The 56,800-nt window shown below is 55.9% G+C and carries 54 protein-coding genes and 5 pseudogenes (2 of these 59 only partly in view); 33 read left to right on the top strand and 26 right to left on the bottom strand.

What is annotated here, in order from left to right; all coding sequences use genetic code 11:
- On the top strand, positions 1-154 hold the 3' portion of the coding sequence (locus ACWGZX_RS02180; RefSeq protein ID WP_452627100.1) for an EpsG family protein. It extends 974 nt beyond the left edge of the window; the window shows 154 of its 1,128 coding nt (coding positions 975-1,128); its start codon lies beyond the left edge, outside the window; its stop codon occupies positions 152-154.
- Between the two features lie 249 nt (positions 155-403).
- Here the strand turns inward: ACWGZX_RS02180 and istB are convergent.
- From istB to ACWGZX_RS02160, 4 genes and pseudogenes are all read right to left on the bottom strand, one after another.
- Positions 404-1,202: pseudogene (gene istB, locus ACWGZX_RS02175) on the bottom strand (IS21-like element helper ATPase IstB).
- Positions 1,185-2,159: pseudogene (istA, locus tag ACWGZX_RS02170) on the bottom strand (IS21 family transposase); the annotation flags it as partial. The pseudogenes istA and istB, both read right to left, overlap by 18 nt.
- A 92-nt stretch (positions 2,160-2,251) precedes the next feature.
- Positions 2,252-2,671, bottom strand: a complete 420-nt coding sequence (locus ACWGZX_RS02165) for a hypothetical protein (RefSeq protein ID WP_452627099.1) — start codon at positions 2,669-2,671, stop codon at positions 2,252-2,254.
- A 195-nt stretch (positions 2,672-2,866) separates the two neighbouring features.
- Positions 2,867-3,745, bottom strand: a pseudogene (locus ACWGZX_RS02160) (transposase); the annotation flags it as partial.
- Between the two features lie 47 nt (positions 3,746-3,792).
- Here ACWGZX_RS02160 and ACWGZX_RS02155 point away from each other — a divergent pair.
- From ACWGZX_RS02155 to ACWGZX_RS02100, 12 genes and pseudogenes are all read left to right on the top strand, one after another.
- Positions 3,793-4,050 (top strand): thioredoxin family protein, encoded by a 258-nt coding sequence (locus ACWGZX_RS02155; protein WP_452627098.1) that lies wholly within the window; start codon positions 3,793-3,795, stop codon positions 4,048-4,050.
- The gene (locus tag ACWGZX_RS02150) at positions 4,051-4,230 is read left to right on the top strand and encodes a hypothetical protein (protein WP_223517286.1); all 180 of its coding nucleotides are present in this window, start codon (positions 4,051-4,053) and stop codon (positions 4,228-4,230) included. It abuts the gene before it with no gap.
- A gap of 10 nt (positions 4,231-4,240) precedes the next feature.
- Positions 4,241-4,387: pseudogene (locus ACWGZX_RS02145) on the top strand (HU family DNA-binding protein); the annotation flags it as partial.
- Between the two features lie 263 nt (positions 4,388-4,650).
- Entirely contained in the window at positions 4,651-5,715 is a 1,065-nt protein-coding gene (locus tag ACWGZX_RS02140; protein ID WP_452627097.1) for an LPS O-antigen chain length determinant protein WzzB, read from the top strand.
- 32 nt (positions 5,716-5,747) lie between these two features.
- The gene (gene rfbB / locus ACWGZX_RS02135) at positions 5,748-6,806 is read left to right on the top strand and encodes a dTDP-glucose 4,6-dehydratase (protein ID WP_452627096.1); all 1,059 of its coding nucleotides are present in this window, start codon (positions 5,748-5,750) and stop codon (positions 6,804-6,806) included.
- 11 nt (positions 6,807-6,817) lie between these two features.
- Positions 6,818-7,687, top strand: coding sequence for a glucose-1-phosphate thymidylyltransferase RfbA (gene rfbA, locus ACWGZX_RS02130; protein WP_452627095.1), 870 nt, complete (start codon positions 6,818-6,820; stop codon positions 7,685-7,687).
- A complete protein-coding gene (locus tag ACWGZX_RS02125) occupies positions 7,687-8,796 on the top strand; it encodes a DegT/DnrJ/EryC1/StrS family aminotransferase (RefSeq protein WP_452627094.1) in 1,110 nt (369 codons plus the stop codon). The genes rfbA and ACWGZX_RS02125 overlap by 1 nt, the downstream gene beginning before the upstream one ends.
- A 1-nt stretch (position 8,797) precedes the next feature.
- On the top strand, positions 8,798-9,370 hold the full coding sequence (locus tag ACWGZX_RS02120; RefSeq protein ID WP_223517277.1) for an acyltransferase: 573 nt from the start codon (positions 8,798-8,800) through the stop codon (positions 9,368-9,370).
- Between the two features lie 107 nt (positions 9,371-9,477).
- Entirely contained in the window at positions 9,478-10,995 is a 1,518-nt protein-coding gene (locus ACWGZX_RS02115) for an oligosaccharide flippase family protein (protein ID WP_452627093.1), read from the top strand.
- Complete coding sequence (locus ACWGZX_RS02110; protein ID WP_452627092.1) at positions 10,995-12,269, top strand: O-antigen polymerase; 1,275 nt, start codon at positions 10,995-10,997, stop codon at positions 12,267-12,269. The genes ACWGZX_RS02115 and ACWGZX_RS02110 overlap by 1 nt, the downstream gene beginning before the upstream one ends.
- Before the next feature lie 3 nt (positions 12,270-12,272).
- Entirely contained in the window at positions 12,273-13,220 is a 948-nt protein-coding gene (locus ACWGZX_RS02105; protein WP_452627091.1) for a glycosyltransferase, read from the top strand.
- Positions 13,221-13,455: 235 nt separating this feature from the next.
- Positions 13,456-14,343: an NAD-dependent epimerase/dehydratase family protein gene (locus ACWGZX_RS02100; protein ID WP_452627090.1), complete on the top strand. Its 888-nt coding sequence runs from the start codon at positions 13,456-13,458 to the stop codon at positions 14,341-14,343.
- Positions 14,344-14,516: 173 nt separating this feature from the next.
- Here ACWGZX_RS02100 and tnpC read toward each other — a convergent pair whose 3' ends face one another.
- Both tnpC and tnpB read right to left on the bottom strand, forming a co-directional pair.
- Positions 14,517-16,070, bottom strand: a complete 1,554-nt coding sequence (gene tnpC, locus ACWGZX_RS02095) for an IS66 family transposase (protein ID WP_452627089.1) — start codon at positions 16,068-16,070, stop codon at positions 14,517-14,519.
- 86 nt (positions 16,071-16,156) lie between these two features.
- Positions 16,157-16,447 (bottom strand): IS66 family insertion sequence element accessory protein TnpB, encoded by a 291-nt coding sequence (tnpB, locus tag ACWGZX_RS02090; RefSeq protein ID WP_452627088.1) that lies wholly within the window; start codon positions 16,445-16,447, stop codon positions 16,157-16,159.
- A 250-nt stretch (positions 16,448-16,697) separates the two neighbouring features.
- Here tnpB and ACWGZX_RS02085 point away from each other — a divergent pair, with 250 nt between their 5' ends.
- The 5 genes from ACWGZX_RS02085 (at position 16,698) to ACWGZX_RS02065 (ending at position 22,082) form a co-directional block, all read left to right on the top strand.
- Complete coding sequence (locus tag ACWGZX_RS02085) at positions 16,698-18,701, top strand: aminotransferase class I/II-fold pyridoxal phosphate-dependent enzyme (RefSeq protein WP_452627087.1); 2,004 nt, start codon at positions 16,698-16,700, stop codon at positions 18,699-18,701.
- A gap of 28 nt (positions 18,702-18,729) precedes the next feature.
- On the top strand, positions 18,730-19,524 hold the full coding sequence (locus tag ACWGZX_RS02080) for a transporter substrate-binding domain-containing protein (protein ID WP_452627086.1): 795 nt from the start codon (positions 18,730-18,732) through the stop codon (positions 19,522-19,524).
- A gap of 133 nt (positions 19,525-19,657) precedes the next feature.
- Entirely contained in the window at positions 19,658-20,371 is a 714-nt protein-coding gene (locus ACWGZX_RS02075) for an ABC transporter permease (protein WP_452627085.1), read from the top strand.
- Positions 20,372-20,376: 5 nt separating this feature from the next.
- Positions 20,377-21,075, top strand: coding sequence for an ABC transporter permease subunit (locus tag ACWGZX_RS02070; RefSeq protein WP_223520355.1), 699 nt, complete (start codon positions 20,377-20,379; stop codon positions 21,073-21,075).
- Positions 21,075-22,082 carry a DMT family transporter gene (locus tag ACWGZX_RS02065; RefSeq protein WP_452627084.1) on the top strand — a complete coding sequence of 336 codons (1,008 nt, stop codon included), beginning with the start codon at positions 21,075-21,077 and terminating at the stop codon, positions 22,080-22,082. Before ACWGZX_RS02070 ends, ACWGZX_RS02065 begins: the two co-directional genes overlap by 1 nt.
- On the opposite strand, the pseudogene ACWGZX_RS02060 reads toward ACWGZX_RS02065, so the two are convergent.
- Positions 22,038-22,523: pseudogene (locus ACWGZX_RS02060) on the bottom strand (TetR family transcriptional regulator C-terminal domain-containing protein); the annotation flags it as partial. The gene ACWGZX_RS02065 and the pseudogene ACWGZX_RS02060 sit on opposite strands and share 45 nt — an antisense overlap.
- 173 nt (positions 22,524-22,696) lie before the next feature.
- On the opposite strand from ACWGZX_RS02060, the gene ACWGZX_RS02055 reads away from it, so the two are divergent.
- Together ACWGZX_RS02055 and ACWGZX_RS02050 are read left to right on the top strand one after the other, a co-directional pair.
- Positions 22,697-23,713 carry a succinylglutamate desuccinylase gene (locus tag ACWGZX_RS02055; RefSeq protein ID WP_452627083.1) on the top strand — a complete coding sequence of 339 codons (1,017 nt, stop codon included), beginning with the start codon at positions 22,697-22,699 and terminating at the stop codon, positions 23,711-23,713.
- Positions 23,714-23,821: 108 nt separating this feature from the next.
- Entirely contained in the window at positions 23,822-24,202 is a 381-nt protein-coding gene (locus ACWGZX_RS02050) for a RidA family protein (protein ID WP_223520350.1), read from the top strand.
- Between the two features lie 48 nt (positions 24,203-24,250).
- Here the strand turns inward: ACWGZX_RS02050 and ACWGZX_RS02045 are convergent, their stop codons facing one another.
- Positions 24,251-25,963 carry an amidase gene (locus ACWGZX_RS02045; RefSeq protein ID WP_452627082.1) on the bottom strand — a complete coding sequence of 571 codons (1,713 nt, stop codon included), beginning with the start codon at positions 25,961-25,963 and terminating at the stop codon, positions 24,251-24,253.
- A gap of 277 nt (positions 25,964-26,240) precedes the next feature.
- Here ACWGZX_RS02045 and ACWGZX_RS02040 point away from each other — a divergent pair, with 277 nt between their 5' ends.
- Positions 26,241-26,663 (top strand): DUF1801 domain-containing protein, encoded by a 423-nt coding sequence (locus ACWGZX_RS02040; RefSeq protein WP_452627081.1) that lies wholly within the window; start codon positions 26,241-26,243, stop codon positions 26,661-26,663.
- Positions 26,664-26,767: 104 nt separating this feature from the next.
- Here the strand turns inward: ACWGZX_RS02040 and ACWGZX_RS02035 are convergent, their stop codons facing one another.
- On the bottom strand, positions 26,768-27,088 hold the full coding sequence (locus ACWGZX_RS02035; RefSeq protein ID WP_452627080.1) for a DUF7693 family protein: 321 nt from the start codon (positions 27,086-27,088) through the stop codon (positions 26,768-26,770).
- A gap of 139 nt (positions 27,089-27,227) precedes the next feature.
- Here ACWGZX_RS02035 and ACWGZX_RS02030 point away from each other — a divergent pair, with 139 nt between their 5' ends.
- On the top strand, positions 27,228-27,620 hold the full coding sequence (locus tag ACWGZX_RS02030; RefSeq protein ID WP_452627079.1) for a c-type cytochrome: 393 nt from the start codon (positions 27,228-27,230) through the stop codon (positions 27,618-27,620).
- 281 nt (positions 27,621-27,901) lie between these two features.
- Positions 27,902-28,774: a DNA/RNA non-specific endonuclease gene (locus ACWGZX_RS02025; RefSeq protein ID WP_452627078.1), complete on the top strand. Its 873-nt coding sequence runs from the start codon at positions 27,902-27,904 to the stop codon at positions 28,772-28,774.
- Between the two features lie 113 nt (positions 28,775-28,887).
- Here ACWGZX_RS02025 and ACWGZX_RS02020 read toward each other — a convergent pair whose 3' ends face one another.
- The 4 genes from ACWGZX_RS02020 to ACWGZX_RS02005 all read right to left on the bottom strand — a co-directional run bounded on the left by ACWGZX_RS02020 (position 28,888) and on the right by ACWGZX_RS02005 (position 31,420).
- Positions 28,888-29,448, bottom strand: a complete 561-nt coding sequence (locus tag ACWGZX_RS02020) for a lipid-binding SYLF domain-containing protein (protein WP_452627077.1) — start codon at positions 29,446-29,448, stop codon at positions 28,888-28,890.
- 227 nt (positions 29,449-29,675) lie between these two features.
- Positions 29,676-29,978, bottom strand: coding sequence for a hypothetical protein (locus tag ACWGZX_RS02015; RefSeq protein WP_452627076.1), 303 nt, complete (start codon positions 29,976-29,978; stop codon positions 29,676-29,678).
- Positions 29,979-30,042: 64 nt separating this feature from the next.
- Positions 30,043-30,312: a hypothetical protein gene (locus tag ACWGZX_RS02010; protein WP_452627075.1), complete on the bottom strand. Its 270-nt coding sequence runs from the start codon at positions 30,310-30,312 to the stop codon at positions 30,043-30,045.
- Between the two features lie 223 nt (positions 30,313-30,535).
- Positions 30,536-31,420 (bottom strand): winged helix-turn-helix domain-containing protein, encoded by an 885-nt coding sequence (locus ACWGZX_RS02005; protein ID WP_452627074.1) that lies wholly within the window; start codon positions 31,418-31,420, stop codon positions 30,536-30,538.
- Between the two features lie 39 nt (positions 31,421-31,459).
- On the opposite strand from ACWGZX_RS02005, the gene ACWGZX_RS02000 reads away from it, so the two are divergent.
- On the top strand, positions 31,460-31,753 hold the full coding sequence (locus ACWGZX_RS02000; RefSeq protein ID WP_452627073.1) for a hypothetical protein: 294 nt from the start codon (positions 31,460-31,462) through the stop codon (positions 31,751-31,753).
- Here ACWGZX_RS02000 and ACWGZX_RS01995 read toward each other — a convergent pair.
- On the bottom strand, positions 31,750-32,829 hold the full coding sequence (locus ACWGZX_RS01995; protein ID WP_452627072.1) for an HD domain-containing phosphohydrolase: 1,080 nt from the start codon (positions 32,827-32,829) through the stop codon (positions 31,750-31,752). The genes ACWGZX_RS02000 and ACWGZX_RS01995 overlap by 4 nt on opposite strands.
- 288 nt (positions 32,830-33,117) lie before the next feature.
- Positions 33,118-36,879 (bottom strand): response regulator, encoded by a 3,762-nt coding sequence (locus ACWGZX_RS01990; RefSeq protein ID WP_452627071.1) that lies wholly within the window; start codon positions 36,877-36,879, stop codon positions 33,118-33,120.
- 322 nt (positions 36,880-37,201) lie between these two features.
- Here ACWGZX_RS01990 and ACWGZX_RS01985 point away from each other — a divergent pair, with 322 nt between their 5' ends.
- Entirely contained in the window at positions 37,202-37,594 is a 393-nt protein-coding gene (locus tag ACWGZX_RS01985; RefSeq protein WP_452627070.1) for a GFA family protein, read from the top strand.
- Between the two features lie 23 nt (positions 37,595-37,617).
- Here the strand turns inward: ACWGZX_RS01985 and ACWGZX_RS01980 are convergent, their stop codons facing one another.
- Positions 37,618-38,070 (bottom strand): hypothetical protein, encoded by a 453-nt coding sequence (locus ACWGZX_RS01980; protein ID WP_452627069.1) that lies wholly within the window; start codon positions 38,068-38,070, stop codon positions 37,618-37,620.
- 152 nt (positions 38,071-38,222) lie between these two features.
- Between ACWGZX_RS01980 and ACWGZX_RS01975 the strand changes: the two genes are divergently transcribed.
- The 3 genes from ACWGZX_RS01975 (at position 38,223) to ACWGZX_RS01965 (ending at position 41,546) form a co-directional block, all read left to right on the top strand.
- The gene (locus ACWGZX_RS01975; RefSeq protein WP_452627068.1) at positions 38,223-38,684 is read left to right on the top strand and encodes an anti-virulence regulator CigR family protein; all 462 of its coding nucleotides are present in this window, start codon (positions 38,223-38,225) and stop codon (positions 38,682-38,684) included.
- A 118-nt stretch (positions 38,685-38,802) separates the two neighbouring features.
- Complete coding sequence (locus ACWGZX_RS01970; RefSeq protein WP_452628954.1) at positions 38,803-39,342, top strand: hypothetical protein; 540 nt, start codon at positions 38,803-38,805, stop codon at positions 39,340-39,342.
- Positions 39,343-39,626: 284 nt separating this feature from the next.
- Positions 39,627-41,546 (top strand): tyrosine-protein phosphatase, encoded by a 1,920-nt coding sequence (locus ACWGZX_RS01965; protein ID WP_452627067.1) that lies wholly within the window; start codon positions 39,627-39,629, stop codon positions 41,544-41,546.
- 63 nt (positions 41,547-41,609) lie between these two features.
- Here ACWGZX_RS01965 and ACWGZX_RS01960 read toward each other — a convergent pair whose 3' ends face one another.
- Positions 41,610-42,548 (bottom strand): helix-turn-helix domain-containing protein, encoded by a 939-nt coding sequence (locus tag ACWGZX_RS01960; RefSeq protein ID WP_452628953.1) that lies wholly within the window; start codon positions 42,546-42,548, stop codon positions 41,610-41,612.
- Positions 42,549-42,874: 326 nt separating this feature from the next.
- Between ACWGZX_RS01960 and ACWGZX_RS01955 the strand changes: the two genes are divergently transcribed.
- Entirely contained in the window at positions 42,875-43,801 is a 927-nt protein-coding gene (locus ACWGZX_RS01955; RefSeq protein WP_452627066.1) for a Gfo/Idh/MocA family protein, read from the top strand.
- 154 nt (positions 43,802-43,955) lie between these two features.
- Here the strand turns inward: ACWGZX_RS01955 and ACWGZX_RS01950 are convergent, their stop codons facing one another.
- Positions 43,956-46,877, bottom strand: coding sequence for a multicopper oxidase domain-containing protein (locus ACWGZX_RS01950; RefSeq protein WP_452628952.1), 2,922 nt, complete (start codon positions 46,875-46,877; stop codon positions 43,956-43,958).
- 643 nt (positions 46,878-47,520) lie between these two features.
- On the opposite strand from ACWGZX_RS01950, the gene ACWGZX_RS01945 reads away from it, so the two are divergent.
- Positions 47,521-48,219, top strand: a complete 699-nt coding sequence (locus ACWGZX_RS01945) for a response regulator (RefSeq protein ID WP_452627065.1) — start codon at positions 47,521-47,523, stop codon at positions 48,217-48,219.
- Here ACWGZX_RS01945 and ACWGZX_RS01940 read toward each other — a convergent pair whose 3' ends face one another.
- A complete protein-coding gene (locus ACWGZX_RS01940) occupies positions 48,220-49,707 on the bottom strand; it encodes a sensor histidine kinase (RefSeq protein WP_452628951.1) in 1,488 nt (495 codons plus the stop codon).
- Between the two features lie 372 nt (positions 49,708-50,079).
- Between ACWGZX_RS01940 and ACWGZX_RS01935 the strand changes: the two genes are divergently transcribed.
- A complete protein-coding gene (locus ACWGZX_RS01935) occupies positions 50,080-50,355 on the top strand; it encodes a metal/formaldehyde-sensitive transcriptional repressor (RefSeq protein WP_223517604.1) in 276 nt (91 codons plus the stop codon).
- 8 nt (positions 50,356-50,363) lie between these two features.
- Positions 50,364-51,500, top strand: coding sequence for a nickel/cobalt efflux protein RcnA (locus ACWGZX_RS01930; protein WP_452627064.1), 1,137 nt, complete (start codon positions 50,364-50,366; stop codon positions 51,498-51,500).
- Between the two features lie 134 nt (positions 51,501-51,634).
- Here the strand turns inward: ACWGZX_RS01930 and ACWGZX_RS01925 are convergent, their stop codons facing one another.
- The 7 genes from ACWGZX_RS01925 to ACWGZX_RS01895 form a co-directional block, all read right to left on the bottom strand.
- Positions 51,635-52,207 carry a chorismate mutase gene (locus ACWGZX_RS01925; RefSeq protein WP_452627063.1) on the bottom strand — a complete coding sequence of 191 codons (573 nt, stop codon included), beginning with the start codon at positions 52,205-52,207 and terminating at the stop codon, positions 51,635-51,637.
- Between the two features lie 153 nt (positions 52,208-52,360).
- Positions 52,361-52,723 (bottom strand): hypothetical protein, encoded by a 363-nt coding sequence (locus ACWGZX_RS01920; protein WP_452627062.1) that lies wholly within the window; start codon positions 52,721-52,723, stop codon positions 52,361-52,363.
- Positions 52,724-52,897: 174 nt separating this feature from the next.
- Entirely contained in the window at positions 52,898-53,326 is a 429-nt protein-coding gene (locus ACWGZX_RS01915) for a nuclear transport factor 2 family protein (RefSeq protein ID WP_452627061.1), read from the bottom strand.
- Between the two features lie 3 nt (positions 53,327-53,329).
- Positions 53,330-54,088, bottom strand: coding sequence for an SGNH/GDSL hydrolase family protein (locus tag ACWGZX_RS01910; RefSeq protein ID WP_452627060.1), 759 nt, complete (start codon positions 54,086-54,088; stop codon positions 53,330-53,332).
- 194 nt (positions 54,089-54,282) lie between these two features.
- Positions 54,283-54,684: a hypothetical protein gene (locus ACWGZX_RS01905; protein WP_452627059.1), complete on the bottom strand. Its 402-nt coding sequence runs from the start codon at positions 54,682-54,684 to the stop codon at positions 54,283-54,285.
- A gap of 156 nt (positions 54,685-54,840) precedes the next feature.
- Positions 54,841-55,533, bottom strand: a complete 693-nt coding sequence (locus tag ACWGZX_RS01900) for an RES family NAD+ phosphorylase (protein ID WP_452627058.1) — start codon at positions 55,531-55,533, stop codon at positions 54,841-54,843.
- Positions 55,527-55,931, bottom strand: coding sequence for an antitoxin Xre-like helix-turn-helix domain-containing protein (locus ACWGZX_RS01895; protein WP_452627057.1), 405 nt, complete (start codon positions 55,929-55,931; stop codon positions 55,527-55,529). The genes ACWGZX_RS01900 and ACWGZX_RS01895 overlap by 7 nt, the downstream gene beginning before the upstream one ends.
- Positions 55,932-56,348: 417 nt before the next feature.
- Between ACWGZX_RS01895 and ACWGZX_RS01890 the strand changes: the two genes are divergently transcribed.
- Positions 56,349-56,800: the 5' portion of a DUF3422 domain-containing protein gene (locus ACWGZX_RS01890; protein ID WP_452627056.1), read on the top strand. 766 nt of this gene lie beyond the right edge of the window; 452 of the gene's 1,218 nt are visible here — the first part of the coding sequence; it begins with the start codon at positions 56,349-56,351; its stop codon lies beyond the right edge, outside the window.

Below are 56,800 nucleotides of genomic sequence, written 5' to 3'. Positions count from 1 at the left end.
GAGAGTGGATGTAAAGGGCTCTTTTAGATATGTTCTGTATTTGTTGTTGATTTTGTGTTTGTTTATTTCAAATATAAATGTGCTGATAAGGTATCCGTTGTCTAATTTTTTATATCCGTTGCTTCCGTACATTGATATTGTTCCTAAGTTTTGATTTTGTGGAGGCTTGGGTTTGAAAAATATAGTGGCCCAGCAGATTATTAGCCAGTCTGTAAGACAGCTTGATAGGTTGGGTGGTGGCGCTGATGAAAAATTGACCCACTTTGCCGATTGAAAATTGACCTAGGGCCGATTGCTGATTTTTGCATCAGTAATTGTGGATAAGCTTAGCAGCAGTGTCCCGCTGACATAGGCACTAAGCCCCACCGCATGCAGGCATACGGCAGGGTATTCCCGGTGTCGATCAAAACGGTTCATCGTCCTCTGTACCGTCGTCGTCCTTGCGCTTTCGCTCACGTGATTTGATCTTTGTCTGGGCGACCAAGCTGCTGTGTTGCAGCCGGTAGGACTCGTTGCCCGTTTCGACGATGTGGCAGTGATGTGTCAGCCGATCCAGCAACGCCGTGGTCATCTTGGCGTCGCCGAACACACTCGACCATTCCGAGAAGCTGAGGTTGGTGGTGATGAGCACACTGGTGTGCACGTATAGCTTGGACAGCAGGTGAAATAACAGGGCACCACCGCTCTGACTAAAAGGCAAATACCCCAGCTCATCGAGTATCACCAGGTCTGTGCGAAGCAGCCCTTGAGCGATTCGGCCTGCCTTACCCTCGTGTTTTTCGCGCTCCAGCAAATTGACCAGATCCACCGTGGAGTAGAAGCGCACGCGTTTGTTATGCGTCGTGATCCCGGACACGGCCAAGGCGGTGGCCAGGTGGGTCTTGCCGGTTCCAGGCCCGCCGATGAACACGACATTCTGCGCGGTATCGGTGAACTCCAGTCTGGACAGATCCCTGACCAAGCGGGTGTCTGCGCTGGCTGAAGTCGAAGCCTGCCAAATCACGATGCATGGGGAGTTTGGCCATGTTCATCTGATGATTCACCGAGCGTACGGCGCGATCTGCATGTTCCTGTTGAAGCAGGTGTTCGAGCAGCCATTTCGACGACGCCGTCGCGGCTTCGCCTTGGGACGCAAGTTCTTCCCAGGCGCTGGCCATGCCATGCAGACGCAGCTCCTTGAGTTCCGCCATAAGATCACGCATTGCGAGTCTCCTCATCGGTGGTACGGAGCCGGTCGTAGCGCGCGGTATTGGCATCATTTCCACCCGTTCCAGTTCCAGCACGTCCGCCACCGACAGCCCGTTGTACTGTGGGTGCAGCAACTCGTTCCAGAGCGCACGATAATGTTGTCCGAGCCAGACATTCAGTTCTTCGAAGGCGTGGAGCATGCAATCTTGAGCATCGAGCCAGATGTGTCGCCGGCTGTCCTGGACGTTCTTTTCGACGATGCCTTTCTCCCAGCCCGAGGCCACGTTGCAGAAGTCCGGATCAAACAAATAGTGCGCGCACATCACGGCAAACCGAGCATTGACCGTGCGGCCCTTACCCTTTTTGACCTTGTCGACAGCGGTCTTCATGTTGTCGTAGATGCCGCGACGCGGCACCCCACCTAGGGCGCCAAACGAGCGGTAATGGGCATCGAACAACATCTCGTGGCCTTGGCTGGGATACGCAACCAGCCGAAATGCGCGACTGGCGTACAGCTTCATGTGGGAAACCTGGATCCGTCGAAACAGGCCGCCGATCAGCAGACTTTCTTCGCTCCAGTCGAACTGAAAGGCCTCACCGAGGGCGAACGTCAACGGTACAAAGGCGCGTAAGGATTTGCCTTGCTCACCGCGCCACGAACGTATGAAGGCGGTGAGCTGGCTGTAGCCGCCGTCGTAACCCTCGGCCTTGATCTGCTCGAAGAGTGCTTTGGCGCTCCTGCGATTGTGCTTTGCCCCGAAGGAATCGGCCTTGAGTGCCTGTTCCAGCGTCTCGTGAAATGGACTGAGTTTGTTGAGGGCTGCACACCGCTGGTAAGCCGGCTGAGCTGCTTCGGGCGTTTTGACCCATTTTCGGATGGTATTTCTCGACAGCCCGGTACGCTTGGCAATCTGATGCAGCGACAGCTTGTCGCGAAAATACACGCGCCGAATTTTGCCCATCATTTCCATGCTGATCACCCTGTGTTCTCCTGCTCAAAAATTGAGCAGAAGCAGTTGAACACCTGGGTCAGTTTTCAGTCGGCAGAACAGCCTTTACTGGGTCAGTTTTCGGTCAGCGGCAACAAAAGCAACACACCGGCTCGTGCGGACCAAGTTGGGTGGAGATTTCTACCTATGGAAAACTCTGCCAGCCGTGCCGCGACTTGCGAGGGCCCAATCACCATGCCGATGGCCAAGGCCACAGCGGTCGCGATCCCCAATTGCTTGAGGACATTGAGCAGGTGTAATGAGATACCTGATACGACCAATGCCAGAATCGTCAACATGGCGCCAATCAACAAGAACAGGTGATTGGTGGTATCGGGGCGAAGCTCTGATGTATTGCGTGTTTCTATAATGACGGGGTGAGGCGATTGTTTTGTGCTTCCAGGAATCAACAGGGCATGAATAGGGAATCCGATTAGCAGATAAGCTGCTGCGATGGCGAAGCAGGTGGGGTCCACTTGGTGACGCGCTGACATCTCTGGACGCCGAGGGTTGGGTGTCCGCTTTTGGCCGATTCTGTTGAAAAAGTCGGATTTTCAGCTCACCTGAAGTCAGGCACGACTACCACCGGAGAACCTAATCACCACATTGAGTGGTTTCTCGGCCCTTCGTTGACCTTTGCTGCTCTGTTAATGGGTTAGTTTGAGGTTTTTAGCTTCGTGCAGGCGCACCTATCCCGTAGAAGGTGGCCCTTGAGATGCAAGTTTGGCCAGACGTCGCAGGTTCTGTACCGCGGCCGCCAGCGTGAACTCATCGGACGCGCCATTCATGCCACGTAGTCGCAAGCGATCCAGTTTCAGGATTCGCTTGAGGTGGGCAAACAACATTTCGACCTTCTTACGTTCGTGGCGAGAGCGCACGTACTCCGGCGTCGCCGCGATGCGTCGAGCCACATCACGAGCGGCTTCATGGATGCTGCGGACGATCTTGCGAATCGAAGTGTTCGGGCAGTACTTGGCTTTCATCGGACATGTCGCGCAGTCGGTCTGCATGGATCGGAAGATGATGGTGTTGGCTTTTGTGACGTGCGAACGCTCGTTCTTGAAGGCTCGCCATTCGCCGCGTAATACGTTGCCGGCCGGGCAGCGGTATTCCTCAGCCTCTTCATTCCAGTGGAAATCGTTACTCGAAAAGCTGTCGTTCTTGCGCTCAGTTTTGTCCCACACCGGCACATGCGGTTCGATGTCTTTTTCCTCCACCATCCAGACCAGCATCGGCGCTGTGCCGAAAGCGGTGTCGCCAATGAGGCGCTCTGGCTTGATGTCGAGCTGCGCTTCGACCCGATCGATCATCGTCTTGGTGCTCTCGACTTCTGCGGTTCGATGAGCCGGTGTGGGTTCCACATCCATGATCACGCCGTGCTCGGTATCGATCAGATAATTCGTGGAGTAAGCGTAGAAAGCTGGGCCGGCAGGAGCAGCGGTCCAGTGGGCTTGAGGATCCGCCAGCGACAGGCGTTTCGGTAGCGTTTCGGCCAAAGCCTCTTCGTCGAGGCCTTCAAGGTACTCACGCACGGCGCGGGTGCTCAGGGCCGGATCGCTCCAGTTGACTGCCCCATCCTGAATGCGCTGAAGCATGTGCCCGTGGACGCTGAACAATGAAGATCGAAGTCTTTTATGCTGATGGATGCGGCAACTGCAGCGTGTCCAGGCTCGACCTCAAGGACGTCGTGCTCGCAGCGTTTCCCGGCGGAGCGGTTTGGAGCGAGATCGACATCGTTAAGAACATCGACTACGCGGTGGAGCTGGGCGTTCTCACGGTCCCGGCTGTCGCGATCGACGGGGCACTTGTATTCACCAAGCTGCCGACGGCTCAACAGCTTGTGTCTGAGTTGACGGCCGCGCAGAGAAACTGAATGGACGCTGAATCGAGGTTGCAACTCGTCCAGCAGGGCCGCCTGGCGGCGACCGTCACAGCGTTTTTGGCGGGCTTGGTATTTAGCTTCAACCCAGTGGCAATGGCTGCCGTGGCGGTGACGCTCGCCTACGTCACCAAGGCCCGGGAAAACCTGCAGGCGACGCAGTATCCGGGCTGATCTATCCTGTGGCTTTGGAAGCTTCTCCCTGCATTTCCGTGCGCCACGGGTCGGGCGTAACCCTAAGACCGGCGATTGCGCAAGCTTGGATGGCAAGTTCGTTACGCATTTCAAGCCGGGGAAGGAGTTGCGGGATCGGGTGAATGAGGAGGAGTAATGGCGTTGTAGGGACTGGCGGTAAGGTCAGTTTTGCGTCTGGTCTGTCAAGTCTTGTAATAGTTCGCATATCTGAGAGAATGCCGTGCTGAGTTTATAGTTCGTGTCGGCAGTGAGGAATCTCTTCTTTGGAGCGTCTCAAGGAGAGGCTGTTATCCAGGTCAAAGAATCAAAGGATTGCGAGCGGATTTTTTAGTCCCCATCCCCATCCCCACCCCCATTGCTGAGCTGACGATATTGATTTTTTCTTGATCCGGAGTTTCAGTGAGTCAGATCCCACCCGTAAACAGCTACCAACCCTCGGACGAGATTGATTTAGCTGAGTTGCTTGAGAATCTATGGAAGCAAAAGCTGCTGATTGCTCTTGTGACGCTGTTGACTGCAGTCGTAGCCGCTAGTTATGCCTTTTTGTCCGCGGCAGTCTACGAGGCAAAAACCAGTTTGTTGCCGCCTCGCTTGGCAGATATCGTTGGCTATAATCTGGGGCGAGCGGAGGCTGGGCTGCCAGAATTTACTGTGGAAAAAGTTTATTCCATGTTTACTCAGAACCTTCGCTCAGAGGGGCAGCGCAATAGCTTTTTCGAGCAGGTCTATCTTCCCGCGCAGGAAGCTGACGCAAGCTCAAAAACAAAGGATCAGCTTCGGGAGGCTCTAAACAAGAAACTGGTCATCAGCAATCCTGATGTTAAGAACAACCCAGGTCGATTCGAAGTGGCAGCGCAGTCCGCAGTGTCGAGCAGGGCGGCAGAGTGGGCAAACTTGTACGTCGAACTGGCGGCGGCCAAGACTCGGCAAGATATGGTTGATACAGCCACGACTGAAATCAGTACGCGAGTTAAGTCGATCAAGAGTCGAATTGAGGTATTGCGCGAGAGTGCCAGAAAACTTCGTGAAGACCGCATCGCTCGCCTGCATGAAGCTTTAACCGTTGCAGATAAAGTGGGTGTGCAAGCGCCGCAGGTCAAAGCCAGCAGAACATCGTCGGATGGTGAGTTGGAGCAGTTCGTTGATGGCAATTTGATGTATATGCGCGGTGCCAAGGCCATTCGCGCCGAACTGGCAGTGCTGCAAAGCCGCACGAATGACGACCCATTTATAGCCGGTCTACGCGATTTTGAAAATCAACTGGATTTTCTATCCAAGGTTAGCGTGAGTCCAACTAACGTTGCGGTTTTCACCTTGGATAATACTGCCGAAGCTCCCGACACTCCAATCAAACCTAAAAAAGCGCTGATACTGGCTCTTGGGGTTGTTCTTGGCGGTATGCTAGGTGTGTTTATTGCCTTGATTCGTAGCATGTCGGCGAAGCGTCGCCAGCAAGTAAACTGATAACGCTTCGCAACAGCTAAAAAGAGTGAAGAATGAAAATTCTCGTCACCGGCGGCGCCGGCTTTATTGGTTCTGCGGTTATTCGCCAGATCATTCGCAACACCAATGATTCGGTAGTCAACCTCGATAAACTCACCTACGCCGGCAATCTCGAATCACTGGCTGACATCATCGGTAGCGAGCGCTACGCCTTCGAACAGGTGGATATCTGCGATCGCGCCGAAGTTGAGCGAGTGTTTCGCGAGCATCATCCCGATGCCGTGATGCATCTGGCGGCGGAAAGTCACGTTGATCGCTCCATCGACGGCCCCGCGGCGTTTATTGAGACCAATATCGTTGGCACCTATACCTTGCTGGAAGTTGCTCGCCAGTATTGGCAAGGTCTGGACGACAGCCGCAAAGCCGGGTTTCGCTTTCACCATATCTCCACCGATGAAGTGTATGGCGATCTCGACGATCCAGCCGAACTGTTTATCGAAACCACGCCTTACGCGCCCAGCTCGCCGTATTCAGCCAGCAAGGCCAGTTCCGACCACCTGGTACGCGCCTGGAGTCGTACCTATGGGCTGCCGACGCTGATCACCAATTGCTCGAATAACTACGGTCCGTACCACTTCCCGGAAAAGCTTGTGCCGTTGATCATCCTCAACGCCCTGGAAGGCAAGCCACTGCCTGTGTACGGCAAAGGCGATCAGATTCGTGATTGGCTCTATGTCGAGGATCACGCCCGCGCGCTGTACAAGGTAGTCACCGAAGGCGAGCTCGGCGAAACCTATAACATCGGCGGTCATAACGAAAAAAAAAATATCGAGGTGGTGCATGCGCTCTGCGCTCTGCTCGACGAGTTACGGCCCGACTCGCCACATTGCCCGCACGCCAGCTTGATCACCCACGTCCAAGACCGCCCCGGCCACGATCTGCGCTACGCCATCGACGCCAGCAAGATTCAGCGCGAGCTTAACTGGACGCCCATCGAGACCTTCGAGTCTGGGATTCGTAAGACCGTTGAGTGGTATCTGAACAATCTGCAATGGTGCCGCCGCGTACAAGATGGCAGCTATCAACGTGAGCGCCTGGGCGTTAAGGCATAAGGAAGCAGTACATGAAAGGCATTATCCTCGCCGGTGGTTCCGGTACCCGGCTCTACCCCATCACCAAGGGCGTGTCCAAACAACTGCTGCCGGTTTATGACAAACCGATGGTTTATTACCCGCTGTCGGTGCTAATGCTCTCGGGTATCCGTGACATTTTGTTAATCAGCACACCAGAAGACATTAGTGGTTTTCAGCGCTTACTTGGGGATGGCAGCGATCTAGGCATCAACCTTAGCTATGCGGTGCAGCCCAAGCCGGATGGCTTGGCCCAAGCCTTCATCATTGGTGAAGAGTTTATTGGCCAGGATAACGTCTGCCTGGTGCTGGGAGACAACATCTTCTACGGCCAAGGTTTTGGTCCCATGCTGCGCGCGGCAGTTGCCCGCAGCAAAGGCGCTACCGTGTTCGGCTACCAGGTCAAGGACCCGGAGCGCTTCGGTGTGGTTGAGTTCGACGAGCACAAGCGCGCCATCTCCATCGAAGAAAAACCGCTCAAACCAAAATCTCACTATGCCGTGACTGGGTTGTATTTTTACGATAACGACGTGATTGATATCGCCAAAAAAGTCAAACCTTCTGCGCGTGGCGAGCTGGAGATTACCAGCATTAATCAGGCGTATATGGAGCGAGGAGACTTGCACGTAGAGTTGCTCGGCCGTGGCTTCGCCTGGCTGGATACTGGTACCCACGAAAGCCTGCTGGAAGCGGCGCATTTCGTGGAAACTATCGAGAAGCGCCAAGGCTACAAGGTAGCCTGCCTGGAAGAGATTGCCTTTAATAATGGTTGGTTGAGCGTGGACAATCTGCGTGGCATTGGCCAGTCTCTGAGCAAGAACGGCTATGGTCAGTATCTATTGTCGTTGGTCGAGGACAAGTAATGAGCGAAAAACCGATTTACGTCACCCAGCCCTACCTGCCGCCGCTGGAAGAGTTCATCCCTTATTTGCAGCAAATTTGGGACAAAAAAATCCTCACCAATGGCGGCCCAATGCATCAGCAGTTGGAGCAGCAGCTATGCGACTACCTCGGTGTCGAGCATATTGCGCTGTTCAATAACGGTACCATTGCGTTGCTCACTGCATTGCAGGCACTGCGCGTAACTGGCGAGGTCATTACTACACCGTATTCATTCGTTGCCACCGCCCACTCACTGCTGTGGAATGGCATCAAGCCAGTATTCGTCGATATCGATCCTCACACCCTTAACCTCGATCCTGCAAAGGTCGAAGCTGCCATTACTCCGCAGACTACCGCCATTATGCCGGTGCATTGCTACGGTAATCCTTGCGACGTCGAGGCTATTCAGAAGATCGCGGACAACTATAACTTACGCGTGATTTACGATGCCGCTCACGCCTTCGGTGTAAAAGATGCCGGAGGCAGCATCTTGCGGCATGGCGATCTGAGTGTGCTGAGCTTTCATGCTACAAAAGTCTTCAATACCTTTGAAGGTGGGGCAATTATTTGTCCAGATGCCAAGACCAAGAAACGTATTGATCAATTGAAGAACTTTGGTTTTGTTGATGAAATCACCGTGGTCGCTCCCGGTATTAACGGGAAAATGAGTGAAATCAATGCAGCGTTTGGCTTATTGCAACTCAAGCATATCGACCAAGTAATTGCCCGTCGGCGCGAAGTTGACAGGATATATCGTGAGGAACTCCAGGGGGTAAACGGTATTCGAATCGTAGAGGGCGGCAGTCAGGCCGCTGCGAACTACTCGTATTTTCCGATTTTAATTGAGTCGGATCACCCTTTAAGTCGTGATGAGTTGTACCAGAAACTTAAAGATAGCAATATTTTTTCACGACGATACTTTTATCCGCTAATCAGCGAATTCCCAATGTATCGGGGCATGTTATCGGCGCAGCGCAACAACCTCCCTGTAGCTAATGAGATCTCCGAGAAGGTTCTTTGCCTGCCAATTTATTCAGATATCACCAGTGATGATCTCGCCCGAATTATCCATGTCGTGAGGGCTGCTTGAGATGGGACTGCTCAGCCGCGAACAAATAGAACAGATGGGGTTCTCCCATGTAGGAGAAAATTCGCGCCTTTCCGACAAAGCCGCCTACTATAATTGCGCAAACATCGTCATTGGAAATAATGTGCGGATCGATGACTTCTGCGTGCTCTCTGCGGGCATCGGTGGTATTGAAATCGGGTGCTATATTCATATTGCTGTATACACTTCGCTCATCGGTGCCGGGAAAATAACTCTGTGCGACTTCAGTAACATCTCATCGAAAGTTGCAATTTATAGTAGTAATGATGACTATAGTGGTTCCAGTATGACCAATCCAATGGTTTCCGAGGAGTTTACCAACATCAATTTCGCAGATGTCACTATTGGCCGTCATGTGATTATTGGCTGTGGCAGCATCGTTCTTCCTGGTGTAACTCTTGCCGAAGGTGTCGCTGTTGGCGCATTGAGTTTGGTCTCTGAAAGTTGTACGGAGTTTGGGATTTACACAGGTGTTCCCGTCCGAAGAATCAAGGAAAGAAAAAGAGACTTGCTGGCATTGGAGCAGGCTTTTTTAAAAAACCAGATATGTATTTAAATCGAATAATATAAGATCTCATACTGCTTTTTTGTTTCGTGACTTTAACTTCCTCATGATATGTGGCGGGTAAAATTCTGTAATTTATTCATGCTAAACTATTAAGGTTGATATCTATCTTGTCTCTGAGGCGTAACATATTTGCAAGCTATATAAGTCAGATTTACGTCACCTTGATAGGCATACTTATTTTGCCTTTGTATATCAAGTATATGGGCGCAGAGGCCTATGGTCTAATTGGCTTCTTCACCATGTTGCAGGCTTGGTTCGGGTTACTTGACATGGGGTTGACGCCTACCATTGCTCGTGAAACCGCACGCTACCATAGCGGTACGATGCCTGCTCTGGCGTATCGTCAGCTTTACCGCGCGCTCAGCCTGATATTCATGCTTGTCGCTGTTTTGGGCGGCGCTGGATTGTATCTACTGTCCGGTTTGGTTGCCACCCGTTGGCTTAATGTAGAAAAACTACCGCTTGATGTAGTGACTCTTTCAGTGCAAATCATGGCAATCAACGTAGCCATGCGTTGGATGTGCGGCCTTTACCGCGGTGTTGTTACCGGCTCCGAGCAGTTGGTATGGTTGAGTGGCTTTAGTGCTTTGGTCGCGACTCTCCGTTTTGTTGTCGTACTGCCGGTAATGTGGTATTTCGGCTTTACGCCTTTTGTTTTCTTTGTTTATCAGCTTTTGGTCGCCCTTATTGAAATCATCGGGCTTGGTTCAAAATGCCAACACCTTTTGCCTGCCAGTGAAACGCTTGGCCAGTCCATCGGTTGGTCATTCAAACCGATCCGGCCGATATTGAAGTTTGCTCTGACCATAGCCTTCACCTCATCGGTGTGGGTGCTGGTCACGCAAAGCGATAAACTGGTGCTCTCTGGCATTTTACCTCTGGAAGAGTATGGTTTTTTCACCTTGGCGGTACTAGTCGCCAGCGGCATCATGGTCATTAGCGGTCCTATTAGCAGCGCCATAATGCCACGCATGGCCAGACTGCACGCAGAAGGTAAAAATGACGAATTGATCCGTGTCTATCGAAATTCAACTCAGTTGGTAAGCATAATCGCCGGCTCCGCAGCTATCACTCTAGCCAGCTGCGCTGAACCACTGCTCTTTGCTTGGACCGGTGATCGGCAGCTGGCCGAAAGTGCCGCTCCCGTCCTTCGCCTTTATGCTGTCGGTAATGGGTTACTCGCAATAGCAGCCTTTTCCTACTACCTGCAATATGCCAAAGGTAATTTACGCTACCACCTCATTGGTAATGCAGGTATGACTGTAATCCTTATTCCAAGCATAGTCTTGGCGGCTACGCATTTCGGCGGGGTTGGAGCAGGTTATGTTTGGCTGGCAACAAATTGTTTTTTTCTATTAGGTTGGGTTGCATTTGTACACTATAAGCTTGAGTCGGGACTACATGGGGTTTGGTTAATTAATGATGTAGTGAAAATAATCGCACCTGGCGTTGGGGTGGCTTTACTGATAGGCGTATTCGGGATTGATCAATCAACAAGCGTTAGAGCTTTAGCTTACGTTATATTTGTGTCGGGGGCTGTTTTTGCGTGCATGGCATTCTGCGCTAAATTTATATGGGGTTTGGATCTTTTTAAAAATTTAGGTGTTAAGTAATGATATTTATCCCGTTTTTTGTTTTTGTTTTGTTATTTGTTATTTACCAGTCAGTAAATAATTTCAGATTCGGCGTTGTTAGTTATTTGATTTTAATATATGTGGCCTCGTCATTTTGCGCAATTATTTTAGACAGTTTTTTTGAGTACTATGATAGTTATAATGTTGAATTGGAGCCGGTACTAATTTTTACATTCGCACTTTCTTTGGTTTTTCTGGGGTTCTTCAGGTTTAGAGATCGTGATTTCTGTTGCATTGAACTGAGTAATTTTAAGTTTCTGAGGGTTTTAGAGTTTTCGCTAATTCCGTTATCACTCTCTGCTTTGGTTTTTTTTACAGTGAGCGCTGTTTCTGCATTGACTGGTGATATTGATGCAAATAGGATTTTGATTTCTGCAGGCGATATTTCATCCCTAGGTCAATTTGGGGTGATTAATTCAATTTTTTCATTGGTTGCAAACTTGTTTTTGTTGAATATCGTTTTTGCTTTTTTGAACTTGTCAGAAGGGTATCCAGGGAGGAGGTCAATAGCGCTGCTGCACCTTGTTTCGAGCACTGCGTATATTTTTTATATTCTATCTTATGCGGGTAGGGATGGGGTTGTTTTTTGGATTATGTCACTTGTGTTCTTGTTTTTATTATTTAGGGGGTTTATGAATCGGGAGAATAAAAAAATTATTTTGATTGGTGCTTTACTTATGATTATTCCAGCACTTATCGTTTTTATGCAGATCTCAGTGTCAAGGTTCGGTGGGGATGGGTCTGCAGCATTGTTGTTTGCTTTGTTTGACTATGCTGGGCAGCAGGTCTTTAATTTTAATGCGCATTACATGATAGACCCTCCAGCAATGCATGGGGCAATCTCATTCGAACCTGTGGTTGAATTAAAGTCGTGGATTTTTGGCGATGTATTTACGCCACTTGATCATAAGGTTTGGTTTCAATATTTTCTCGATCGAGGTGTTATTCCTTGGGTATTTCCAACGTTTATTGGTTCTTTTTTACATGATTTCGGAAAACTTGGAATGTTGTTAGCGGCTTTTTTTATGTTTCTACTAGCGAGAGTCACTTTGCTTTGCATTAAAAGAACCAAGACTTTTCCATTTTCTAATTTTCTGTTGTTTATTCTGGTTTTTCAGATTGTATCTTGGGGGGTTTTTTATTATAGACAGTACTCGGCGTTTTACTATCTAGTAGCTATGTTCTTGCTGTTTATGGTATTCAAGTTTTCTGGTGGGGCTAAAAGTGTTCATATTTATAAAGTGGAGGGTTAGGTTTTGGAGTATTGCAAGCCAGTTGTAAGTGTTGTATGTGTTACATATAATCATGAATTATATATTGCTTCGGCAATAGAGTCTTTTCTGTCTCAGAAGGCCGATTTTGAATATGAAATTGTCGTACATGATGATTCTTCGACTGATAAGACTGGTGAAGTGGTTTGTGCATTATGTCTAAAATATCCAGGTAGAATAAAATATATTCGACAGCCAAAAAATATGTATTCGCAAGGTGTGAAAATTTTTGACCTTGCATTTTCATACGCGTCTGGCGAATTTATTGCTGTATGCGAAGGCGACGATTTCTGGAATGATGATAAGAAACTGCAAAAGCAGTTTGACTATATGCGCGAAAATCCAAAATGTGGAGCAGTGTTCAGCGATACTGATATTCTTATCCAGGAGACAGGTCGAACTATAATTGCGCATGATGCTTCCAGAGGCTTCTCGCCGCCTACCGGTGATGTAAAAAAAAGTCTGTTAAGGGGGAATCCTTACAAGACCTGCACAGTAATGCTTAAAGCCGAGGCTGTTTTTGGTTATGCCAAACATGCAAAAATAACCAATGCCAAAATGGAAGACTATGTGGCTTGGCTGTATGTTGCTGGTCGATATGATTTTGGATATATACCTGAGGTATTAGCAACTTATCGAATTTTGCCTGTTAGCGCATCGCATTTTTCTACCGATGCGGGGAGGGTTGGTTTTGATAGAAATACGTATAAAGTTGCTGTTTATTTTAATAATTTTTATGGTGAAATAATTGATGGCGCCTTAATCAAGGTGGGCTACTCTTACTCACTGTTTTGTTTTTTCTTACGTGCGGGTAAACCGATCATTGCATTCAGGTATTTTAATTGCTCTTTTGAGTTCTTTAAGCTTTTGTTTTCTGGCGGTAGGCGCAGTATTATGAATGTGCGGAAGTTAGTTGCTTTTTGGAAGAGATAGATTTACTGTAAATGCATCTGGTCTTTATGTTGCTGCTGGGGCTGTAGTTTTTCTGGAAGCTTCATGTTGTCAAAATAATTATCCGGTTTGATATTTTATTTTTACGTTAAGGATTCGGTTGATTGAGGTAAGTATCAGAGCGATAGCGGAATGCGTAATGGTTTTATTTTAATTGTATTGAAATCAAATTAACTAATAAGATGTTTGATAATTTATGTCTAGAGCTATAGCGTGTGTGACTGGCGGAACCGGCATGGTTGGCCGAAGAATTGTAAGTGCGCTAGTAGAAATTGGCTATGACGTCAGAGTTTTGAGTCGTCAATATCATGCAGATGAGCCTAATGTAACGCACTACAAAGGTGATGTGAGTGATGAGTCAATGCTTGTCAAGTTCATTGCTGGTGCTGAATCGGTTTTTCACTGTGCTGCTGAGCTAAATATACCTTCAGCTATGTGGCAGGCGAACGTGATTGGCACGGAGCAGATTTTGAAGGCGTGCCGCGCTGAAAAAATTAAATACTTCTGTTATATGAGTAGTGCTGGTGTTGTTGGCAGAACCAATCAAAAAATTGTCACTGAAGACACGCTATGTCATCCGCAGGATGATTATGAGCATAGCAAGTTGGCTGCGGAAAAACTTGTTAAACAAGGTATTAACGGCGCCAGCGTTGTCATTCTTCGTCCTACTAATGTGATTGATTCGGATCGGCCGGGAGCACTAGGTCTAGCAATAAACGCTAATATTATAAGCCGTCTAAAGCTATTTATAAAAGGTGCCGAGTGTGCGCATATTGTTCATGCGGATGATGTAGCGGCTGCTGCTGTTTTTTTTATGGGCAAAGATTTTTTATCTCCTGAGTGCTTTTTTGTTTCATGTGATCATGAACCGCTTAATACGTATGCTGGTTTATGGGCGCTTTATCAAGCTGCTAAAGCAGGCTTGCCGGCTGGAAAACTTAATTTTCCATTGTGCCTGCCTATATTCGTGCCATATCTCGTGCGAAAAATGTTTAGAGGCACTGGAAATAAGGGCGATGTGAGATACTCATCGGATAAATTAATTTCGTATGGATTTTATTTTAGCTATGGATTGACAGAGATCGTTCGGCGTTTTGCAAGGTAGTTGTTGCGTCAGCCGTGTTTTTTATGCCGCCATTTTCAGTGCCGGCTGTCATCGTCCTCCTGACCCGCCGTTAATGGGGGAATCGCCAGGCTCCTGTCATCCTGCAGCATTTCACCCCAAGTTCGTTTGTATCCGATCCATAAAGCACACCTAAAGGTAGATGCGCTTTGTGTTTACCGTGACATCTCTGGCAAGCAGTTCCATGGCAATAGTGCTTCGTAGTCCGCCATCGACTGCGCATACGACAACCGCTCCAGTACATGGCGCAGCCACGTATAGGGCTCTTGGCCGTTAACTTTGGCGGTCTCGACCAAGCTATAGATTTGCGCACTGGCCGTCGCACCTTTGGGCGTGTCGCTAAACAACCATGCCTTGCGCCCGATCACAAACGGTTTTATTGCACGCTCCGCCGGGTTGTTGTCGATCGGTAAAAAACCAGCCTCTACGTAACGCTCCAGTCGGCTCCAATTGTTGGCCAGATAATTCACGGCCTTGCCCAGTACGCTTTGCGGTGTCACCTGCGGCTGCGTTTTTTCCAGCCAGCCTTTCAACTGGGCCAGGATCGGTAAGCTCTTTTCCTGACGACCAGTAAAACGCTGTTCATCGCTGGCGTCCTTGAATTCACGCTCGATGCCATACAGCTTGTTGATCATTGTCAGCGCGATATCGGCACGTCCCGTCTTACCCTTGGGCTGCACTTTTTGAGCATCGACGAACTTGCGCCGCGCATGGGCCATGCACGCCAGACGTTCCACGCTCGGCTGCAACGCCAACGCATTATAACCCACGTAATCGTCGGTCATGACATAGCCGCGATAACCTTCCAGCAGGCGCAACGGCACCTCCTGCGCCCGGCTGGAGGTGTAGTCGAACAGCACGACTTTTCGATCCGGCGGGCCACTGGCCTGCACCCACATCCAGGATTGGCTGGTCGGGTCTCGATCCGGTTCTTTAAGTACCTGAACGCGGGTTTCATCGCAGTGGATGACCGGGCTCTCCAGCAACCGGTCGCGCATCAAATTGAGCAGCGGTTGCAAGTGCTCGCCGCACTGGATGATCCAGCGTGCCAAGGTCTGGCGCGGGATATCGATACCGTGTCGGCTCAACACTGTCTCGAAACGATGCAGCGGCAGGCCATCGACGTATTTGGTGGTCAACAGCATCGCCAACACGCTCGGACTGGCCATGCTTTTTTCAATCAACTGAGCGGGTTTGTCAGCTGTGACCGGAGCCGTTTCACAACCGCGGCAACCATAGACTTTGCGGATGTGTTTGATCACCCGGATCTGCATCGGCACGATGTCCAGTTGCTCGCTGGTTTCTTCGCCGATGGCGTGTTTGCGGCAACCGCAGGCACAGGTCAGTTCGTGTTCGGGTAGTTCGTGGATGACTTCGATACGCGGCAGATCAGCCGATAGTGGCTTGCGTTTGCCACGGCGCGGAGCTGAAGCAACGACTTCTTCATCGGCATCCTCGACGGCGAGCATCGGCTCGCTTTCGGGCTCGTTGAACAGGGCCAGTTGCGGGGTGTTGGGCTCAACCGTCTGCTCGGATTTACGACCGAATATACGGTCGCGGAACAGCTTGATCTGTTCTTTCAAATCAACGATGTGGGTTTCGTAGGCCTGCTTAACTTCCTGCTCGCGAGCGAAAGCTTCATACGTATCAAGCAGCATTTGCTTGAGAAGCACTGGGTCATCGGGAAGGTCGTCGGGCATGGATGGCATGCCTTGGATCATACCCGTCAGGCGACGAATCTTGGAGTCAAAACCTGATGTGGACGGTTGCGCCAAAGATCAAAACCGTCGAGCAACTAATTCAATTCCTGGACGCTCAGCACGATGGCCTCGTCGCTGGCGTCGGGCGATGTTTTACATCGCTCGGACTCCAGGCGCTTGAGCCAAAGGCAGAAGCCGTTGCGCTCCCAGTAGAGGATTTTCACTCGATTACGGTGGCGATTCAGAAAGACGAAAAGCACCGGGTCGAACATAGCGACTTCGATATCTAGCTCGACCAGGGCAGCGAGACCGTCAATGGATTTTCGAAAATCCACCGGCTTGGGGTACAGATACACTTTTTCCATTTTTGCATCGGGTCGCATCATGACGTGCAGGCTCTAGAAAGAGATCGGGAGCACAGCATCGGGGGATCAACTTGCGACTTTGAATGTGGGGTTCATGGATCCCTTACAATTGAAAAACGTCGCGACTGTCGTGAAAACGACCTGTTTGAGCTGAACGCGAAGCATCGCGACTTTTCTGTTGAACGACTGTTCAGCTTCGACTATGTTGGTGGCCACCTCTCCCGGCTGGTTGCGCGGGCTTGCGTTTCTTCAATTCGAACGAGGCACTGGCATGCGGTTTTCACCCTTTGTTGAGCGGATTTCAGGCGACGGTGTGGCCGCTTGGGATATTCACAATGCAGGCCTTGAAGCCCAGCGCCGTGGCGAGGATGTGATCATTCTCAGCGTCGGTGACCCGGATTTCCCCACCCCCGATTTCATCACCGATGCCGCCATTGAAGCGTTGCGCGATGGCGATACCCACTACACCGAAATCGCCGGCCGCGAGGCCCTTCGCGAAGCCATCGCCACCCGCTACAGCCCCCTGTTCGACCGTGAGGTGCAAGCATCCAACGTGATCGTCGCGGCCGGGGCTCAGAACGCGTTGTTCATCACTTCGATGTGCCTGCTAAACACTGGCGATGAAGTGATCGCCCTGGACCCGATGTACGTGACCTACGAGGCGACGCTCAAGGCCTCCGGTGCAACGCTGGTGCGGGTGCCGTGCTCCGCGGATTCAGGTTTCAGGCTCGATGCCGCCGTGCTGGCGAAGGCCATCACCCCGCGCACCCGGGCCATTTTCTTCTCCAACCCGAACAACCCCACCGGCGTGGTGCTCAACCGCGAAGAGCTGCAAGCCATCGCCGACCTCGCCATCGAACATGACCTGTGGGTGGTGGTTGACGAGGTCTACGAAAGCCTGGCTTTCGAACGCGAACACCTCAGCCTCGCCGCCTTGCCGGGCATGGCCGAGCGCTGCGTGGTGATCGGCAGTCTGTCGAAATCCCATGCCATGACCGGCTGGCGTATTGGCTGGATCGTCGCCAACGAAGCCTTGATCGCTCACGCTGAAACCCTGGTGCTGAGCATGCTGTATGGCTTGCCCGGGTTTGTCATGGAAGCGGCGCTGAAAGCGGTGCAGGCCCACGACGACGTGACTCACGGCATGCGCGACATCTATCGCCGTCGCCGCGATCTGGTGGTCGCGAACCTGTCGGATTGCCCGGGGATTTCAGTGCTCAACCCCGATGCCGGCATGTTCGTGCTGGTGGACGTGCGTGACACCGGGCTGACCTCGCTGGAGTTTGCCTGGCGCCTGCTGCGCGAGGCGCGCGTGTCAGTCCTCGATGCGGCGGCGTTTGGCGAGCCTGCGCAAGGTTTTGTGCGGCTCTCGTTCACCCTGGGTGAAGAACGACTGGCCCAGGCGTGCCAGCGTATTCGCGATTTTGTCCTGGTGCTCAAAGGTGAAGCGCCACGCCCGGTGATCAGCCGCGTCACCAGCCAGGCCACGGTTGCACCGGTCACGGCCAAGACCATGATTGAAGTCGATGGCCTGCATAAACGCTTTGGCAATATCGAAGTGCTCAAAGGCGTGTCCTTGACGGCTCGCGAAGGCGATGTGATTTCGCTGATCGGCGCCAGCGGCTCGGGCAAAAGTACCTTGCTGCGCTGCATCAACATGCTCGAAGTGCCGGACCAGGGGCGCATTCTGGTGGACGGCGAAAGCATCAAGCTCAACCACGACCGCCCCGGCGCGCCGCTGGTGTCCGACGCCAAGCAGTTGGTGCGGATCCGTTCGAGCCTGGGCATGGTGTTTCAGAATTTCAACCTCTGGCCCCATCGCACGGTGCTGGAAAACCTCATCGAAGCGCCGACCCAGGTCCTGCGTGAAAGCCGTGCCGAGGCGACCGAGCGCGCCGAAGCCTTGCTCGAACGCGTGGGGCTGGCGGCCAAGCGCAACGAGTACCCGGCGTTTCTCTCCGGGGGACAGCAACAACGGGTGGCCATCGCCCGGGCCCTGGCCATGCGGCCCAAGGTCATGCTGTTCGATGAACCCACCTCGGCACTCGACCCGGAACTGGTCGGCGAAGTGCTGCGGGTGATCCGCTCCCTCGCGGAAGAAGGCCGGACCATGATCCTGGTGACCCATGAGATGGCCTTTGCCCGCGATGTCTCGTCCAAAGTCGCCTACTTGCACCAAGGGCTGATCGAGGAAACCGGTTCGCCGGATGAAGTGTTCGTACACCCACGCAGCGAACGTTGCCGACAATTCGTCAACGCTCATCAGACTCGCTAATAAATCTAAAAAAAGACGGGGAAAAATCATGGGAAATCGACGTTTGGCAAACTGGTTTACCGGCGCAGCCTGCTTACTGCTGGCCGGGATGTGCGCGGCCCAAGCTCAATCTCAGCCGCAGCCAATCAGGTTCGCGGTCGCAGCCGAACCCTATCCACCGTACACCGAGAAACAGGCCAACGGTGAATGGAAAGGCTTTGAAGTCGACCTGATCCACAAGCTGTGCAGCGAAATGAAAGCCGAATGCGAGATCAAGGAAGTGGCGTGGGACGGCATCATTCCATCGTTGTTGGCGAAGAAGATCGACGTGATTTTTTCCTCGATGTCGGTGACTGAAGAGCGCGAAAAACAGATCGCGTTCAGCAAGGCTTACTACGACTCGGTGATCGCGATTGTCGGGCCCAAGGGCACCTCCGTTAAAAAGTACCCGGACGATCTCAAGGGCAAGATCATCGGCGTGCAGAACTCCACCGTGAGCGCCAGCTATCTGAAGCAGTACTACGAAAAAATCGCTGACGTGAAGTACTACGACACCCAGGATTCGGCCAACGCCGACCTGATTGCCGGTCGTATCGACCTGATGATGGCCGACGGCACCGCCATGGCGGCCTTCGTGCAGACGCCGGATGCGAGCAACCTGGAATACCTCGGCGCGGTGCCTTATGACCCGATTTTCGGCAAAGGTGTGGGTGCCGGTCTGCGCAAGGACGACACCGAACTCAAGGCCAAACTAGACAAGGCGATCCAGGGCCTGCTGGCGAGCAAGGACTATGACGACCTGTCCCAACACTACTTCGGTACCAGCGTGAAACCAGCGTTCTGACCGAGCACCAATCCCTGTAGGAGCCTGGCTTGCCCGCGATGGCGTCTTTGAAACCGCCGAAAAGCATCGCGGGCAAGCCACGCTCCCACAAGTGATTTGCGTCAGGCAGTGATTGCGCTAACTGGAGAGTGAAATGCCGGCAATGTTCGAGTTGATCAATTTCAGCGAGCAAGGATGGGGCAGTGCGCTGTTGAAGGGGCTCTGGATGACCCTGCAGATTTCCGCCGGGGCGTTTGTGCTCGGGCTGATGATCGGGCTGGTGGTGGCCTGTCTCAAGCTGAGCGCACCGAAACCGATCGCGGCGCTGATGCGCAGCTACACCACCTTGTTCCGGGCGGTTCCAGAGTTGTTGCTGATCCTGCTGCTGTACTACGTAGGCTCCATGCTCCTCAATTCGCTGATGGTGCAGATGGGATACGGCACCGTGAATGTCAGCGGTCCGCTGGCGGCGATTGTGGTGCTGGGCCTGGTGCAGGGCGCTTACGCCTCGGAGATCTTTCGGGCAGCGATCCAGGCCATTCCTTTTGGCCAGATCGAGGCGGGCAAGGCGTTTGGCTTGAGCGGGTTCGGCCTGTTCCGGCGGGTCACGCTGCCGATCATGGCGCCTTACGCCATGGCCGGGATGGCCAACCTGTGGATCAACCTAATCAAGGACAGTGCATTGATCAGCGTGGTCGGCACCAACGAGCTGCTGTACACCGCCAAGCAAGGCGCGGGTTCGACGCGTCACTACCTGTTGTTCTACCTCACTGCCGCGGCGATGTATTACGCGGTGACGTTGGTGTCCAACTACCTGTCTGGACGGCTTGAGCGACGCATCCGTCGCTGGATGCCTTTGGCTGAGTGAATGAAATGATTCCAGCGTGGATAGTTGAATACGCGGCGCTGTTGGGCCGGGGGCTGCAAACGACCATCACCATTTTGTTGATTTCCAGCGTGTTCGGTTATGCGCTCGCGGTGCTGGTGGCGTTGGCGCGGATCTCGAAAAACAAAGTGATCGCCAAGGTCAGCCTGTTCTATACCAGCGTGACGCGCGGAACGCCGTTGCTGATCCAGATCTACATTTTCTACTACGGCCTCGGCAGCCTGTTTGCGCAGTTCCCGTTGATTCGCAGCAGCTTCCTCTGGCCGTACCTGCGGGACGGTTACTGGTACATCGTGTTTGCCTTGGTGGTGTCGGTGGGGGCCTATGTCGGCGAAGTGATTCGCGGCGGGCTGCTGGCGGTGCCCAAAGGTGAAATGGAGGCGGCTTCGGCGTTTGGCATGACCCCGCGCCAGTCGTTGCTGCGGGTGCGTTTGCCCAGGGCGTTGCGTTTGCTGTTGCCGACACTCGCCGGGGAGACCGTGATGCTGCTGAAGTCCACGGCACTGGCGTCGACGATTGCGATTATCGACCTGCTGGGCGCTGCCAACGTGGTGCGGGCCCAGACCCTGCAAGTGTATGAACCGTTGTTGTTGGTGGCCGGCGTGTATGTCTGCCTGACGTTTATGATCGAAGCGCTGTTTGCCTTTGCCGAACGGCGCGGGACGCCCGTGCGCAGGTCGATGTAATGAACGCACCACGGATCGTCGATCGGTCGTTGCAAGGCATCGGCTTGTGCACCTTGGGTTATACGTTCCTGGCGTTGCAGGATGCCGCCATCAAGTGGTTGGTGGCGGATTATTCAGTGGTCAGCATTCTGTTCTGGCGCGCCCTCGTGGTGGTGCTGGCCTGTCTGTTGGCGGGGCGGTTGCGCTTGGTCCAGCGCGCGTGGCGCTCGCCGAGTCGCCGTTTGCTGGTGGTGCGCGGATTGTTGTCGATCGTCGCTTGGGTGCTGTATTACACGGCGGCCCGGGACCTGACTCTGGCCGAGATGACCACCTTGTATTTCTCCGCACCGATCATGGTCACGGTGCTGGCGGCGGTGATTCTCAAGGAGCGCGCCAGCGCCTGGCAGTGGTTCAGCCTAATCATCGGTTTTGTCGGCGTGATCATCGCCTGTCGCCCGAGCAACATGGCCGATCCGGTGCCGGTGGTGCTGACGCTGTTGGCGGCGATGTGCTGGGCGTTCACCTACATCCAGTTGCGTCAGGTGGATGAGCAGACGTCCGTGTTGGAGCAGATGTTGATCACCAACGTGGTGTTTGTGATTTGCATGACGATTGCGTTGCCCTGGACCTACACCCCAGCGCCGACCCCGGCCTGGCTGGGGATGCTCGGCGCCGGGCTGGTCGGCGGTATCGGTCAGTTTTTGTTGTTCGCCAGTTTTCAGCGGGCCACTGCTACCTTGCTGGCACCGTTCGAATACACCGGGTTGATCTGGGCGTTCCTGCTGTCGAGCCTGATTTGGGGCACGCTGATGGACGTGTCGCTGATGGTCGGTGCCGGGCTGATCGCGGTCAGTGGCACTCTGGCGATGATCTTCGGGCGACACCCATCACAAGACGTCGTCGGAGCTGAATGCTCCGTGTCGCAGCCCCTTTATCCAGCACCGACAGATATGGAGGCCGTTGGCGGGGCTGAAGGTTTCGGGGTTCAGGCACCACTCGATCCAGAGTCCGTCGAGCATCGCCGATAGTCCGATGGCGGCCAGGCGCGTGTCGTGGATCACGAACCCTTCGCTGGCCGCCATGTCATCCAGCAACTGGCGGAGCAGGTCGAGGTAGGCGCGATAGCTTTTTTCGTGGGATTGGCTGACGTGTTCGGAGTGCCGGATCAGGCTCCAGAACACCACCCAGACCCCGAGCAATTGCGGGTCCATGACCCGAGGCGAGAAGGAGCCTGTGAGGAACGCGTCCATCTTTTGCGCAGGCGTGCCGGCGTGCTGGATTTCCTGGAGCAGAGCGGTGGTCAGTTCGCTGGCGATCTTTTGGTAGGTGTCGGCAATCAACGCATCGATGCTGCCGAAATGGTGATTGAGCAACCCCACGGACACCCCGGCCTCGGTGGCAATGCGACGCACGGAAATGCCGGCGTGACCATCGCGCACCAGGCAGCGCAGGGTGGCGGCCACCAGCATTTCGCGACGCTCGTCGGGCTCAGCGCGGCGGTTTTTTGCAGGAGCAGTTGTCACACGGGAATCCTTGGGTGTGTTGCCTGGTTGGCGAGCTTAGTTGAACGTGCGTTCAATCTCCAGTTTCGGCCATGGCAATGTTTTGTTTTTTGACGTTCGTGACGCGGGAGGGCAAGCAGATGGCGCAGGATGTTTCGTTCAGTGTTCGCAACAATAACGGCGACCCGGTGCAGGTCAGTGCCTGGCGCTTCGGGGGCAATGACAGCGGGCCGAAAGTGCATTTGCAGGCCGGGGTACATGCCGATGAAATCGCCGGGATGCTGGTGCTGCATCTGCTGATGCAAAAGCTTGCGATCGCCGAGGCCCACGGTCGGCTCAACGGCCGTGTGACGGTGGTGCCGCAAGCCAATCCGCTGGGCATCGGGCAGTTTCGCCAGGGGCGAATTCTCGGTCGATTTCACGACGCCACCGGGCATAACTTCAACCGCTCGTTCGACCAGTCGGCCGCCATGGCCCAACCGTCGACCAATGTTCAGGAATGGCAAAAAAAACTGGTGCAACTGGCGGCCCCGGCGGATGTGGTGCTCGACCTGCACACCGATGACGAAGCGTTGCCCTACCTCTACGTTCACCGCTGTTTCTGGCCCCGTGGCCGCGAACTGGCCGCCGCAATGAAGATGGACGTGGCGATCATCTGGGATGACGGCGGCGATGGCTCCTTTGAAGAAACCATCATTGCGCCGTGGCTGCGCGACGGCGCCACCGACCAGCGCATGGCCGCAACGCTGGAGCTACGCGGGCAGGGCGATGTCAGTGACCGGTTTGCCGAGCAGGATGCCGAGGGATTGTACGTGTGGCTGTGCGGTTGCGGAGTAATTGATGGGGCGCAGGCCCCCGCTGACTGGCCCGTCGAGGCGATGGAAATGGGCCACATGGAAACCATTCTGGCGCCGCATCCCGGCGTGCTGATCTTTGAAAAAGAGCTCGGCGATTTCGTCGAAGAAGGGCAGCGCTTTGCGCGGATTCTGCGACGCCCGGGTGATCCGTCTTCCGAAGTGGTGCTGGTGGCCGAGCAAGCGGGGCGCATGGTGACCCGCTATCGGGATCGGCTGGTGCCTCTGGGCATGGTGGTAGCGAAATTCACCGGCAGCCGGGTTTCGCGCAACTGGAGCGGCGGGTTGCTGGACCCGAACTAGGTGATCGCGCCGAACTTCTCGACTCGATCATGAACAGCATTGCGCCGTGGGGTTGTAAACTGCGCGCCTGATACGCGACAGCCCTAATCACTCAAGTACGAGATCCCCATGGCCAACCAAGACATCACATTCACCCCTGACCCGGACCAGGATTCCATCTCCTCCGACGTCGCCGGTTTCGGCGGCCTGCTGGTCTCCACGCAGATCCCCACCCGCGCTGACGGCAGTCTGGAATTGGGTGGGATCGTCGAGCAGAGCGAATGCACGCTGCAGGCGCTCAAAGTTGCACTGGAGCGCGCCGGTAGTTCCATGGATCGAGTGTTGCACCTGACCATCTACCTCACCGACATGGCCGACCGCGCTGCATTCAACGAAGTCTATAAGCGTTTCTTCGCCAAGCCGTGGCCGGTTCGCGCTGCTGTGGGTGTGGCCGCTCTGGCGGTCGAAGGCATGCGTGTGGAAGTCACCGCAATGGCAGCCAAGGGCTAATTCGTTGACCGGGATTGGAGCGAGCAACGCCCCAATCCCGATCCACGTTTACGGCTGACCCGGCAGTGGCGGGGTACGCGGCGGGATCAAGCGTTTTGACCCGGTCGCTTCAAACGCCGACGCCAGGCGCAGCAGCGACGAATCGTCATAGGCGCGACCGGCGAAGGTCAGCCCGACGGGCATGCCGATGTCTGGCATCACACCCATCGGTACGGTGACCGTGGGCACGCCCAGGTGGCGGATGGCGAGGTTGCCATTGGCGACCCAGATGCCGTTGCTCCACGCGATGTCCGCAGACGCGGGATCGACATCGGCGTTCGCCGGACCCACATCGGCGACCGTCGGGAACAGCACCGCATCGAGCCCCAAGCGATCCATCCACTCCTCAAGATCGATACGCCGCGTGTGCTCGAGCCCACGCAAGCCATCAGGCACGGTGGTGATCTCGTTCCACGGCGTAACGCCGCGCTCCGCCATCCGCACATACTCATCCATGCCGGCCGCAAGGTCTCCTTCGCGGTTGGGCAGCGTGCCGGGGTCGTGGGGGAAAATCAGCGGTCCGTCGACGTCGACCAGGCGGTTCAACTTCGGATCGTCATTGGCCTGAAGGAAGTCATCGAATGCCCAGGCCGTCAGGTCCCACAACTCATGGTGAAGGAACTCTTTGGACACGATGCCGCGATTGAACACGGTCGGTGCACCCGGACGGTCGCCTTCGCAATTGGAGACCAGCGGAAAATCGACTTCGACCACTTGCGCGCCGGCCGTTTCGAGCGCCTGGCGAGCCGCTTCCCACAGACCGATCACCGAGGCACGGGTGTTGATTCGCTGCCCCGTCGGCCCGCCAATACCCGGCGCCTCACTGGTGCCTGCGTCGGGGTCTTTATTGATGTACATGCGCGGCACACCGAAACGCTTGCCGGCGAGTGCCTCGGGTTTCGCGGCCAGTTCATGATAGGAGGCAGGACGGACCGAGGTGACACTCGGAATCGGCACCCAGGGTTGCATCCGCCACAAATCGCCGCGTGTGTCCGGGTCTTCGGCCACCACCACGTCGAGCACCTCCAGCAGGTCCGCCATGGTTCTGGCAAACGGCACAACAACGTCCATGGTCGGTGTCAACGGCCAGTTGCCGCGCACCGAAATCACCCCGCGCGATGGCGTATAGGCACACAAACCATTGTTCGAGGCGGGACCGCGTCCACTCGACCAGGTTTCTTCCGCGAGGCCGAACGCGGCGAAACTGGCGGCGGTTGCCGTTCCGGCACCGTTGGAGGAACCCGAGGCGAACGGCGCGGTGAGGTAGTCAGCGTTGTACGGGCTCTCGGCGCGGCCATAGACCCCGCGCTGCATACCGCCGTTGGCCATGGGCGGCATGTTGGTCTTGCCCAGGCAGATGGCGCCGGCACCGCGCAGGCGTTCGATGGTGAACGCATCGCGATAAGCGATCAGGTTGGCGAAGGCGGGGCTTCCGGACGCAGCGGTCAGCCCCTTGACCAGATAACTGTCCTTGGCCGTGTAGGGGATGCCATCGAGCGGCCCCATCGTCTCGCCTTTGGCCCTGCGGGCATCGGATGCCTGCGCTTCGTTGAGCGCGTCGGGGTTTCGAACCACGACCGCGTTGAGCGCGGTAGGGGTGTCGGCACCGTCGTAGGCATCGATCCTGGCGAGATAAGCCTGCACCAACTCGACCGCCGTTGTCTGGCCGGATTCGAGCGCAGCACGCAGTTGCGCAATGGAAACCTCAGTGACCTCAATCATGCTGTTACCGCCGGCTGCTGATGGGAGACTTGGGATTCAGGGGCATCACTTATCTGAAAATGGGTGTTCATATCGATTCTCGTTGCACTGCATTACGCGACAGGGGCTGGACGGGTGACCTGAGCGTTGCATTTTGGCATTAAGCCGGGAGCAGAGGAAACGTTGTCCGCGGTGCGCGCCTGATGTGGGTGCCGTCAGTCGGTGACACTCGAGTGATGAGCAAGCGACAACTATCATGAGGCGGATCAAAACCCTCATGAAGAAGGTGATCACTTTGATGAATAAGGACACGACGCCTGCAGAGGCGCAAGACACGGCCTCGCAACTGATAGACGCGAGAATCAAGGCGCTGGATGATTGGCGGGGCGAGATGCTCGATCACATCCGAACGCTGATCCACCAGGCTGACCCCGACGTGCTCGAGGAGTGGAAATGGCGGGGCGTACCGGTGTGGTCTCACGCTGGCATCCTCTGCACCGGAGAGACGTACAAGAGCGTCGTCAAAATGACCTTCGCCCAAGGCGCCTCGCTGGCGGACCCTTCAGGTTTGTTCAATGCCAGTCTCGAAGGAAATACCCGAGGTGCCATTGATGTGCATGAGGGTGAAACGCTGGATGACAAAGCGTTGAAGGCGCTGATTGGTGCCGCCGTGGCGCTCAACCTGTCGCGGGCGGCGGCTCGACGTAAGTCGACCCAGTGAACCGCCAGAAAGCGCAGAAAGAGCGACACAATCCGTAGCAGCTGGCGAAGCCTGCGTCCGGCTGCTACGAGGTTCCCGATGACTTAACTGATCGGCATCACGATTTAACCGGGCTTTTCCATCGGTGGCGTTTGCCCGGTCAGCAGCCGCTCAATCTGCGCCAGCTCCCACGCGCTGAGAAAACTGACCGGGTCGGTGCCGTAACGTTGCCAGCTGTCGAGATCACCCTCGCGGCCGTCGGGGCTGTGGCAGCGTTGGCAGTGGCGCACATAGACCCCGTCGACGTCGAGGGTCAGGTGCCAGCCCTCGATGTCGACCTGCACCTGGCCGGGCCCGGCGGGTTTGTCGAGGCACCGCAAAGGGTGAATGCCCAAGGCGGCGTCGCGCAATATCTGGTAAACCTCGCGGGCGGTCAGGGGTGGCACAGGTGTCTCCAGTGAAATGTTTTTCAAGCGCCGATGCTTCGGGCTACGAAGACAGCCATTCTTTACGTAGACTTTTGCGTCTGCAAGTAGGCGCCCATTGATTCACTCGCGCCATGCTCTACAAGTTCGGGAACAGAACATGAAGCAATCCGCCGTATTCATCACCTTCACCTGTTTTCTCAATGCAGGTTTGTTCAGCCTCCCTGCACACGCGGCCGGCGATGCTGAAGCGGGTGAGACACTGTTCAAACGGATCTGCGGGGGTTGCCACCAGGTCGGGGAATCGGCGCGCGGTTCATTTGGTCCGCAGCTCAACGGCATCTTTGGCCGACATTCCGGCAGCACTACGGATTATCAGTATTCCGACGCCATGAAATCCGCCGATATCGTCTGGACCCGCGAAACACTGACCGCGTACCTCGAAGCACCGAAAAAAGTGGTCCCCGGCACCCGCATGATTTTCTGGGGGCTCAGCGATCCGGAAAAGATCGACAATCTGCTGGCTTACTTGCAAACCTTTCAGGCGCAGTAACGTAATGTGAGCGAATGTGATAGGTCGCCGAAAGTGATGGGTTTCGAATCTGCGAGTAGATTGCAGCCGCCGCTCTGCACTAAAGGGGTTTGTGATGGTCAATAAACCCCGCACGGCCTTCAGCGCTCATACTTTCGGCGCCGACCGGATCCGCCCCGGTATTTTGATCAAGGACAGCGAAAGCATGTACCCCGCAATATAACCAGCAACCGCCTGCACCTGGTTCCGTGAATCGGGACCGCCGTACGTTTACCTCTCAATCCCATTCGAAGATCTAACCCATGTACCTACGCAAAATTGCAGTTGGGCTGTCGGCCCTTGTTTTGCTCTCGACCGGGGCAGAAGCCCGCAGCTTGCTGGATCTCATCAAGCCGCCCACCCAGCAACAGGAACAAACGTCCCGCTCGGGCTCGATCAGCCAGAACGCGGCGCTGGACCTTTATTCAAACAAGCAGAAGCAGGCATCGTTCGACGGCTGTGCAGATCTGTTCCCGGCAGCCAAACCGATCAACATGGCCACTGTGCCAGCAACCATGAACCCCTTGGCCCTGTGTTCCGACCACTTCGCGGTGCTGTACTCGCAGACCAGCAAGACGCCACTGGTAGTCGTCGAGCGTCTTAATGCCGCCCAGCTTCAGGATGCCAAAGGGGAGGAGCGCACCAACCAGTTCTATCCGGACCCACGCATTCCCAAGAGTGGACGGGCAGAGTTGAGCGACTACCGTAGCCAACATCCGGCGGTGGACCGCGGTCATCAATCCCCGGCAGCCGATGCACCGAACCCCAATGCAATGGCCCAATCCTTCGCGCTGTCGAACATGGTGCCGCAAGACCCCACCAACAACCGGAAGATCTGGAGCAAGGTCGAGTCTGACGTCAGGAAGTTCGCCAAGCGCGCCGAGGGCAATGTTTATGTCTTTACCGGCCCGCTGTTTGACCCAGGCCACACCACCATTGGCGACAACAAGGTCTGGGTGCCGACGCGCCTGTTCAAGCTGGTCTACGACGCATCGTCCCAGCGTGCCTGGGCGTACGTGCTACCCAATGCAGAAACCCGTATTGAGAGACCAATGGACTATGACGCTTTCGTGAAAGCCACGGGACTCAAGTTGCTGGGCAACCTACCGGTCACAGGTTCCGTGGGCCGCACTTGATGGCTTCCACTTAATGGGCTGCACCCCAAAGGTTGGAGACAACCGATGGGGTGATTCATGCGTGGCCGATTTCTGCCCTTTACGTTGGGCAGAAACCGACCTGACGGCCGCTTTTAGCGTTTGATCAGGGAAATTTTCGAGCCTTCGATGCTGACCCCAGCCATTAACCCTTGCTGGTCGAAGATGAACGCATACGCATCGTCTTTCAGCGTCGAGCTGGACAGGTTCTTCGCAATCCCTTCATTCACGACAACCACGGTTGGCCCTACGCCAACTTCCCAACCCTTGGTTTCAGCTATGTATTTCAGCGCTTTATCATTCATCAGAAATACTGCATAGCCATAGGACTGGGCGCCCGCCTGCAGCCCCCACGACCCGCTGACGGAGTTGTAATAGTCCACGACGGTCTTACCCTTCATTAATACGCCTTCGCCATAGCTGCCGCCGAATACCAGGCCCGCCTTGATGATTTTGGGGAAGACCAGCACGGCCTTTGCTTGTTGCGAGATGGATTTGGCTGTTGGATTGACCTTGTAGAGCATATCCAATGCTTGCAGAGAGTCTTTATTCAGATCCTCTGCGGTTTCTGCACTGGCACTGTTCAACAGGCTCGTCGAGGCCAATGTAGCTAACGCGAGGAAGATCGATAGAAAGAAGCGCATTGATTGAGTCATTTCCGTACTCCGAGACGGGAGCATTGGATCAGAGCAGCAGTCAGCGCCTGTGTCAGACAGGAACCGAACCGACTGAAGTTATCCGGCGCACCCTGAAATGTGTGGATCGCAAGCATCGCGCTGGAATGCAGGGAACCCAAGGCGCGATGCCATCACTTGTTGTGACCACTGTGGAACGGCCGGGTTCGTTGTCAGCGCCTGCTTTCGCTCAAGGGGTTTCGCTACCCCTATTGATTTTTGCACTCCGCCATCACCACTTTGCAGGTGTCCGGTGTGCCTCCGGAGCGGCCGGCATAGCGTATGCAGTTATCCAGGGATTTTTTGCGAGCAATGCTCAGGGTGGAGCCCCACGCCAAGCCGCCCTCGCCAACAGTGGGTAGCGCTTTTGCATAGCAATTGGAGCCTGTGCTTGCGGTCGAATTGCTATGCCTGGACGCTTTGCCTGAACATCCTGCGGTCAGCGCGAGGCTGATGACGAGCAGGGATGGGAGGACCCATGACCAGCATTGGCGCGCTGTTTTTTCGCTCATCCCGTTTCCCCTGTATCAAGAGATTAGGCGTGTTTATGGTCCTGAACGATGGCGTTCGCCGGTGTCATCGTTTACTGCACAAAAAAAACATTTCATTACCATCATCGAACAGGTAACGCGTCTCGGACAATGATCGCATCCAGTAACTCATGCTGTTGTCCGGCTGGAAAATAAACAGGCCCAGTATGTTCGCCAGTTCAGGAATCGTGCTATCCGTTTCGCCTTTGGCGCTACTCTCAACATTGACCTGCAAGCGGTGCCCCTGTTGTTGCACCCGAAAGGCGCTGTTGCGGCGCAGGGTGCCTGTTTTCGACCCGGAGTCGGCATCGATCAATTGGGCCACCATGCGCAAATGGCTGAGCCCGCTGGGTCTCAAATCCAGTCTGAAACGCGTCGTCAGCCATGAAGGGTGCGATGGGGATGGCACTTGATATGCGCTCTCTCCGGAGCACCAAAGGTCCAGGTTCGCCTGTTGCTCACCCGACAGGCGCCCCAGTGCCACACCTGACAGGCCAACGACTAGGAAGGCCAGGCACCAACCTGCGTTTGCGGCACTTCTAGTCATGTTGTTGTACGCCAATGCAGCGACTACTCGCTGTTTCCAGCTCGCCATCGCAAAGAATCTGATCTGCCCCACGACGCGACGGTAACAAGTACAGGTGGATGTTTTGCGCCGAAATGCCCAGATGCTCCGCCAGTTTCCGGCTGTGCTGAACCATCAGCTTCAGGTTTGACGCCTCCGGGGGGCGTGCCTCTTGAGCGGACAAATGCACATGCACGTCATCCACCGTTACCGGCGCGTCGAACGCTGGTGGTACCACCTCAAGAGTCGGTGCCAGCCAGATTTTTCCCAGTAGAAATGCCAATACGCCCCAAAGGGGTAGTGCGAGCCACAGCCCCCAACGCCTTGGTAATGTTATCGGATGCACTGGCAGCGCCCCCGAATCGGGATCGGCCGACGCCGGCATTGCCATGATTGATGGCGGTTCGAGGGGTTCGTCCTCTGCATCGGCCAGGGTCGATACAGGAGACGTAGCAGGGGCGGGCGCCTCGCTGTCAGGCTCAGCCGGACGCGGGGCAGGCACCGCATTCGCAGTGATTGGCAACTCCTCGACTCTCACGCCATCGGCGAGTTTGTAACCTATGCGTGGCAAGGTCTGGATGAATTCGCGATCGGGCTGCAGTTTCTCCAGCGCCAGGCGCAACTGCCGGACAACCTGGGCCAGGCTGTTGTCGGTCACTTCCAGGCCGTATTGCCCCCATGCCCCGGCCATCAGTTCGCGCTTGCGCACTACCTCCCCACCCGACCTGAGCAGCATGGCCAGGCATCGGCTGGCGATTGCACCTATGCGCAAAGGCTCCTCATTGGCAGATTCAACGCGAAACAACAGGAAATTGTTCTCGTCGAATACCAGATGTTCATCAATTAGCAGTTGACCCATGTCGACCATCTGTATGAGGCAAAAAAGTAAGTCGAAGACATGTCGTCGACCTTTAGAGTTAAGCGGTCATTCTTTGCTTTGGCCAACATCGTCGTTACTGGAACAGCCGACCGGTTCTCAGTAATGTTAAGCAATGTCACCGCCATTACACGGCAACGCTTACGCGCGATCGAATTGCCGCAGCTTCAGGCTGTTTTGCTCCAGCAGGCGACCAGTTCAAACCCGTCCATGTTCGGCATTATGACATCAAGCAATAGCAGGTCTGGCGGCGTGTCCGAGGTGCAGATGGCCAATGCTTTACGCCCATCTCGGGCATTGCTCGCCAGCTGTTAACCGGCCATGGCGTCAAGGGGCTCCTCGGTTGGGGTATCGGCGTAGCGCTCGGCGATTTTTTCGAACTCATTTTCGAGGGCAATGAAGGCCGCCACCACATCTGGATCAAAATGCTGACCGGCGCCGTCGCGGATGATCGCGACTGCCGTCTCATGGCTCATCTCTGACTTGTACACCCGCCGGCTAATGACCGCGTCATAGACATCGGCGACCGCCATCAGGCGGGCGCTGACAGGAATGGCGTCACCGACCAGGCCATTGGGGTAACCACTGCCATCCCATTTTTCGTGATGGCACAGCGCAATTTCCTTGGCGATGCGCAGGAAAGGTACTTGCGCGCCCAACATTTCCTCTGCTTGTACCAGGGCTTGATAACCCAGCCGGGCGTGGGTCTTCATGATTTCGAACTCGGCAGGCTCAAAGCGCCCCGGCTTGAGCAGGATATGGTCAGCAATACCGACCTTGCCGATATCGTGCAGCGGTGCCGACTTGAACATCAGCTCAATGCTTTTATCATTCAGATGCAGGCTGAATCTTGGGTGATCGCGCAATTTCTCGGCCAGTAACCGGACATAATGCTGCGTGCGCCGCAGGTGATTGCCGGTCTCGTTGTCGCGGGTCTCGGCCAACGACGCAAGGGCCAGGATGGTCACGTCATGGGTGGCTTGCAGCTCCCGGGTTCGCGCCAATACTTCCTGATCGAGATACGTATTCTGCGAACGCAACAGGTCCGTTGTCGCCTTCAGGCGTAACTGTGTCTGCACTCGCGCCAGCAGGATGGGCGGGTTGATCGGCTTGAACAGGTAGTCAGTCGCTCCAAGCTCGAACCCCAGGCACTCATCTTCGTCGTGATTGCGGGCGCTCAGAAACAAGATCGGCACATCACATGTCTTGGGATCAGTCTTGAGACGACGACAGACCTCATGACCATCCATATCGGGCATCATCACATCCAGCAGGATCAGATCCGGTTTCGCACGATCGACGATCTGCAACGCCTGGGCACCGCTGGTCGCAATTCTGACGTGATAAAGCTCGCGTAGCAGTTCACTGATCAGCTGCAGATTGGTCGGCATATCGTCGACCACCAGCACAGTGGGTCTAGGGGTTGAGCTGTTCAACTGGACGTTCTCTCGACGGGGTCACAGAGGAGGCGGTAAAGCGCCGGGGGGACGCTTCTATCGCGGGAGCACGGCGGGGAAAGGTACAACCCGTCGCGTCTGCCAAGTGACTGGCAGTAACGCATGCCACCCACACATCTGCTCTGAAATGGATTGAACCGTCTCTGCCGGGCGCTGAAAAACGCTGAAAACTTCTGAACAGCGCGCTTTTAAAGGCATGAAATGCGTGTTGCCCTTGTGTTTCTATTCACTCATTGCGCCAGTTCCACAAGCCTGCAGGGCCTCGCTCAGACAGGCCCGCGCCCGCTCGAAATCGAACCGTGTCACAGCACCTTCCAGGGACTGGAAACTGCTCGCAAACGCGCCGCGCAGTACGCCCGCATGTAAGGAAAAGTAGGGCACTGCCTGCGCATCAAAGTCACCCAGCAGGTTATCGAGATGTCGGCAGATTTGTTGCAGCTCGCCAAAATCGACCACTACGCGCGCTACTTCGACCTTACCGGGCAAACTTTCTCGCAGTTGCCTCAGCAGGGCCTCCAAGGGTTCAGACAACGCCTCCAGACAGATTTGCAACTCATCGGGTGGTCGCTTTGCGCGCAGTGCCTGCTCCAAAACATCTGCTGCCTGTGCGATGGTGTCGGCACCGATAGTCGCTGATACGCCCTTGCAGCTGTGCGCCAACAACTCGGCTTTATCCAGCTCGCCTGCCGCCAGCGCCGCGCTCAACTGTCTCTGCAAGGGGCCCTGACTGGTCAGGTAGTTTTGCAACACATCCGCATACAGGCTGTGCCTGCCCAATACCCTTCGGAGTCCGGCAACCGTATCCACGCCGTCGAGTTTCAAGCCCGCCTCAGCGCCACTCACCTTCGCACCCGACTCCAGAGCCACGATGCGCTTTGGGCGCGCTTGTGTATCAGCCAGCCAGCGTCGCAAAACCGCGTAGAGCGTCTTCGGTTCGAAGGGCTTGCTGACATAATCATTCATGCCAGCCGCCAGACAATTGTCATGATCATGTCTGCTGACGTTGGCGGTCATCGCGATAACGGGCAGGTTGCTCAATCCGGGCTGCCGACGGAGCAGGCGAGTGGCCGCCAGACCATCGAGCACCGGCATCTGCATATCCATGAACACCAGGTCAAAACGCTGCGCAGATAACCGATTGAGCGCCTGACGGCCATCAGCCGCGATATCGACGGAACAACCGACCGCCCGCAATAATTCGGCAGCGACCTGCTGGTTCAACTCGTTATCTTCTACCAGTAAAACACGAGTCCCTTCGGCCGCTCGCCAGTCGCAGGGTTGCTCCCCTGCGCACAGGTCATCAATGACCGTGCTCTGGGCTAAAAGCAAACGGACCTCAAACCAGAAGTTGCTGCCTTCACCAAGTACGCTCTGAACACCGACCTGGCCACCCATCAACTCGGACAGTTGTTTGGCAATGGCCAGCCCCAGTCCCGTGCCACCAAAGCGTCGTGTGGTGGAGGTATCAGCCTGCTCGAAGCTCTGGAACATATGTTTTAACTGCTCGGCCGAGAGCCCTATGCCGCTGTCGGTCACGCTGAAGTAAAGCAAAGCGTCATCCGCGCCGGCCTCACGCAGGCTCACCTCAACCCTGATCTGACCACGCTCGGTGAATTTCACTGCATTACTCAGGTAGTTGAGCAGTATTTGCCGCAGTCGAAGCGGATCGCCACACAAACGTTCAGGCACATCCGCAGCAACGTTGAGCCGCATGTTCAAGCCTTTATCGGCAATACGTGGACGCACCTGATCGAGCACCTCTTCCAGCAATTGTGCCAGGCTGAAGTCGCGAGCTTCTAGCTGAAGCTTGCCCGCCTCGATCTTGGAAAAATCCAGAACATCGTCAATGACACCCAGCAAATGCCGGCTAGAGCTCTGTACCTTGTTCAGGTAGTCGCGCTGACGCTCGTTCAGCTCCGTCCTCAAGGTCAGGTACGTCATGCCGATGATGGCGTTCATCGGCGTGCGAATCTCGTGGCTCATGTTGGCCAGAAACTCGGTCTTGATGCGTGCACTGTCCTCGGCCAGTTGCCGCGCCTGCCGCATCTCGACCGCCGCCGCATGCTGGGCGGTAATATCTTCAATGACCCAGATCGAACCACGCGAAGACAGATATCCGGGCGCAATAGCACGCGCACTTACGCTTGCCCAGAAGCTGCTGGCGTCCCTGCGGCAAAGCTGCATCTGCTGCTGAAAGATGTCCCCTCGGTCCAAAGTCCTTCGAATCTCCGCTTTGAGCTCCAGTAATGCCTCCGCCCAAACGACTTGATCAAGCCAAGCCAGCGGAGAGCGCTGCAATTGTTCGCCCGGTTCATAACCGAGCAACTCATCCAGCCGCGAATTGCTCTGTACGATCAAACCACCGCGCACCAGTGCAATTCCATAGGGCGCCGCGGTAACGATGGCCTGCTGCTGTTCGTGCGCTTCACGCAAGCTGCGTTCTTCAGCTTTGCGCTGGCTGAGATCGCGAATCGCAACGCACAGGCATTGCCCTCGATCCTCTCGCGTCGGCAGCAGGCTCAGGCGCAACTCAGCAGGAAACTCGCTACCATCAGCACGACGGGCAATCAGCTCACCCGTGTCGAGCACCTTGGTTGCACGCACTCGCTCGAGTATCGAATCAATGGCCCCGAGCTGGCTGTCCGGTATCAGTGTCCGGTAGTTCTGGCCAAGTAGGCGGCCAGGGGCATAACCAAAGGTCACTTCGCTTTCCTGGTTGGCCAGGATCACACCGTCCTTGTCGAACACCAACAGCGCTTTAGGGGCAACCTCGACGATGCCGCGATACCAGCTCTCGGTGGCTTCCAGGGACTGCTGGCGCTGTTGCAGTTTCACCGCCTGGTACTCCAATTGTCGGGCCTGCAGGCGGGCCTGCTGCAATAACTGCTGATTGTGGGTGCGCTGTTGCAGCAAATTCAGCAGTGTGCCGAGTTTGTTGGGCAAGCTGTCGAGCAGCTTGAGTTGGGCGAGATCCGGGCGATGGGCGAAATCGAGTTCAAGGCTGGCCAGCAGCTGCCCCTCTTGCAGCAGTGGCAAACTGTAGTGCACTTGGCCGGTACGCTTGAAGACGGGCTCTGCGTCGAATAGCACAACCGTCTTGCAACCCAGCCATTCGCCCAGTTTTTGCTGCAACGTTGCGGTAAACGCCTCCCGACTGGTGCACAACTGCAACGCCTGCACCAGTTCGCTGAGGCGCACCTTGACCCAGTGCTTTCGTTGCAGTTCTTCATTGACATCGACATAGGCATCGAATGCTTTGGTCAGGGTCACGACTTCGGCAAGTCCGTGGTGCTGCACCGACTCCCCAACGGTTTCGCCGGCATGCAGGCGGCGAATGCGTTCGGAAAGACTCAACAGAGGTTTCACCAATTGGCGACGCAGGATGACCAAAAATGCCAGTAGGCCCGCGACCAATATAGTCAACTGCATCAAGGCATTGACGTAGCTGGCCAGCGCGGCTTTGTGCCGAGCCGCCTCGAAGTCGCTATTGAAGCGTTGAGTGGTTGAGACTCTCAGCTTGTTAAGCGCATCAGCATAATTCCACTCGGAGTTGATGTAAGTGGTACTTGAAAGCAGTGACGAACTCCCTCGGTGCCAGCTCTGCTCCATTGCCAGGCGCTCCATGCCCGTCTGCTTGATATCCATGTCCTCGACCGTGGCCAGCAATTTGGTTTCGGCGGCGTTCAGTCCAATCGCTCGGAATTCCTGCGCAGCTTCGCGGAATATCCGGCCTTCCTGCCACTTTTGGTTATATTCGGTCAGAAACAGCTCGTCGCCCGTGGTGACGTAAAGGCGAGCCAGTTCAGTCAGTTCGCGGTTGAGGGTACCCAATCGGGCAACGCTGGTGATGGTCTGATGGCGTCGATCAGTGGCTTGGTCGGCCTGCTTACCAAAGTACTCATCCAGTGCCACGGTAGTCAGGCAGGCAACCAACGCCATACCAAATCCTATCGAGATGAGTTTGCTCAGACGTTCCAGGCTCATGGGCTCTCCTGCGACAACAGTCCCGAACACGCGCCGGAAGCTTAGATACGCAGTAAACCGCGGCGCCTTTTCCGCTGCTGTGAAAACCCCTGATGCAGTCGAACAGATCCGATGAAAAGCGCTGAAAAGCTATGAAACGCCCCCTTGAACGTCAAGACGGAACGTATTCCTCGTCGGAGCATTTCTCGTCAGAGCACAGTCGAGCTTCTATGTCAGCGCCGTTGCTGCAGCAAGTCGAACAGGCCAGACATCGAAGTCGACCTGAGCCTGACCTACAATGGCCAGGTAGCCAGCGAGTGCTTGATTTCAGAGGAGGTGCAGCATGGACCGAATCACTGGCGGCTGCCTGTGCGGCAATGTCAGGTTTGTGGCATCGGGGCGCCCCTACCGGGTCGGCCTTTGTCATTGTCTGGACTGCCGCAAGCACCATGGGGCGCTTTTTCACGCCTCTGCGATATTCCCTCAGGAGGCGGTGATGATCGAAGGCGAAACACGCGATTACGCCGGGCGGTTTTTCTGCCCTCGCTGTGGTTCCTCGGTGTTCGCCCGCACCGCCGACGAAGTCGAAGTGAACCTGGGCTCCCTGGATGCTCCAGACCAACTCAAGCCGACCTATGAAAGCTGGATTGTGCGCCGCGAGTCCTGGTTGCCGGCGTTTGCGCTCACAAGACGATACGAGCACGATCGTGACGCCACGGGGCGTTTTGAAGAGTAGTCATCGAATCCCAAGGATCGTGGCTACTTCGTCGCGACACCTTGCTTGATATCCCCACAATAGATATCAACGTTGCCATCCGACGGTGCCGTGCGCACGAGGATGGAGTACTCACCGGAAAGCAGAACCGACATTTCTACAGGCGCGGTTCTTGATAATGTCCAGCCGCGTATGGGCTGGCGTTCGGTGTTGACCTGTTCGTTCATCGAATAGGCGACCGCCCCGGGTTTTTGACAGCTGCCTTTATAAACGAAGGTGTAGAGGCGCAAGGGTAGGGTGACACCCATTGGAGCACCGCTGATGAAGAAATTTAATCCGGTTTTATTTTCGAAGCTCGTCAACGTTACATTGCCGATCTGACCGGCGTTGCGCTGCGTGGCAATCAAAGGAACGTTCACACTAGGGGTTGATGATGTGGCGCAGCCAAAGAGGGTTGCACTGACCAGTAGCGCTGCAAGTGAGTGTCTGAGCTTCATGGCCAAACTCCTGTGTCGAAGAACTGCACGGGTGATTAGCCGGTATAGCTCATTAATCGCCGCTCTGATGTTGTCCGCGCGAAATTCCGTGTACCTGTTGCAGCGAAGCGCTAAATTCAAAGAGATGTCCCGTCAAGATGAAGGAAAGACAGATGTTCAGATTTCGCTCATTGATTGCAACCGTTACATGCCTTGCACTGTTCTGCGGCTCAGCCACAGCAATAGCTGACCCTGGCAATGGAAAGGGCCAGGGAAACGGCAAGGGAAACCCACATAACAGCGAGGCTCAAGGCAACCAGGGAGGTAAAGGCAAGCATTCCAGTGGCAGTGACTGGGATAACGGCCCAAGCATCAATCACGCAAGCGTTCTGGGGATTGTTAATGGGTATCGGGACTACTGGAGTCCCGGACCGGCACTGCCACCTGGCATTCAAAAGAACCTTGCGCGAGGCAAGCCACTTCCACCGGGGATTGCCAAAAAACTGGACGGTCGGTTAGTCGGCACACTGCCTCATTATGAGGGATATGAATGGCAACAAGCGGGCACCGATTTGATATTGGTTGCACTGGCAACCGGGCTTATTTACGAAGTGCTCAACGGTGCTTTTGATTGATGCTTGAATTGCGAATGCGGCGCAGTAGGGTGCACTGCATTCCGTCTGTCGCAGGACTTGAACTGTCTGGGGTCTGATGCGTCTTAACACACGCGATATCAACCTTATGGAAGCAATCATGCTTTTAAAAAACAAGAGTCTCGTTGCTGTAATGTCCTGCGCCCTGATGCTTGCAGCCGCCCCATTACTCCCTGCTGACCTGTCTATCATGAACTCCGCCTTTGCGAAGGATGGTGGTGGTGGTGGTGGCGCCGGTGGTGGTGGCGGTCACGGAGGCGGAGGTGGCGTTGGAGGTGGTGGTGGCCACGGAGGCGGCGTTGGCGGTGGCCATGGCGGCGGTACAGGCGCTGGTCACGCTGGTCACAGCGGTTCCGATCACTCCGGCGGCACTCACAGTAACGGCCGCGGCAATGGGCTCAGCAGTGATCATGCCGGCAGGGCCGTTCGCGATCATGGTGAAAGCGGAAATCACTACGGCAGTGAGCACAATAGTGATCGCGGTCATGGCCAAACGACTTCTGGCATCGCCCACTCCAGAGATACTCACGGTGTAAGCAAAGCCAGCGCCATTGCTGCCTCGACTCCGGGAGATCACAACTCGAAAGGTTTGAGCAAAACCGGTAGGTCGGTATCAAAAAGTCGCACTGATCATCCATAACGGCTGACCGGGAAGTGCAGCAGACTCAATTGCAAAGTCTGCTGTACGCTTGAGGTCAGTTCGATTTCTTCGGTGGGGAGTTTTGTCCAGAGTGGTAGGTGGGAATCTTTGCCTACCCTCTGCGAGAGAGTTTTGCACGGCCAATTGCCATAGGGATATACGGACCAAAAGCGCGCTATCCGGACCTATCGCGCACGGATTTTCATCCGTCGGCAATCTGTCATATTCGGTATTTCTTCATTACAGATAGTGGTCAGCCCAATGCGTATAAATGAGGCTGCACCGTGTTTTCACGTCTTCTGTGTTCACTGTCCGTTTTGAGCCTGTCTATCGCGGCTGCCCAGGCTGCCGAGACCAACTCCCTCGACACCCCCCGCTTGAGCAGCATCGACAACTTGCGCGATGTCGCCGGCACCACCACCGCGTATTCCACGGCTAACGACGGCACGATGCGTAGCGGCGTGTTCTACCGCTCCAACGCGCTGACCCCGTCGGCGGCGGATCTGGGCACCTTGAATGGCCTCGGCATCAAAGCCGTCTACGACCTGCGCACGCCGAGCGAAATCGCCGGTACGCCTGACACCCTGCCCAACGGTGCTCGCTATTTGAACATCGACATTCTTGGCAACGCCACGTCCGGTTCAAACCTCCCCACGGGCTCGATCGAAAGTGCCGCCGACGCCATCGCCATGATGCAGGGCATCAACCGGTCATTCGTCAGTGATGCGGGGGTGCGCGGTCAATTCAACACGCTGTTCAATGAACTGGCCGGCGTTGACGGCGCCGCACTGTTCCATTGCACGGCCGGCAAAGATCGGACGGGCTGGATCGCCGCTGTGCTGCTGAGCATTGCCGGGGTCGACAGCGCCACCATCATGAGCGACTACCTTGCCACCAACGAATACACTGCCGCGCGCGTGGCGGCGACGCTGGCGGCCATGCCACCGAGCATGGCCGCGATCTATGCGCCGCTCCTCGGCGTGGAAGCCAGTTTCTTGCAAGCCAGTCTGGATCAGGTCACCGCGCAGTACGGCAGCATGGACAATTACCTCAAGCTAGGCCTTGGCCTGTCCCAGGAGACCATCTACGTGCTGCGCGGCAAGATGGTTTTCTACAACAGCCTGCCTGGCCAGGCAGGCCTCCTCGGCAACGCCGCCGCGGGTGCCGAGTTGCTGCAACAGCTGCAGAACAGCAACCTGTCAGGCACCTACAGCGACTACAACTATTACCTGCAATCGGCGATTGATGCCGGCACCCTTGGTGGTGTCGAGTCCACTGTCGGTGGCCAGGTGCACGCCGACGCTGCCAGCTACTTGCTGCGCCAGGGGGCGATGATCGACCGGGCCGCTGCGCCCTTCACCAGCGGCACAGATCTCAAGATCGGCCAACACCGTTTGTGGAGCACTGCACTGGCGGGCTATCTGGGCACCGATGGTTCGTCCGAAACCGCCAGCAGCAACGAGCACAGCCAAGGGTTGATGATCGGCCTGACGCAGCGCTTCACCGAACAACTCAGCGCCCACGCGGGTTTCGGATACAGTCGCGGTAATGTCGGCGGGGCGGGCGGTGAGGTGGACACTGACTGGACCTTTCTCACCGCCGGCACCCGCTATGCCCCGGACGGCCTGGAGCGCGGCCTGTTTGTCGACGCCGATGCCAACGCTGGCTGGCTAGACTACGAAAGCAAGCGCGACCTCGGTGGCGGACTGGGGACGGCCAAAGGCGACAGCCATGGCAATCTCTCCGGTGCAACCCTGGCGCTGGGCTATCGTGTGCCGGTGAGTGGCATGATCCTCGAACCGAGCCTCGGCGTACGCGTGAGTCACCTGAACGTGTCCGGCTTCCAGGAGAAGGGCAGCGAGCTGGCGCTCGACGTCGACGATATCAATGAAACCCGGCGCAGTGCGGTGGCCAATCTGAATGTGTCATTTACCCCGGTCGGCATGGGTAGTTGGCAACTGGTGCCGGGTGTTCAGGTGGGTTATGAGCATGTGCTGGGCGATAACGAAGTCTATAGCGAAGGACACCTGCTGGGTCTGGATGTCGAACAACGCGCAGCCTTTGATAACCGGGATCAGTTCACCGCCGGGGTCAATCTCATGGCCAATATCGGCCCGCTGAGCCTTGGGGGCGAAATCGGAGCCAGCGGCGGAGGGGACAGTCACGGCTTCAGCGGTGGCATCAACGCCAGTTATTCGTTCTAACACTGCGGCATGGGTTCTGGCCGCCGGTATTCGGCGGCCTTGGCTTTATGCAGGACGAACCGGTTAGCATCGGGCTCGCGTGCGCCCTGATTTCAAATCAGCGGGACTGACACCATAGGCGTTCTGGAAGTACTGGCAAAACCTGCCGACATTGCTGAACCCGAATCGCAAGGCCACCTCGGTCACCGACATTGGGACATCCTGCGCAAGCGCATCGTAGGCTCGCTCCAGCCGCACTTGCCGTTGATAGGTAACAATCGAAACGCCGACGAAACGCCGAAAACCTTCCTGCAACGCGCGCTGGCTGATGTTGCTCAGCCGGGCCAGATCCGTGCCGCTGACCAGTTGATTGGGATGATCCTGAATGTACTCGACGGCCCGCTTCACATGCCGTGGCGCTATCAGCGGAGCAGGGCGCCGAAGGGCTCGCGTGAAGTTGTGCGGCCAGGCCTCCAGTACCGCGTCGATCAGCATTTCCCGAAGACGCGAAGGCATCAGCGTCCCCTCGTTGATCAGCAGGCCGAACTCAGTGCCCGTCGCCAGATCGATCAAGGCCTTGATGCCCTGGAAAGCCGGGATGTTCAAATCTACCACCGGCTGGAAGTGCAGCTTTTCCAGGACCGGCTTTTCCAGCAACGTCGACAGTCGCTCGGTGAGGTGGGCGCGTCTGATCGAAATCCCGTGCTGGGCATGATTGTCGAGAAAATGCATCGAGCGAATATCGGCTTTGTCGATCGCCAGGCCAACGTGGGTGACGCCCACCGATTCGGTCGTGTGATTGAAGACGATCTTGCCGGCAGTAGGAATGACGAAGGTGATTTCATCATGGGGATCGGGAAAGACCACCGTGAAGTCGCCGCGGTAATGCATCCTGCGAAAGCTGACGCCTTCATGCCTGCCGTAGACGCCCCCGATGATGATGTCGGCAGGTGGGGGCGGCGTATCGGAGTAGCGGTTGCCGAACATGGTCGAGAACAGCGCGCCAAAGTCATCGCAGCGCATGTCGTTGGATCTGAGGATGATTGGCTGGCGTGTCGGGGGTGAGTACACCTTGAGTGGCACCTTGGGTCGAGGAAACTTGGGTACAGGGACGATGGAATGTGAGGTAGGCGGGGAGCATGAGGACGTTAGCAGGCGCCGGTGACAGGTTTGTGATGGCGTGGAATTTGGAGGGCGGCGGTCGATCAAAATCGGGCATTAACAGGGATAGCAGTACTCAAGTTCGCCGGCTGGATGGACCGTTGGCACGCCATCGATGACTTCCCCGCTATACAAACGTAATCTTGCCGATTCGCGTACCAAGACAAGAAAAAAAACAGGAGTCATTGATGCAACCAATCCGTCTCGGCCTGGTGGGCTACGGCAAGATTGCCCAGGATCAACACGTTCCAGCGATCAACTCCAACCCTGCGTTCCAGTTGGTGTCTGTCGCAACGCAAGGGCAGCCCTGCGCCGGGGTAGAGAATTTTCAGTCCCTGAGCGAGCTGCTCGAAAACGGCCCGCACATCGATGCGATTGCGTTTTGCACACCGCCGCAAGGGCGATTTGCTCTGGTGCAACAAGCGCTGGCCGCTGGCAAACACGTGCTGGTAGAAAAACCGCCGTGCGCCACGTTGGGTGAAGCGATGGCGTTGGTGAATCAGGCAGAGGAGCAAGGTGTCAGTGGTTTGTTCGCCTGGCATTCACGCTACGCGCCCGGTATCGAAGCCGCCCGTGACTGGCTGGCCACCCGTACCCTGCAAAGCGTACAGATCGACTGGAAGGAAGACGTGCGCAAGTGGCACCCCGGCCAGGCATGGATCTGGCAGCCCGGAGGCTTGGGCGTCTTCGATCCCGGCATCAATGCCTTATCGATTGCAACCCATCTGCTGGCGTTGCCGCTGTTTGTCGAGTCTGCCGAACTGCGAGTCCCCAGCAACTGCCAGTCGCCTATTGCCGCTTCCATCAAAATGTCTGATGCGCGCCACCTCGATGTCCGCGCGGAGTTCGATTTCGACCACGGTCATGAGGAACTCTGGAGCATCGAGATTCGCTGCACCGAAGGCATCCTGCGACTGGACAATGGTGGAGCACTGTTGAGTATTGACGGCGTGCGCCAAGCCGTATCGGAGGAAGGTGAGTACGCGGCGGTGTATCGACATTTTCAACAGCTGATTGACGACAAAGCCAGTGACCTGGACCTCCAGCCGCTGCGACTGGTTGCCGATAGTTTTTTTGTCGGCAGTCGGGCGTCGGTTGAGCCGTTCTACGATTAGCGGCCGCTGAAAGATTTAACCAATCTGCTGAATTGACCGGTTGAATCAACAACCCAAAGCCGACTGTGATGACAGGCGGCTTTGGGATTGAAACGGTCATATAAGCGGTTTTTTTCGTTTGCTGACGACAAAACCAGCCGTTTGATAGACGACGCTAGCCTTTGCCTTTACCTCCGCTGCCGCTGCCGCTGCCGCTGCTGCCGCTGCTGCTGCTGCCGCTGCTGCCGCTGCTGCTGCTGCCGCTGCTGCTGCTGCTGCTGCCGCTGCCACTGCTGCTGCTGCTGCTGCTGCCGCTGCCACTGCTGCTGCTGCCGCTGCCGCTGCTATCTTCCGGGTCATTGTTGACATTGGGCTGTGGCCCGACACCATCTCCCGTACGGAATGTTGGTAACGCAACCGAGGCCACGAATTTTACGCCGTCCCAGCTGGGCAATGGTGTGGGCATCAATTGGAACTGGCCCGGGTGCTCAGAGTCCCAGCGCAGGAGCATCGACGTGTCCTCATGCTGTGTGTTGTGGCAGTGCTCCATGTAGGTACCGGCAAACTCACGGATGCGTATGGCCATTTCGACATCGTCGAGGCTGTCGGAATCGCGGCCTACACGGTAGATATCTTTGCGCGCGCCTTTTTCCCATTCTGGCGGCGGTTTGCCACCTCGAGTGAGAATGATCCCTTCCTCGAAGTGCACATGCACCGGGTGAGTCCAGCCATTGCCGCCGTTCTGGATCTTCCAGATTTCCAGCGTGCCTTCACCCTTGAACCCTGCCGGTGTCGGGCCAGTGGCCAGTTGTGGCGCGGCTGAAATCCGCCGCGGGTCCATGCCGAAGCCTTCGCCGCCATCGGTCTTGATCGTCCAGGGCTTGAAATCCGTGCCATTGGAGCGGCCAAAGATAAAGGTGCGGTGCCGCGCCTGGGCAAGCCGGGCGATATCGGCAGGGTCATCACGGTTCAAAGGCAGGGGGATCATGAACCTGCCCTCGGGCTTGCCAGGTTTGGCGGGCTCGAAGTCGACCGGATTCATGCTCACGTCCTGGCCGGTGTAAGGCTGGACGTTCAGTTGCAGGAACAGGCCCACGCCCGGGTCACCGTTGACCCACTGTGGCCCGTGGCTGGTTTGCCTGACAACGGGCAGGTACTTCCCGGAGAGTACATCCGCCAATGGAATGTCGCGTTTGGGGCGCTTGCCGTCTTCATGCTCCTCGATGTTGACGAAGAAAATCTTGTCGCCTGGGTTGATGCCGTTTTTCGCGAAGTCGATGACGATGTCATAGCGTTCGGCAACGCCCAGCATCGGCAGAATGGCATTATGGTCCTGTGTGTCGCCGTCGCCATCGAGGTCCAGGCTGCCATCGAACGGCACCGCGTGCTCCATGATATTGCCGTCGTTGGCAATCATGTGGAACGGCACCCGGTTATAGGAAACCCCGGAGCTTTTCGGGCCAGGAAACTCGCCACCATTACCATTGACCTGACGCACCACCGCCAGCTTGAAGTAACGAGAAACCGATCCGTCGAGAATGCGGAAACGGTAGCGGCGGGCACGTACGTCCAGGAAGGGCTTGTACTCCCAGTTGGTCAGCACCTGGTCACCGAGAAAACCGTCGGTGTTGAAGGGGTTGAACCACAACTGGCCGGTCTGGTCCCAGGCCTTGTCGGCGATCGTCAGGTTGACGTCATAGTCGCGGTTACCCCACCCCAGTGCCGAACCGCTGGCCAAGCGCAGGTTGACCCCGTCGTCGACCGACTCGTTGCCACGGTCCACGGCGCTGTAGTAGTTCATCATCGTGGCATTGCCCTTGTAGACATTCTGCGCGGTGAAATCGAGCATGTGGTCGTGGAACCAGTGGCTGCTCATGGTTTCGCGCCAGTCGCCACGGATCTTGATGGTGCCGTTGTTGCAGGTCTTGAAGCCGGGGATGGCGTCGTTGACGAACAGGATCTCACCGGGGTCGCACGGGAATGCCGCACGCGGATCCTCAGCGCTGGTATTGATGGAGTCGTAACCGGCCAACTGGATCGGCCAGCGATAGTCGTAGTACTGACCCGGGAAGAAGAACGCGTTGGCAAAGCCGTCGCTTTCCGCGGGCGAGTGGCCGTTATGTTCATGGGTGGTGAGGGTGTGCAGGCCAAAGCCCCGGTTGGCCGATGGGTCAATGGGCAAGGCATCGTAATGACGCATCAGCATCGCTTGGCCATAGCGCACTAGAAGCAGTTTGGGCGGAAAGGTGCCGTCGAATGTCCACAACGCATTATGGTCCTGGACAGGGAAGTTGGGGTGGAACTGCACTTGAATGCCCTTGGTTGTGCCCTCGTTGGCCGGGTCGCCGCTGGTGTTGTGATAGAGCCCGCCTGGCGCAAATTCCCCCACGGCGTAGTTATGCCGTTGCATACGATCACGTAAGCCACTGTTGACGTGCGCGCCGGCTTGCACAGTCTTGAAGGCGTCGCGCGGGAAAAACTCATTGAAACGCTGGTGCGACCAGCCTTTTCCCGGTGGCCGGCCTTCTGCGGGCGAATCGACTCGTCGATTGAGGAAATCCTCGATCTGCGCCTTCCAGGGGTTGCGGTCCAGTACATTGGAGAACTCTGTCGGGAAGGGTGTCAAGGCTGGCTGCCTGAGAAAGGCGTCCAGCGCATCCGGCGACGGGCCGCTACGTGCCACCTTCAATGGATCTTGCGCCGGTGCGGGGCCCACCGTCGGGACCGGAAACGGAACAGGTGATGGCGGGTCGGTCGCATCCAGTTTGTTCGAGCCGAACTCCTCGAACAGTTCAAGCTTCTGCGAGAACGGTTGAGCCCCGAACACCGGGCTGGCATTACCGTTAGTGGGGATATTGAAGCTGGGTTGCAGATTGGGTGGCAGCACATTGTCGACCAAGGGGGTCTGGCGGTTTCCGGTCACACCATTGGGTAAGTCGAAGGCGCCGACGTTTGCGGGAGGCAGCTTGAGCAAGTCCCGCAATGCGGCGTCGGGGTCGGCGGGCGGATTGGTGAACGCCGATGGGTCGGTAGGAGGCGGTGGATCGGTGTTGTCGAGGGGGACTGCCTGGGTCTGGGACAAGCCCAGCCCCAACATGATCGCGGCAGCAGAGATACTCAGCGCCAGCCTGGTTTTTGACAAGGAACTAGGATTCAACCTTCCGGTATCCAGTTTCATCGCAAACACCTCTGACTGGTTTCTCGAAGCGCGTGGCAATACATGGGCAACGAGCCACTGCTTCTAGCCCAGCTGGCAAAACGTTTGATTTCGAGCCGGGATAGGGACGATGCATATTTCCCGCCAAAACTGACAGGAAGTGACTAATGGCTCTACGCCACGCCCCCCCCCTTGTCTGCTGGCTTTAAGCAGGCGTATGAGAAGCCAGGATGAAAGCCCCGATGACGGGGAATATCCCCCAATACAGGGTGCGATTGTGGGGGCTAAGCGAAGTTGTGCCTAAGCGTAGGAGGGCGGCTGTTGGTCGGATGAAAGATGGATCCGGGTTTTATGAAGCTGTCTTTTTTTGAGGTTTTAAGCGGCCTTTTAAAACAATGGGTTGGGGTATAAATGTATAGAGTCTTGTAATCATGATTGCTTATTGACGATCGACTTTTATCCGACCTAAGTCTGATATTCGAACGCCAGGAGCCTGGGAAACACGACTGGTGATCGGCATCATCCCGGGTTCCCTGCTATTAATGAATGATTGTTCGAGTGCTAATCCTTTCGGGAGCGCGTCATGAATCCATTCATTCGCATCGGCATTGCCGACGACCATCCGATGTTGCGTGAGGGCGTTGCCAATACATTGAGAAAACGGGCGGATTTTCAGGTCGTGGAGCAGGGCGCCAGTGCGCAAGATGCCAGGGATATCGCCCAGAGGGTGCGTCCGGATGTAATGCTGATGGACGTCAATATGCCGGGTGATGTTTTCGCCGCGGTGCGGTTCATTTCCACTGAACTGTCGGATGTGAAGGTGCTGATGCTGACGGTTTCAGAATCCGAAAATGACGCCTTTTTGGCGCTGGAGGCCGGCGCGCGAGGATATGTGTTGAAAGGTGTCAGCGGACCGGAACTGGTCCAGGCGATCAGGTTGGTTGCCAAGGGTAAAACGTATGTCACACCCGAGTTTGCCAACAAACTGCTGAATAACATCAAGAAACACGAAGCGGAAAATCACACGTTTGATCTGACCCATCGCGAGGAGGAGGTCATTCGTGAGGTTTCAAAGGGGCTGACCAATAGGGAGGTTGCGTCAAAGCTGTTGATCAGCGAAAAAACCGTCAAGCACCACATGGGCTGTGTGATGCACAAGCTGAACGCCCGAAATCGTGTCGAAGCGGTCACGGCCCTGCGGCATTACAGGGAGCGCGAAGCTGTGGGGCGACTTCACATCGGCGCAGGGAATACACCAATGGATGCCCAAAGCGGCCCCTGACTAGAGTTTGAACTGTGCATTGACCGACGTACCAGAGGCGCAGGAGTCGATGCTGAACAACCCGCCCAGAGATTCAACGCGATAACGCAAACCGGCGAGCCCCAACCGGGTTCTGTCGGATGTATCGAGCTGCATGGCGTCCGTCTCCATGCCCGGACCACTGTCCCTGACGCTGATATTCAATACCTGATCAATGTATTGCGCCTGGATGACCTGACCCTCGCCGTTGGCATGACGGTAAGCGTTGTTGAGGGTTTCTTGCACAAAACGGTACAAACAGAGTTTGAGCGGCAGCGGTGTGACCTTTGGCAGCGGCCCCAGGGTTAAGGTGACCCTGGTGCCGGTACGTTGCTCGTGCCGTTGCGCCACCAGTTGCAACTCTTCCACCAGGCTCAGGTCGTTGATTTCCGGAAGTGCCAGACCTCGTGACAAATCGCGGACCTCACGCAATGCGTCGGTGGCGGCGCCACGAATGGTTTCCATCGACTCTTGATCGACAGCCGAGCAGTTTTCGGCCAGGTCATCGAGCCGGATCAGAATCAAGGTCAACAACTGCGCCGGCCCATCGTGCAGGTCTGCGCCAATGCGCCGCAAGGTGAGCTCGTTGACCCGGGAAAACTCCTGGGTAGCCGTTGCCATCTTGCGCTGGAGTTCGGCATTGCTGATGTGCAAACGGGTTTGCTCCTGCAACCGTAAGCGCAGTGCAACTTGTTGTTGCTGGATAATCTTGTCACCGCGTCGCACGATGAAGAAAAGCAGCGTCAGCATTGCCAGCGTTGCGGCGCCCACGACCCCCCATACCTGCTGTCGGACCCGATTGATCTCGCGCTTCAGACTATCGGCCTTTTCATAAAATTCGCCCACCGCGATGATTTTTCCGGAGCTTGAATCCCGCAGGGGCGCGTAAATCTCATAGAGCGGCAGGTTGAGGTTGCGCTCGAACTCGTTCTCATCCTGGCTCAGGTCTTGAAGATCGGTGACCACTTTGCCCTTGAGTGCCTCGGTGATCTCATCCAGTGGGAATTTGCGGTTGGTGATGGCTTTATTCGTGCCGTAGATCACCGTTCCATCCGCTCGCCAGATCTTGATCGAGACAATGTGCTGTTTTAGCGAACGACTTTCCGTGAGGCGGTCCAGGAACTGGACACTTTCAGCCGAGAGGCCGTTTTCCCGGCCCATCTCCTGCACATAGGGCTCCAGAAACGTATCCATGTACTGAGCGGCTGCTTCTGCCGCGCTTTGTACCGCGGCACTTTCTATTCGTTCGCTCACAAGATTGCCGACGAAAAACATGGTCAGTCCCAGGATCACCGTAGCGGCAATGACAAACTGGGTCGAGCGACTCAGTTCGCGCGCCCGGACACTGATCCGTGTGCGCCAGACTCCATTGCGAACCACATCGGAAGCAGGGGTTGGTTCGACCAAAGCCTCAGTCTCCTGCGCGATAAAAGTCTCGTTTTCTGATTCGACTTTTGCATTTTTTACCATCGATTTGGTTCCCTGATCATCGTGATAATTCGGTTGGAAAACCCTGTAACTCAACGGATATCTGGAGTCTGGCATGTATCGGCTAAAGCGCTTGCCCCTCAATCAAAATGATATTTCGTTTCTTGACCAACAGGTTTCCTTTCCGACTTTATTAATAGCCACTGACTCTCATTGTTATGTTGGTGGGATTTTCTACGGGGTTACGTAAGTGAGCCATTCTTACCCGGATATCGATCGCCGCCTCACTCGCCGTGTACTTGATCCTCGGCCCGGCCTATTTCTTTACACCTGATGTGGCGGCCTGAACGCCTGGGGATTGCGAATCTCTCAATTGCAGGTGATCATGCGCCATATAGGTAGGGGGGGTATGGTATGGCGCACATTCACGGGCAAAAAGACGATCTATTGAAACGGGTAAAACGCATCGCCGGACAGGTTCAGGCGATAGAGCGAGCGCTGGAATCAGAGGCCGACTGCGCCAAGACTTTGCATCTCGTCGCGGCGACTCGCGGGGCCATGAACGGTTTGATGGATGAAATCATCGAAGCTCACGCGCATGCACATGTCGCCAATCCTGAACTGAGCGATGAGGAACGGGCCAAAGGCGTCGAAGAACTGCTCGAAGCCATCCGTCGCTATTCGAAATAGGTCCTGTCATGCCGAATTTTGCAGAACTGCTTCAACAGGGTGGCGCCCACGCGTGGCTCTATTTCCCCAGCGCGATACTGCTGGGGGCCTTGCACGGGCTTGAGCCCGGGCATTCAAAAACCATGATGGCGGCGTTCATCGTGGCCATTCGTGGCTCGGTCAAACAGGCGGTGTTGTTGGGTCTGGCCGCAACGCTGTCGCATACGGCGGTGGTCTGGCTGGTCGCTATCGGTGGCATGTATTTGGGCAAGGGGCTGGATGCTCAAACCACCGAGCCGTATTTCCAACTCGCATCCGCTGCACTGATTATTTTGATAGCGCTCTGGATGCTGTGGCGCACCTGGCGTGGCGAACAGATGTTCAAGTTCGAGCAGGGTGAAGATCACCACCACGGCGAACATGACCACGGTCAACACGATGAAACCCAGCGTATCGATACCGGTCATGGCCGTGTCGAGCTTTCGATTTTCGAAGCCGGCATGCCACCGCACTGGCGCCTGAAAGCATTGAGCGGGCATGCCTGGGGCGCTGCGGATGTCCGGGTGCTGACGACGCGTCCGGACGGCAGCACCCAAGCGTTCTCATTTATTGAGCATGACGGTTTTCTGCAATCGACGGCGGACATTCCCGAACCCCATGAATTCAGCGTTCGCTTGAGCCTTGGACACGCCGGGCACTCTCACGACTACGACCTGGAATACCTGGAGCATGATCACGGGCATTCGCACGCGGAACTGGAAGGCCTGGAATTGTCGGTTGATGGTTATCAGGATGCGCATGAACGTGCCCATGCCAATGACATCCGCAAGCGCTTTACCAATCGTGAAGTGACCACCGGCCAGATCATCGTGTTCGGTTTGACGGGAGGGTTGATTCCTTGCCCGGCGGCCATCACCGTTTTGCTGCTCTGCCTTCAGGTCAAGGAAGTCGCCTTGGGTGGCGCACTCGTCTTGTGCTTCAGTATTGGTTTAGCAATTACGCTGGTATCGGTCGGCGCGGCGGCAGCCATTGGCGCCCGTCAAGCGACCAATCGCTGGCCATGGTTGGGTGCGGTTGCGCGTCGGGCACCTTATTTGTCCGGTGCGTTGATAATCGGCGTGGGCTTGTATATCGGCATTCATGGCTGGATCGGGTTGAACGCTTAAGACGCTTTGCATGGGCGCGGATCTGTTTCATGCACGAAAAAGCCCGGCTGATCAGGCCGGGCTTTTCATTGAGTACCGCGTTAATGCCATGCATTTGATGCCGATGAAGGATGCATCAGCTCGGGGTTCACCAGTCATTGAGCGGTGACACACAGTTCCCCGGTGGCGCGGATCAGGGCCTGACCGTGCAGTTGATCCTTGATCAGGCTGGCTCGCTCGGTCCCCAGCCAGTTTGGGCAGTTGGGGTCATTGCGATAGGGCACGAAGTCGGCGTATTGCTGCAGCAGGCGGTGTTGCAGCTCATCCAGTTGTGGCCTGATTTGATTGATGAGGTCCGGCCGTGGAGTGTCTGGCGCCTTATCCGCCGCGTGCCATTGAGCGAACAGGCCGTATTGCACCAGCTTGTTGGCTTCGATTTGTGCGGCGATCAGCTCGGCAAACTCGTCCGAATTCAGCTTCCGGCTCACGGCAATCTTCCTGGCATTGTCGATAAGCTGCGTTTCCCGGGCCGTGTCCTGGATCGGTTTGCCACTGTCCCATTTGGTCAACGCCACCAGATCAGCAATGTTCAAGCGCTCGTTGATCGTCACCAGCAGTGGTAACAAGCTATCGGGCGCAGGGGAGGGTGTACCGGCCTGGACGCCGCCAGCGAATAAACCGAACAGGGCGCAGCTCAGCAGGTGCGGCAAGCGTAGGGAGTGGAGCATGGGCAAACCTCATTGAGCGCAAAATTCACAATCAGGTCTTATGTACCACAGGTGCTGCAGAGGCTTTAAGTGGGGGCTGGTTTATTTTGTGCACGAAAAAGCCCGGCTTGTTTGGCCGGGCTTTTCGTTGAGTACTGCGGTAGAACCCTTCACTTATACCGCACGGCTTTCGATCAGACGGTCGGAGCCACCTTCGGCGACGCGGTTCTGCATCAGGCGGTCGGAGCCATCAGCGGCTACACGGTTTTCGATCAGACGATCTGAACCACCTTCGGCAACTCGGTTCTGCATCAGGCGGTCGGAGCCATCAGCGGCAACGCGATTCTCGATCAGACGGTCAGAACCATCAGCGGCAACGCGATTCTCGATCAAACGATCCGAACCCCCTTCAGCCACACGGCTTTCAATCAGACGATCCGAGCCGCCTTCAGTGACAACAGGTTGAGCAGAGGTAGCGGCAAAAGCGTTAACTGCGAAAACCGAGAAAGCGATGCTGAGGAGGGTTTGGCGTTTCATGATTGAGTGCTCCGGGGTGTTGTGGGGTGGTATGGAGCTGATGTTACGCCCGGGATTTTTTATGAGAACTTCATTGAGTTGATGGTGACTATCGATGTCGGCAATGGATCACCACGCCGCACTTGAGTTCCGGGCGTCTAAACGGCGGGAAGCCAGGAAATGCAACGTACTGAATCAGCCTTTACTGGCCGCCAGATACGCGCCAAGGCGTTGTCCCATTTGCTCGCCCAAGGCTTGCAAACCGCTCAAGGGACGGACCGTTACCTCAAACTCAACGATTTTTCCTTGTTCATTGAAGCGAATCATGTCGATGCCCTTTAACTGTTTGCCGCCCACGTTGGCGCTGAATTCCAGGACGACGTTCAACCCGTCTGCCGTCGCCAGTTCGCGGTGGTAGGCAAAGTCCTCAAACACGTTGACCACGGTGTTGAGAATCATCGAAACGACGACCGCGCCCGGATAAGGCGTGTGAGCCATCGGCGAGCGGAACACTGCTTGCGGGTCCAGCAAGTCGGGCAAGGCGCTCAAGTCAGCCGTGCGGATCATCTCGTGCCATTGCTTCAAGGAGGCCGCAGCGTTGGGATGCAGGTTCAGTTCAGACATTTTCTACTCCTGTATTTTTATTGTGGGTTCTGCAATGTCGAAAGGCGTGGTGTTGCGAAAGCGTTGGTCAATGACCGCCGCCGCATCGTCCGCCCACTGACTGTATATCGCAGGACCCGGATGGAAGCCATCCCGTGCCATCGAACCCGTCACGGGGGCCAACCGGGTCGTCAGCAGCGTGCAGTGATCGATGCGCGCCACCAACTCGGCAAGACGCGTGTTGAAACCACTGGCCCTGCGCCCCAGGTACCAACGCAGCGGTTGCGGCAGCGCTGGAAACAGGTGCATGGGCGGAAGAGGGGACACCACGATCTGCCTCACCGCGTACTTGCTGCGCAGCAGGTCCATCAACTGATCTTGGCGAGCGACCCACTCGTCAGCCGCCAATGTACTGGTGACATCGTTGACGCCGATAGACACCAGTGCCACATCGAAGGATTCTGGAGCGCTGCCGTCGAGCAGCTCCAGCAGCGCTTGCGAATCAAGCCCGGACCTGGCCCAGAGTTTCCAGGACACCTGGTAATCATTGGCCAACTGGCTGACCAGTTGGCCGCTGAGTGCTTCGTCCTGAGTCGATACCCCAACGCCTGCGGCGGCGCTGTCGCCCACAATCAACAACCGCAAGGCCACGCCGCTGCCGATCATGCCTTGGCGCTCGCCCTCGGCCTCCGGCAGTCTGGGCGTTACCCATCGGGTGTAAACGCCCTGCATGAGCAACAAGGGACCGAGCAGAATTTTGGCCAGCGCTTCAGTGAGGTTCATGCAGGGGTGCCGTGTTGAGGGCCATGGTTATCTGGAGAGTTCGTCGTCGAAAATGCTTTCGATGGACCGAGTGCTAACCGTTGTCAGCGATATATGTATAACGCCAGCGCGGCGAGTGCATCAAAAATAGCTCAAGAAAAAGCCCGGCTGATCAGGCCGGGCTTTTCATTGAGTACTGCGCTAATGCCCTGCATTTATGCGGCGCGGCTTTCAATCAGACGGTCGGAGCCGCCTTCGGCAACGCGGTTCTGCATCAGGCGATCTGAACCATCAGCGGCTACACGGTTTTCGATCAGGCGATCAGAACCATCAGCGGCCACACGGTTTTCGATCAGTCGGTCAGAACCATCAGCGGCCACACGGTTTTCGATCAGGCGATCAGAACCATCAGCTGCCACACGGTTTTCGATCAGTCGGTCAGAACCATCAGCGGCTACACGATTTTCAATCAAACGATCCGAACCACCTTCAGCCACACGGCTTTCAATCAGACGATCCGAGCCGCCTTCAGCGACCACGGGTTGAGCAGAAGTAGCGGCAAAAGCGTTAACTGCGAAAACCGAGAAAGCGATGCTGAGAAGGGTTTGGCGTTTCATGATGGTGTGCTCCGGGGTGTTATGGGTTGGTATGGAGCGGATGTTACGCCGAGGATTTTTTATGAGAACTTCATTGAGTTGATGGTGACTATCGATGCCGGCAATGGATGCATGCGGCCCCCGTTTTTCATACGTTCCACCGCAGCCAGTTCGCATTCACGCTTCACTGATCTTGCTGACACTGGTGATCTGACCATTCCAGATCATCTCGTAATGAGCCGTCTGAACAATCGATGCAACCGGTCGCGGCGTCATCAGCGCCCAGCAATAACTACCTTGCATACGCACCGAGCGGTAACGAATACCGGGACATCCTGCTTCTTTGATCGATCTGCCCAATTGACGGGAATGCGTGTAATCGTCCGGCGCATAGACAGGATCCGTCAGCGCAATGGACGTAGCATCTTTCATCGCCACGTCCACAAAGGAACAGGACAGCCCACGAAAAACGAAGCGCTCATAGTTCAGGTTGCGAACCTTCGACCAATACAGACTCTGGTGATGCCGCACTTCAGCCAGTGCCGTTTCCATGGAGTCCGCCAGGTACAACACCCCAAAGCTGCCATCGCTGAACCGCGAACCCGTCGGGTTGACGTGAGTAAAAGGCGCTATCGCGTAAGAGCAACCAGGAATTCCGAATGGGATCTGATCTCGCGCAATCAACTCGAGACGACCCACTTCGTTATGCAGTCGGGGATTTGTCAGCGCCTGTATCTGATACAGCACCTCAAACTCGTCCGCGTCTGCCACGTCATCAAACAGCGCAATCGGTGGAAACTTCGAATTGACCAATCGGTAGGCCTGTAACTGCTCGCCGGCAAGCGCTGCCAGTTCGCTCACCCTCACCATTGCGCGCCCCGCAGCACATCAATGCGCCGAAAGGTTTCATACAGAGAAATCATATCGCCCTGGGACATGATTTCGAGCGGGGAGCGCCCATTGAAAAACTCGTTGTCGTTAGCCATCGACGGGAAACCGTAGACGTTTTCCGGATTATCGAAGACCAGGCGCAGCGTAGCGTGGATGTTGAGCACAAAACTGATGCGCTGCATCTGATCCGCGTCCAGCGCCACCGCCCATTCGGGATCGCGCTGCCGGGCGCGGGTGTAGGTGCTGCGGGAAATGCGCAGGATGCGACAGGCCTGATCGCTGGACGCGGACCATTTTTCGAGTATGCCGACTGCTGCACGCAAGCCAGTTACACACTGGGTCTTGGTGAATGCTTGTTCCTGAAGGGGGACTGCCATCTTCTAGATCTCAATTGATCCGCAGACTCAAAAATACATAGTTTGGGTCTACAGATCAATAGTGCATCGAGTAGCCATTCGATTTCCTCGAGACTGGGTTCCCCTACGGGCAGGCTGCGCAACACCTGCTCAACATTCGTCACTTGGTGGTGACTCATGAGTTCGTCAAACAGTCCCACCAACAACAGCAGTCGATAATGCCCCGAAGGACGTGGCGCCTGGCAACCGAGCACCGCTCTCGCTTTCAAACAGGACTGACAATACCGGTGGTCCTGGTTATCGGTGCGGCCATCGCCTGCTTTGTGAAGGGTTGGGACATTGATCCAACTGAGCAGCGCTTGATGGGGGATCCGGACTCGTTACTCGGGTGGGCATTAATCGTAAGCGCCAAAAACAACTCCAACATGGCCACACAACATGCACCCGTTACGACAAAGCCTGCACAACGAACTGCACGCGCGCCCGTCACTGTATTTCGATGAGCCGGCCCATGTGTTTCATCTGGCCTTCCTCGGCAGCGATCAGGAGTGCAATGCATTCCTTCAAAACTGCTGCCCTGGCTCCCTCGACCTGAATGCCGCCCAAGGCATTACTCAACTCGATGGCCATGCACTGAAATGGGAGCGCCATTCCGAGTTTTTCACCCTGACCCTGGTGGTCACTTCATCCTGCAATGACCTGTCCTGGACAATGCTGCCCGAGGTGCTGGCACGGAAGGTCGAAGGGCATTTGTCGACGCTCATCAACTCGGTGCAGATCGTAGTGCGTGGTGAAGCCGACCTGGATCTCTCCCGTTATGGTTTCAAGGACCCGAGCGGTTCTTGCGTGGGTGGTGGCGATGCGGTGGTCTGGAGCGATTTTCGTATCAG

Source organism: Pseudomonas sp. CLCA07 (assembly GCF_053615335.1).
The sequence above is the reverse complement of the archived record's forward strand: the minus strand, read 5'-3'. Positions and strand labels throughout refer to the sequence as shown.

Coding starts and splice junctions, on each gene's coding strand:
- ACWGZX_RS02165 (WP_452627099.1), bottom strand. CDS start 2,671: ATGTCAGCGCGTCACCAAGTGGACCCCACCTGCTTCGCCATCGCAGCA.
- ACWGZX_RS02155 (WP_452627098.1), top strand. CDS start 3,793: ATGAAGATCGAAGTCTTTTATGCTGATGGATGCGGCAACTGCAGCGTG.
- ACWGZX_RS02150 (WP_223517286.1), top strand. CDS start 4,051: ATGGACGCTGAATCGAGGTTGCAACTCGTCCAGCAGGGCCGCCTGGCG.
- rfbB (WP_452627096.1), top strand. CDS start 5,748: ATGAAAATTCTCGTCACCGGCGGCGCCGGCTTTATTGGTTCTGCGGTT.
- rfbA (WP_452627095.1), top strand. CDS start 6,818: ATGAAAGGCATTATCCTCGCCGGTGGTTCCGGTACCCGGCTCTACCCC.
- ACWGZX_RS02125 (WP_452627094.1), top strand. CDS start 7,687: ATGAGCGAAAAACCGATTTACGTCACCCAGCCCTACCTGCCGCCGCTG.
- ACWGZX_RS02120 (WP_223517277.1), top strand. CDS start 8,798: ATGGGACTGCTCAGCCGCGAACAAATAGAACAGATGGGGTTCTCCCAT.
- ACWGZX_RS02110 (WP_452627092.1), top strand. CDS start 10,995: ATGATATTTATCCCGTTTTTTGTTTTTGTTTTGTTATTTGTTATTTAC.
- tnpC (WP_452627089.1), bottom strand. CDS start 16,070: ATGCCATCCATGCCCGACGACCTTCCCGATGACCCAGTGCTTCTCAAG.
- tnpB (WP_452627088.1), bottom strand. CDS start 16,447: ATGATGCGACCCGATGCAAAAATGGAAAAAGTGTATCTGTACCCCAAG.
- ACWGZX_RS02085 (WP_452627087.1), top strand. CDS start 16,698: ATGCGGTTTTCACCCTTTGTTGAGCGGATTTCAGGCGACGGTGTGGCC.
- ACWGZX_RS02080 (WP_452627086.1), top strand. CDS start 18,730: ATGGGAAATCGACGTTTGGCAAACTGGTTTACCGGCGCAGCCTGCTTA.
- ACWGZX_RS02075 (WP_452627085.1), top strand. CDS start 19,658: ATGCCGGCAATGTTCGAGTTGATCAATTTCAGCGAGCAAGGATGGGGC.
- ACWGZX_RS02070 (WP_223520355.1), top strand. CDS start 20,377: ATGATTCCAGCGTGGATAGTTGAATACGCGGCGCTGTTGGGCCGGGGG.
- ACWGZX_RS02065 (WP_452627084.1), top strand. CDS start 21,075: ATGAACGCACCACGGATCGTCGATCGGTCGTTGCAAGGCATCGGCTTG.
- ACWGZX_RS02055 (WP_452627083.1), top strand. CDS start 22,697: ATGGCGCAGGATGTTTCGTTCAGTGTTCGCAACAATAACGGCGACCCG.
- ACWGZX_RS02050 (WP_223520350.1), top strand. CDS start 23,822: ATGGCCAACCAAGACATCACATTCACCCCTGACCCGGACCAGGATTCC.
- ACWGZX_RS02045 (WP_452627082.1), bottom strand. CDS start 25,963: ATGATTGAGGTCACTGAGGTTTCCATTGCGCAACTGCGTGCTGCGCTC.
- ACWGZX_RS02040 (WP_452627081.1), top strand. CDS start 26,241: ATGAATAAGGACACGACGCCTGCAGAGGCGCAAGACACGGCCTCGCAA.
- ACWGZX_RS02030 (WP_452627079.1), top strand. CDS start 27,228: ATGAAGCAATCCGCCGTATTCATCACCTTCACCTGTTTTCTCAATGCA.
- ACWGZX_RS02025 (WP_452627078.1), top strand. CDS start 27,902: ATGTACCTACGCAAAATTGCAGTTGGGCTGTCGGCCCTTGTTTTGCTC.
- ACWGZX_RS02020 (WP_452627077.1), bottom strand. CDS start 29,448: ATGACTCAATCAATGCGCTTCTTTCTATCGATCTTCCTCGCGTTAGCT.
- ACWGZX_RS02015 (WP_452627076.1), bottom strand. CDS start 29,978: ATGAGCGAAAAAACAGCGCGCCAATGCTGGTCATGGGTCCTCCCATCC.
- ACWGZX_RS02005 (WP_452627074.1), bottom strand. CDS start 31,420: ATGGGTCAACTGCTAATTGATGAACATCTGGTATTCGACGAGAACAAT.
- ACWGZX_RS02000 (WP_452627073.1), top strand. CDS start 31,460: ATGTCGTCGACCTTTAGAGTTAAGCGGTCATTCTTTGCTTTGGCCAAC.
- ACWGZX_RS01995 (WP_452627072.1), bottom strand. CDS start 32,829: ATGCCGACCAATCTGCAGCTGATCAGTGAACTGCTACGCGAGCTTTAT.
- ACWGZX_RS01990 (WP_452627071.1), bottom strand. CDS start 36,879: ATGAGCCTGGAACGTCTGAGCAAACTCATCTCGATAGGATTTGGTATG.
- ACWGZX_RS01985 (WP_452627070.1), top strand. CDS start 37,202: ATGGACCGAATCACTGGCGGCTGCCTGTGCGGCAATGTCAGGTTTGTG.
- ACWGZX_RS01980 (WP_452627069.1), bottom strand. CDS start 38,070: ATGAAGCTCAGACACTCACTTGCAGCGCTACTGGTCAGTGCAACCCTC.
- ACWGZX_RS01975 (WP_452627068.1), top strand. CDS start 38,223: ATGTTCAGATTTCGCTCATTGATTGCAACCGTTACATGCCTTGCACTG.
- ACWGZX_RS01970 (WP_452628954.1), top strand. CDS start 38,803: ATGCTTTTAAAAAACAAGAGTCTCGTTGCTGTAATGTCCTGCGCCCTG.
- ACWGZX_RS01960 (WP_452628953.1), bottom strand. CDS start 42,548: ATGCGCTGCGATGACTTTGGCGCGCTGTTCTCGACCATGTTCGGCAAC.
- ACWGZX_RS01955 (WP_452627066.1), top strand. CDS start 42,875: ATGCAACCAATCCGTCTCGGCCTGGTGGGCTACGGCAAGATTGCCCAG.
- ACWGZX_RS01950 (WP_452628952.1), bottom strand. CDS start 46,877: ATGTTGGGGCTGGGCTTGTCCCAGACCCAGGCAGTCCCCCTCGACAAC.
- ACWGZX_RS01945 (WP_452627065.1), top strand. CDS start 47,521: ATGAATCCATTCATTCGCATCGGCATTGCCGACGACCATCCGATGTTG.
- ACWGZX_RS01940 (WP_452628951.1), bottom strand. CDS start 49,707: ATGGTAAAAAATGCAAAAGTCGAATCAGAAAACGAGACTTTTATCGCG.
- ACWGZX_RS01935 (WP_223517604.1), top strand. CDS start 50,080: ATGGCGCACATTCACGGGCAAAAAGACGATCTATTGAAACGGGTAAAA.
- ACWGZX_RS01930 (WP_452627064.1), top strand. CDS start 50,364: ATGCCGAATTTTGCAGAACTGCTTCAACAGGGTGGCGCCCACGCGTGG.
- ACWGZX_RS01925 (WP_452627063.1), bottom strand. CDS start 52,207: ATGCTCCACTCCCTACGCTTGCCGCACCTGCTGAGCTGCGCCCTGTTC.
- ACWGZX_RS01920 (WP_452627062.1), bottom strand. CDS start 52,723: ATGAAACGCCAAACCCTCCTCAGCATCGCTTTCTCGGTTTTCGCAGTT.
- ACWGZX_RS01915 (WP_452627061.1), bottom strand. CDS start 53,326: ATGTCTGAACTGAACCTGCATCCCAACGCTGCGGCCTCCTTGAAGCAA.
- ACWGZX_RS01910 (WP_452627060.1), bottom strand. CDS start 54,088: ATGAACCTCACTGAAGCGCTGGCCAAAATTCTGCTCGGTCCCTTGTTG.
- ACWGZX_RS01905 (WP_452627059.1), bottom strand. CDS start 54,684: ATGAAACGCCAAACCCTTCTCAGCATCGCTTTCTCGGTTTTCGCAGTT.
- ACWGZX_RS01900 (WP_452627058.1), bottom strand. CDS start 55,533: ATGGTGAGGGTGAGCGAACTGGCAGCGCTTGCCGGCGAGCAGTTACAG.
- ACWGZX_RS01895 (WP_452627057.1), bottom strand. CDS start 55,931: ATGGCAGTCCCCCTTCAGGAACAAGCATTCACCAAGACCCAGTGTGTA.